47 protein-coding genes and 1 pseudogene (1 of these 48 running past the window's edge) are annotated in these 57,671 nt (G+C 53.7%); 22 read left to right on the top strand and 26 right to left on the bottom strand.

The window, feature by feature from the left end:
* The 3 genes from TU92_RS00240 to TU92_RS00230 all read left to right on the top strand — a co-directional run.
* Nucleotides 1–1,839: the 3' portion of a membrane-bound PQQ-dependent dehydrogenase, glucose/quinate/shikimate family gene (locus TU92_RS00240; RefSeq protein ID WP_112163971.1), read on the top strand. 642 nt of this gene lie to the left of the window's left edge; 1,839 of the gene's 2,481 nt are visible here — the last part of the coding sequence; its start codon lies beyond the left edge, outside the window; it ends in the stop codon at nucleotides 1,837–1,839.
* A gap of 188 nt (nucleotides 1,840–2,027) precedes the next feature.
* The gene (locus TU92_RS00235) at nucleotides 2,028–2,699 is read left to right on the top strand and encodes an HAD family hydrolase (RefSeq protein WP_112163970.1); all 672 of its coding nucleotides are present in this window, start codon (nucleotides 2,028–2,030) and stop codon (nucleotides 2,697–2,699) included.
* Between the two features lie 351 nt (nucleotides 2,700–3,050).
* Nucleotides 3,051–3,722, top strand: coding sequence for an oligogalacturonate-specific porin KdgM family protein (locus TU92_RS00230; RefSeq protein WP_112163969.1), 672 nt, complete (start codon nucleotides 3,051–3,053; stop codon nucleotides 3,720–3,722).
* A gap of 254 nt (nucleotides 3,723–3,976) precedes the next feature.
* Here TU92_RS00230 and TU92_RS00225 read toward each other — a convergent pair whose 3' ends face one another.
* The 7 genes from TU92_RS00225 to TU92_RS00195 form a co-directional block, all read right to left on the bottom strand.
* On the bottom strand, nucleotides 3,977–5,224 hold the full coding sequence (locus TU92_RS00225) for a VWA domain-containing protein (protein ID WP_112163968.1): 1,248 nt from the start codon (nucleotides 5,222–5,224) through the stop codon (nucleotides 3,977–3,979).
* 109 nt (nucleotides 5,225–5,333) lie between these two features.
* Nucleotides 5,334–5,909, bottom strand: a complete 576-nt coding sequence (locus tag TU92_RS00220; RefSeq protein WP_112163967.1) for a TerD family protein — start codon at nucleotides 5,907–5,909, stop codon at nucleotides 5,334–5,336.
* A 79-nt stretch (nucleotides 5,910–5,988) separates the two neighbouring features.
* The gene (locus tag TU92_RS00215; protein WP_112163966.1) at nucleotides 5,989–6,567 is read right to left on the bottom strand and encodes a TerD family protein; all 579 of its coding nucleotides are present in this window, start codon (nucleotides 6,565–6,567) and stop codon (nucleotides 5,989–5,991) included.
* 50 nt (nucleotides 6,568–6,617) lie between these two features.
* Nucleotides 6,618–7,661: a TerC/Alx family metal homeostasis membrane protein gene (locus TU92_RS00210; protein ID WP_112163965.1), complete on the bottom strand. Its 1,044-nt coding sequence runs from the start codon at nucleotides 7,659–7,661 to the stop codon at nucleotides 6,618–6,620.
* A 28-nt stretch (nucleotides 7,662–7,689) separates the two neighbouring features.
* Nucleotides 7,690–8,145 carry a tellurite resistance TerB family protein gene (locus TU92_RS00205; protein WP_056779881.1) on the bottom strand — a complete coding sequence of 152 codons (456 nt, stop codon included), beginning with the start codon at nucleotides 8,143–8,145 and terminating at the stop codon, nucleotides 7,690–7,692.
* Nucleotides 8,146–8,188: 43 nt separating this feature from the next.
* A complete protein-coding gene (locus TU92_RS00200; RefSeq protein WP_112163964.1) occupies nucleotides 8,189–9,355 on the bottom strand; it encodes a TerD family protein in 1,167 nt (388 codons plus the stop codon).
* Nucleotides 9,355–9,945: a TerD family protein gene (locus tag TU92_RS00195; protein WP_112163963.1), complete on the bottom strand. Its 591-nt coding sequence runs from the start codon at nucleotides 9,943–9,945 to the stop codon at nucleotides 9,355–9,357. Before TU92_RS00195 ends, TU92_RS00200 begins: the two co-directional genes overlap by 1 nt.
* A 322-nt stretch (nucleotides 9,946–10,267) precedes the next feature.
* On the opposite strand from TU92_RS00195, the gene TU92_RS00190 reads away from it, so the two are divergent.
* From TU92_RS00190 to TU92_RS00165, 6 genes are all read left to right on the top strand, one after another.
* Nucleotides 10,268–11,356, top strand: a complete 1,089-nt coding sequence (locus TU92_RS00190) for an ATP-grasp domain-containing protein (RefSeq protein WP_112163962.1) — start codon at nucleotides 10,268–10,270, stop codon at nucleotides 11,354–11,356.
* A complete protein-coding gene (locus TU92_RS00185) occupies nucleotides 11,353–12,498 on the top strand; it encodes a phosphoribosyltransferase domain-containing protein (RefSeq protein ID WP_112163961.1) in 1,146 nt (381 codons plus the stop codon). Before TU92_RS00190 ends, TU92_RS00185 begins: the two co-directional genes overlap by 4 nt.
* Nucleotides 12,498–13,292 carry an HAD family hydrolase gene (locus TU92_RS00180; RefSeq protein ID WP_112163960.1) on the top strand — a complete coding sequence of 265 codons (795 nt, stop codon included), beginning with the start codon at nucleotides 12,498–12,500 and terminating at the stop codon, nucleotides 13,290–13,292. Before TU92_RS00185 ends, TU92_RS00180 begins: the two co-directional genes overlap by 1 nt.
* A 1-nt stretch (nucleotide 13,293) precedes the next feature.
* On the top strand, nucleotides 13,294–14,373 hold the full coding sequence (locus tag TU92_RS00175) for a cysteine protease StiP family protein (RefSeq protein ID WP_112163959.1): 1,080 nt from the start codon (nucleotides 13,294–13,296) through the stop codon (nucleotides 14,371–14,373).
* Entirely contained in the window at nucleotides 14,373–15,329 is a 957-nt protein-coding gene (locus tag TU92_RS00170) for an HpcH/HpaI aldolase/citrate lyase family protein (RefSeq protein ID WP_112163958.1), read from the top strand. Before TU92_RS00175 ends, TU92_RS00170 begins: the two co-directional genes overlap by 1 nt.
* A gap of 162 nt (nucleotides 15,330–15,491) precedes the next feature.
* The gene (locus tag TU92_RS00165; protein ID WP_112163957.1) at nucleotides 15,492–15,971 is read left to right on the top strand and encodes an HTH domain-containing protein; all 480 of its coding nucleotides are present in this window, start codon (nucleotides 15,492–15,494) and stop codon (nucleotides 15,969–15,971) included.
* Between the two features lie 66 nt (nucleotides 15,972–16,037).
* Here the strand turns inward: TU92_RS00165 and TU92_RS00160 are convergent, their stop codons facing one another.
* The 6 genes from TU92_RS00160 to TU92_RS00135 are packed head-to-tail and all read right to left on the bottom strand — an operon-like array spanning nucleotide 16,038 to nucleotide 22,467.
* Nucleotides 16,038–16,808 carry an ABC transporter ATP-binding protein gene (locus TU92_RS00160; RefSeq protein ID WP_112164078.1) on the bottom strand — a complete coding sequence of 257 codons (771 nt, stop codon included), beginning with the start codon at nucleotides 16,806–16,808 and terminating at the stop codon, nucleotides 16,038–16,040.
* Nucleotides 16,809–16,833: 25 nt separating this feature from the next.
* On the bottom strand, nucleotides 16,834–17,700 hold the full coding sequence (locus TU92_RS00155; protein WP_112164077.1) for an ABC transporter ATP-binding protein: 867 nt from the start codon (nucleotides 17,698–17,700) through the stop codon (nucleotides 16,834–16,836).
* Complete coding sequence (locus tag TU92_RS00150; protein ID WP_112163956.1) at nucleotides 17,672–18,577, bottom strand: ABC transporter permease; 906 nt, start codon at nucleotides 18,575–18,577, stop codon at nucleotides 17,672–17,674. Before TU92_RS00150 ends, TU92_RS00155 begins: the two co-directional genes overlap by 29 nt.
* Nucleotides 18,574–19,617 (bottom strand): ABC transporter permease, encoded by a 1,044-nt coding sequence (locus TU92_RS00145; protein WP_112163955.1) that lies wholly within the window; start codon nucleotides 19,615–19,617, stop codon nucleotides 18,574–18,576. Before TU92_RS00145 ends, TU92_RS00150 begins: the two co-directional genes overlap by 4 nt.
* Entirely contained in the window at nucleotides 19,614–21,260 is a 1,647-nt protein-coding gene (locus TU92_RS00140) for an ABC transporter substrate-binding protein (RefSeq protein ID WP_112163954.1), read from the bottom strand. Before TU92_RS00140 ends, TU92_RS00145 begins: the two co-directional genes overlap by 4 nt.
* Before the next feature lie 52 nt (nucleotides 21,261–21,312).
* Nucleotides 21,313–22,467: a mandelate racemase family protein gene (locus TU92_RS00135; RefSeq protein WP_112164076.1), complete on the bottom strand. Its 1,155-nt coding sequence runs from the start codon at nucleotides 22,465–22,467 to the stop codon at nucleotides 21,313–21,315.
* Nucleotides 22,468–22,893: 426 nt separating this feature from the next.
* Between TU92_RS00135 and exoX the strand changes: the two genes are divergently transcribed.
* Nucleotides 22,894–23,553, top strand: coding sequence for an exodeoxyribonuclease X (gene exoX / locus TU92_RS00130; protein ID WP_112163953.1), 660 nt, complete (start codon nucleotides 22,894–22,896; stop codon nucleotides 23,551–23,553).
* 12 nt (nucleotides 23,554–23,565) lie between these two features.
* On the opposite strand, the gene TU92_RS00125 is transcribed toward exoX, so the two are convergent.
* The gene (locus tag TU92_RS00125; protein ID WP_112163952.1) at nucleotides 23,566–24,504 is read right to left on the bottom strand and encodes a LysR family transcriptional regulator; all 939 of its coding nucleotides are present in this window, start codon (nucleotides 24,502–24,504) and stop codon (nucleotides 23,566–23,568) included.
* A 135-nt stretch (nucleotides 24,505–24,639) separates the two neighbouring features.
* Here TU92_RS00125 and TU92_RS00120 point away from each other — a divergent pair, with 135 nt between their 5' ends.
* Entirely contained in the window at nucleotides 24,640–26,061 is a 1,422-nt protein-coding gene (locus tag TU92_RS00120; protein ID WP_112163951.1) for an MFS transporter, read from the top strand.
* A 70-nt stretch (nucleotides 26,062–26,131) separates the two neighbouring features.
* Here the strand turns inward: TU92_RS00120 and TU92_RS00115 are convergent, their stop codons facing one another.
* Both TU92_RS00115 and pqqU read right to left on the bottom strand, forming a co-directional pair.
* The gene (locus tag TU92_RS00115) at nucleotides 26,132–28,525 is read right to left on the bottom strand and encodes a glucose/quinate/shikimate family membrane-bound PQQ-dependent dehydrogenase (RefSeq protein ID WP_112163950.1); all 2,394 of its coding nucleotides are present in this window, start codon (nucleotides 28,523–28,525) and stop codon (nucleotides 26,132–26,134) included.
* Nucleotides 28,526–28,709: 184 nt separating this feature from the next.
* Complete coding sequence (gene pqqU / locus TU92_RS00110) at nucleotides 28,710–30,863, bottom strand: TonB-dependent receptor PqqU (RefSeq protein WP_112163949.1); 2,154 nt, start codon at nucleotides 30,861–30,863, stop codon at nucleotides 28,710–28,712.
* A gap of 723 nt (nucleotides 30,864–31,586) precedes the next feature.
* Here pqqU and TU92_RS00105 point away from each other — a divergent pair.
* From TU92_RS00105 to TU92_RS00090, 4 genes are all read left to right on the top strand, one after another.
* Nucleotides 31,587–32,072 carry a hypothetical protein gene (locus TU92_RS00105; RefSeq protein ID WP_112163948.1) on the top strand — a complete coding sequence of 162 codons (486 nt, stop codon included), beginning with the start codon at nucleotides 31,587–31,589 and terminating at the stop codon, nucleotides 32,070–32,072.
* A 49-nt stretch (nucleotides 32,073–32,121) separates the two neighbouring features.
* Entirely contained in the window at nucleotides 32,122–32,820 is a 699-nt protein-coding gene (locus TU92_RS00100) for a fimbrial biogenesis chaperone (protein ID WP_112163947.1), read from the top strand.
* Nucleotides 32,821–32,830: 10 nt separating this feature from the next.
* Nucleotides 32,831–35,320, top strand: coding sequence for a fimbria/pilus outer membrane usher protein (locus TU92_RS00095; RefSeq protein ID WP_136627570.1), 2,490 nt, complete (start codon nucleotides 32,831–32,833; stop codon nucleotides 35,318–35,320).
* Between the two features lie 159 nt (nucleotides 35,321–35,479).
* A complete protein-coding gene (locus TU92_RS00090; protein WP_112163945.1) occupies nucleotides 35,480–36,235 on the top strand; it encodes an alpha/beta hydrolase in 756 nt (251 codons plus the stop codon).
* Between the two features lie 20 nt (nucleotides 36,236–36,255).
* On the opposite strand, the gene TU92_RS00085 is transcribed toward TU92_RS00090, so the two are convergent.
* From TU92_RS00085 to rhaS (TU92_RS00070), 4 genes are all read right to left on the bottom strand, one after another.
* Nucleotides 36,256–37,332, bottom strand: coding sequence for a coiled-coil domain-containing protein (locus TU92_RS00085; RefSeq protein ID WP_112163944.1), 1,077 nt, complete (start codon nucleotides 37,330–37,332; stop codon nucleotides 36,256–36,258).
* A 145-nt stretch (nucleotides 37,333–37,477) separates the two neighbouring features.
* Nucleotides 37,478–38,059, bottom strand: a complete 582-nt coding sequence (locus TU92_RS00080; RefSeq protein ID WP_112163943.1) for an LUD domain-containing protein — start codon at nucleotides 38,057–38,059, stop codon at nucleotides 37,478–37,480.
* A gap of 74 nt (nucleotides 38,060–38,133) precedes the next feature.
* Complete coding sequence (gene aldA / locus TU92_RS00075; RefSeq protein WP_112163942.1) at nucleotides 38,134–39,573, bottom strand: aldehyde dehydrogenase; 1,440 nt, start codon at nucleotides 39,571–39,573, stop codon at nucleotides 38,134–38,136.
* Between the two features lie 207 nt (nucleotides 39,574–39,780).
* The gene (gene rhaS / locus TU92_RS00070) at nucleotides 39,781–40,599 is read right to left on the bottom strand and encodes an HTH-type transcriptional activator RhaS (RefSeq protein WP_112163941.1); all 819 of its coding nucleotides are present in this window, start codon (nucleotides 40,597–40,599) and stop codon (nucleotides 39,781–39,783) included.
* A gap of 411 nt (nucleotides 40,600–41,010) precedes the next feature.
* Between rhaS (TU92_RS00070) and rhaS (TU92_RS00065) the strand changes: the two genes are divergently transcribed.
* The 4 genes from rhaS (TU92_RS00065) to TU92_RS00050 all read left to right on the top strand — a co-directional run bounded on the left by rhaS (TU92_RS00065) (nucleotide 41,011) and on the right by TU92_RS00050 (nucleotide 45,594).
* Nucleotides 41,011–42,003, top strand: a complete 993-nt coding sequence (rhaS, locus tag TU92_RS00065; RefSeq protein WP_112163940.1) for a rhamnose ABC transporter substrate-binding protein — start codon at nucleotides 41,011–41,013, stop codon at nucleotides 42,001–42,003.
* A gap of 62 nt (nucleotides 42,004–42,065) precedes the next feature.
* Nucleotides 42,066–43,577 (top strand): sugar ABC transporter ATP-binding protein, encoded by a 1,512-nt coding sequence (locus tag TU92_RS00060; RefSeq protein ID WP_112163939.1) that lies wholly within the window; start codon nucleotides 42,066–42,068, stop codon nucleotides 43,575–43,577.
* Nucleotides 43,574–44,587 (top strand): ABC transporter permease, encoded by a 1,014-nt coding sequence (locus tag TU92_RS00055; protein ID WP_112163938.1) that lies wholly within the window; start codon nucleotides 43,574–43,576, stop codon nucleotides 44,585–44,587. The genes TU92_RS00060 and TU92_RS00055 overlap by 4 nt, the downstream gene beginning before the upstream one ends.
* A gap of 44 nt (nucleotides 44,588–44,631) precedes the next feature.
* Entirely contained in the window at nucleotides 44,632–45,594 is a 963-nt protein-coding gene (locus tag TU92_RS00050) for an ABC transporter permease (protein WP_425272542.1), read from the top strand.
* Between the two features lie 80 nt (nucleotides 45,595–45,674).
* On the opposite strand, the pseudogene TU92_RS00045 reads toward TU92_RS00050, so the two are convergent.
* Nucleotides 45,675–46,445: pseudogene (locus TU92_RS00045) on the bottom strand (Fic family protein); the annotation flags it as partial.
* Nucleotides 46,446–46,601: 156 nt separating this feature from the next.
* Here TU92_RS00045 and panE point away from each other — a divergent pair.
* Nucleotides 46,602–47,525 (top strand): 2-dehydropantoate 2-reductase, encoded by a 924-nt coding sequence (gene panE / locus TU92_RS00040; protein WP_112163935.1) that lies wholly within the window; start codon nucleotides 46,602–46,604, stop codon nucleotides 47,523–47,525.
* A gap of 383 nt (nucleotides 47,526–47,908) precedes the next feature.
* Here panE and TU92_RS00035 read toward each other — a convergent pair whose 3' ends face one another.
* Both TU92_RS00035 and ptrR read right to left on the bottom strand, forming a co-directional pair.
* The gene (locus tag TU92_RS00035; RefSeq protein ID WP_112163934.1) at nucleotides 47,909–48,322 is read right to left on the bottom strand and encodes an H-NS family histone-like protein; all 414 of its coding nucleotides are present in this window, start codon (nucleotides 48,320–48,322) and stop codon (nucleotides 47,909–47,911) included.
* A gap of 517 nt (nucleotides 48,323–48,839) precedes the next feature.
* The gene (gene ptrR, locus TU92_RS00030) at nucleotides 48,840–49,724 is read right to left on the bottom strand and encodes a putrescine utilization regulator PtrR (protein ID WP_112163933.1); all 885 of its coding nucleotides are present in this window, start codon (nucleotides 49,722–49,724) and stop codon (nucleotides 48,840–48,842) included.
* A 101-nt stretch (nucleotides 49,725–49,825) separates the two neighbouring features.
* Between ptrR and TU92_RS00025 the strand changes: the two genes are divergently transcribed.
* Nucleotides 49,826–51,199 carry an aldehyde dehydrogenase family protein gene (locus TU92_RS00025; protein ID WP_112163932.1) on the top strand — a complete coding sequence of 458 codons (1,374 nt, stop codon included), beginning with the start codon at nucleotides 49,826–49,828 and terminating at the stop codon, nucleotides 51,197–51,199.
* A 69-nt stretch (nucleotides 51,200–51,268) separates the two neighbouring features.
* Here the strand turns inward: TU92_RS00025 and TU92_RS00020 are convergent, their stop codons facing one another.
* Nucleotides 51,269–52,588: an ABC transporter substrate-binding protein gene (locus TU92_RS00020; RefSeq protein WP_112163931.1), complete on the bottom strand. Its 1,320-nt coding sequence runs from the start codon at nucleotides 52,586–52,588 to the stop codon at nucleotides 51,269–51,271.
* Between the two features lie 19 nt (nucleotides 52,589–52,607).
* A complete protein-coding gene (locus tag TU92_RS00015) occupies nucleotides 52,608–54,260 on the bottom strand; it encodes a methyl-accepting chemotaxis protein (protein WP_112163930.1) in 1,653 nt (550 codons plus the stop codon).
* A 490-nt stretch (nucleotides 54,261–54,750) separates the two neighbouring features.
* Here TU92_RS00015 and TU92_RS00010 point away from each other — a divergent pair, with 490 nt between their 5' ends.
* Nucleotides 54,751–56,010: a glycoside hydrolase family 10-like protein gene (locus tag TU92_RS00010; RefSeq protein WP_112163929.1), complete on the top strand. Its 1,260-nt coding sequence runs from the start codon at nucleotides 54,751–54,753 to the stop codon at nucleotides 56,008–56,010.
* 78 nt (nucleotides 56,011–56,088) lie between these two features.
* Here TU92_RS00010 and ulaA read toward each other — a convergent pair whose 3' ends face one another.
* A complete protein-coding gene (ulaA, locus tag TU92_RS00005) occupies nucleotides 56,089–57,366 on the bottom strand; it encodes a PTS ascorbate transporter subunit IIC (protein ID WP_112163928.1) in 1,278 nt (425 codons plus the stop codon).
* Between the last annotated feature and the right edge of the window lie 305 nt (nucleotides 57,367–57,671).

The raw sequence follows: 57,671 nt of genomic DNA, 5'->3' as shown, positions 1-57,671 counted from the left end.
GAAGACCAGAACACACCGCTCCAGGTAGGCGATAAACTGTTCGTTTGTACCGCGTACAGCAAAGTACTGGCGCTGTCGGTCGATGACGGTAAAAAACTGTGGTCCTATGATTCCAACTCCACCGCGCCGAACTGGCAGCGGTGCCGTGGTCTGGGCTATTACGAGAACACCTCCGCCTCTGCTGCGCCAGCCGCACAGCCTGTTGCGGATGCGGCTGCCACGCCTGACGCGTCCACCGCGGTGGCAGAAGCAACGTCCGCCACTCACCCTGGCGTACCACATTCACCGGCTGCAACCGGGGGTACAGTCAGCGCGACCTGTGAACGTCGTCTGTTCCTGCCAACCATCGATGCGCGCCTGATCGCCATCAACGCCGACACCGGCAAGCCTTGCGCTGATTTCGGTGATAACGGCGTGGTTGACCTGAAAGTCGGCATGGGCGAAGTCAAACCGGGCTACTACCAGCAGACGTCTACGCCGCTGGTTGCCGGTAACGTCGTCGTGGTCGGCGGTCGTGTGGCGGATAACTTCTCCACCGGCGAACCTCCGGGCGTGGTACGTGCATTCGACGTCCACACCGGCGCACTGGTCTGGGCATGGGATCCGGGTAATCCGAACATCACCAAACTGCCACCGGAAGGTCAGACTTACACCCGTGGTACACCGAACGTCTGGTCTGCCATGTCGTATGACCCAAAACTGGGTCTGATCTACATGCCTACCGGCAACGCAACGCCGGACTTCTTCGGTGGCACCCGCACCGAGCTGGACGATAAATACAGCTCTTCCATCGTCGCAGTGGACGTGGCAACGGGTAAAGTCCGCTGGACTTTCCAGACTACGCATCACGATCTGTGGGATTTCGACCTGCCGTCACAGCCACTGCTGTACGACCTGCCGAATGACAAAGGTGGCAGCACGCCGGTACTGGTGCAGACCTCCAAACAGGGCATGATCTTCATGCTGAACCGCGAAACCGGTGAGCCGGTCGCGAAAGTTGAAAACCGCGAAGTGCCGCATGGCAATGTTCCTGGTGAACGCTACTCCAAAACGCAGCCTTTCTCCGTCGGGATGCCGAACATCGGCAACCAGACCCTGAAAGAATCTGATATGTGGGGTGCCACACCGATGGACCAGCTGCTTTGCCGCATCGAGTTCAAAGGGATGCGCCATGAAGGTGTGTATACGCCTCCGGGCCTCGATCGTTCCCTGCAATTCCCAGGATCGCTCGGCGGTATGAACTGGGGCAGCGTGTCGGTTGATCCTAACAACGCCCTGATGTTCGTCAACGACATGCGTCTGGGTTTGGCGAACTACATGGTTCCGCGTGCCAAAGTGCCAACTGGCGCAAGCGGTATCGAAATGGGCATGGTGCCAATGGACGGTACGCCGTTCGGCGCAGTGCGTGAGCGTTTCCTGTCTCCGCTGGGCATTCCTTGCCAGAAACCTCCGTTCGGTACGATGTCTGCGGTTAACCTGAAAACCGGCAAAATTGTCTGGCAGGTGCCGGTCGGTACGGTGAAAGACACCGGCCCGCTGGGCATCAAAATGCGTATGCCAATGGAAGTAGGTATGCCAACGCTGGGCGCGAGCCTGTCAACGCAATCCGGCCTGTTGTTCTTCGCCGGTACGCAGGATTTCTATCTGCGCGCGTTCGATACCGCTAACGGTAAAGAGATCTGGAAATCTCGTCTGCCGGTCGGCAGTCAGTCTGGCCCGATGAGCTACGTTTCACCGAAAACCGGTAAACAGTACATTATCATCAGCGCCGGCGGCGCACGTCAGTCTCCTGAGCGTGGCGACTATGTGATCGCCTACGCCCTGCCTGACGAGAAGTAAGTATCTGCTTCAAATAAGTCGTAAAAAAACCGCCCGCTGATGCAAATCGGCGGGCTTTTTTTTGTTCCTCCTCCCACACAGCAGCACACAACAATGATCAACAGGCGCAAAGCGATTACACTACTGCTATAAACGAGTTACGTTGTCCCGCATTTTCCCCGGGAACAACCGAAGGAGCGTATTGAACGATGGTTAATGATGTAATAAACGTTGGCAATTCCCTGTCCGTTTTTGATTTCGACGGCACGCTGACAAAACACGACAGCTTCGTGCCCTTCCTGCGTTTTGCCTTTGGTAAACGCGTCTTCGCGCGTCGTATGGTGCGTTTAGCTTTGCCTACGCTGAAATGCGTTGGCCGTCGGCTGACCCGCGATGAGCTGAAGGAAGTGCTGATCCACACTTTTATGACCGGCGTTGATGCCAAATGGATTGAAGAGAAAGCTGCTGAGTTTTGCGAACGTTACTGGACGCGCCTGATGCGCCCTTCAGGCCTGATCGCCGTCGCCACACAGGTCAACTCAGGTGCAATCGTCACGATCTGCTCAGCCTCCCCGGCGATGGTGCTCAAACCTTTTGCTGAGCGTTTGGGTATCCGGCTTATCGGCACCAATCTGGAAGTAAAAGATGGCGTGTTGACTGGGCGCATCAGCGGCCACAACTGCCGCTGCGGTCAGAAGGTTGAGCGTCTGGAAGCCGAGTACGGCCCGCTTTCCTCCTACCACTTACGCGCATGGGGCGACACCCGTGGCGACTACGAAATGCTGGCTGCCGCACAGGAACCCTACTGGCGTCACTTCCACGGTTCGTGGGCAAAACGAAATCCACCGATCGCGCGGATTAAGCAATTGCAGAGTAAGTGACATGCATTGAATTGATGAGAAGGCGAAATTCATCGCCTTCTCATTGCGGTGCTTTCCCAAAGAGTCTCTCCTTACAGCCCTCAATTATTATTTAAATACCTTTATAATAGTGACAACTCTATTCATAAAGTGGCAGTCAAATGAAGACTGCCCTTTCTTATTTCACATTTTCATAATATTTATAAAACCCTAATATTATCACTCATATTTTTAAATTTCGTGCACTTGTGACGAACATTCAATTTTATATAAAAACAAAATTAAATTATTGAAACGCCTTTTCAATAAGGATACTTTCGTGCCCAGCCCATTTAATCAACCTTTGTTTATAATTATTAAAACGGGTTTATCATGAAAAAATATCTTCTGGTTTTATTATCTCTGGCAGGTTCAAATGCGCATGCCGTCTATATGGATGTGCGTCATGAATATCTTGATGACAGTAAAGCAAATTATGACCGTGTTTATATCTCCAATCGCTTTAGTAACGGCTTCGGGTTTGCTGTCGAAGCGATTTCTAAATCAGGCGGTGATGATACCAATAAAGCCTTTAATGACCTTGAGGTTCAGGGAAATGAATACACGGTCAATTACCAGTTTAACCGTGGCGCAGTGGCCTGGCAGCCAGGATTTGTACTGGAAACCGGGAGCGGTTATTCCACTTATAAACCTTATTTACGCACGACCTGGACGATTAATCAGGCATGGTGGCTGGGCGCCCGTTACCGGTTTGAGTACACCCGCCGCTCTTCGGACTCGCGCAATGATGATACGGTGAATCGTATGGATGTCTGGGCGGGCTATAAATGGAATAGTTTCGACTGGACACTGGAAGGGATCTATAAAAAAGCCGATAAGTATGATCTCTACAACAACAGCAAATATAATTATGAATACAACTTCAGAACCGCTTATCTTATTGGTGCGTGGTCGCCCTTTGTGGAAGTCGGCAATGTTTCAGTGCGAAGCACCACAGATGAGCGTCAGACGCGTTTTCGTGTAGGGTTAGGTTATACGTTTTAAATTTCTTGAAAAGAATTTGTTATGCCTGCTGATAACCGCAAAGGAAATGAGTGCAATCAATCATAAACACCACTCAGTCTTATTTAATTTTTTCCATCCAGAACAGTGGAATAATCGAGAAAAGTTAAAACAAAATAAACTGAAAACACAAAACCCGCAAAAGCGGGTTTGAATGGCTAAGCGGCAAGAATATGTTGGTTCCCCAGAAAAAATTTCCTTTAATGCAAAAGCCCCCTTTTGCGGACGCATAGCGTTTAGCGCAAAATACGTTCCTGCTTCGCCGCCTGAGTCCAGTCTTTGAACGCCTCCAACAGCAGATCATAAAGCCGTTCATCACTCAGGGTGGAGAAGTCATCGACAGCAAAGAAGTGGCTGTTATTGATACGACGATCAGTAAGGCTCTCTAACTCCGCGAGTATTCCATAATCTCGGCCGCCGAGACCGACAAACTTCCAGAAGATCGGATAATGAGACGAGCGAGATATCGCATCCTTGATCGCACGGGTTCTGCTGATATTGCCTTCTGTAATAAACACCACGTAGACAGGTAAATCACAGTGCTCAAAAGTCTTGATAATCTCTTCGAGTATAGGGGGTTCATTATTACTGTATCCCAGTCCAGGTAGGACTTCTGACTCATCAATTCTGTCAGAATTGCGGATGCCTGCCACATACCCTTCAAGATTATCCAATGTCACATTCGGATACTTACGATGCTTATTCGCAAATCCCCACATCTCCATATTATCCACACCCTCTAACTGCATCGCCAAGACAGCTGCGCGTTCAAGCATCGCCTGAACATTGCCGTTCGTGAATGCGTCCGCCAGGGAACCTGAGGCCCCCACTACAAAGACCACTTTCGCCCTGGCTGACTGAAGATTGTGTTTGGTCAAACAGACGGTGGCCGTTTTCGCCAGGCTGATGAGACGCGGCGCTTTTTCCTGAATACGTTTTTCAAGGCTGACCGTAGTGATGACTGGCGCAGGAACCGGCGAGGGAGACGAAACATCGACACCAAAGTTGACAGCCAGCGGCTCAAGACCGCCATTGAAACCTTGTCCTGTCGCTCTTAACTTCCAGCCGCTGTTATGGCGATACACTTCGCCGAGGATGAGCGCTTTTTCGCTGCGATCGGCGAGCGGGACATTGAAAACGGCAACGCCTTCGACATTTAACTGGATCTGCTGCAAACCGGAAATGGACTCCGGGCCATCGATGACCAGCGTAATCGCAATCTTTGTGATGTCGGCATCGATCTTACTCAGATCCAGAGAAAACAGGCTGCGCTCTCCGGATGTCGTCAGACTCAGGCTGCCATTTGGAGCGGCGGGCTGGTTGAAGAAGATGAAATCGTCATCTCCTCTGACTTTGTTATGTGCTGTGAGCATGAAGGCGGAAGCATCGACATCACTGCCGAAAGTTGCTGCCTTGGGATAAGAAACGGTGATGCGTAGTAGGTTCTGTGTCAGGGCAATGTTTTGTCCGGATTGCAATTCCATTTTGACCATCCTGTGTATTTGAGAATAACTGTGCCCGCAGGCTGCATTCCTCATAAATACAAAAAAGCCCCGCGGTATAACCAGCGGGGCTGTCAGACTTACGCGCGATTTAGATGTTCACGCCATGCTGAGATGCCAGTGCGGACAGGCCGCCAGCAAAGCCCTGACCGACGGCTTTGAATTTCCATTCTGAATTGTTGCGATACAACTCACCAAACACCATCGCCGTTTCGGTGGACGCATCTTCAGACAAGTCGAAACGGGCAATTTCGGTACCGTTATCGTTGTTGAATACACGCATGAAGCTGTTGCTGACCATACCGAAGTTTTGTTTACGTGCTTCTGCATCGTAAATCGTTACGGCGAAGACCAGTTTTTTTACTTCAGCTGGGATTTTGGACAGATCGATTTTGACCTGTTCATCATCGCCGTCACCTGCGCCGGTACGGTTGTCACCCATGTGAGTCACGGAACCGCAGGTGCTGGTTTTGTTGTTGAAGAAGATGAAGCTCGCATCAGAAATGACTTTACCGTCATCACCGACCATGAACACTGAGGCGTCGAGATCAAACTCTGCGCCGTCTGTTACGCGTGCATCCCAGCCGAGACCGACCATGGCCACATTCATGGTTGGGGCTTCTTTAGTTAAGGATACGTTGCCGCCTTTAATCAGAGAAACTGCCATTTAAAACTCCTGTAATACGTTATGTTCATTACAGCAGGTAGCACAATGCCACCTGCCGGGTTGCATAAAACTTGCTTAATTACGAAGCGTTGATGCCGTACTGTGCACACACAGAGCTCAAACCGCCCGCATAACCCTGACCCACCGCGCGGAATTTCCACTCGGTGTTATGACGATACAGCTCACCAAACAGCATCGCTGTTTCGGTTGAGGCATCTTCGGTCAGATCGTAACGCGCCACTTCCTGGTGGTTGTCGTCATTCACCAAACGGATGAATGCGCCAGAAACCTGGCCGAAACTTTGACGACGTACTGTCGCATCATGGATGGTCACCACGAAGACGATCTTATCGACTTCAGCAGGGATCTGATCCAGTTTGATTTTCAGTGCTTCATCATCGCCATCGCCTTCACCGGTACGGTTGTCGCCGGTGTGCAGGACGGAACCGTCGGTAGATTTCAGGTTGTTGTAGAAGATGAAGTCTGCGTCACCGCGCACTTTACCTGCGCTGGTCAGCAGGAAGGCAGAAGCATCCAGGTCGAAATCCTGGCCGTCAGTTGAGCGGGCATCCCACCCCAAACCGATCAGCACATTTTTCATTGTTGGTGCTTCTTTGCTTAAAGAAACATTACCGCCTTTAGAGAGTGAAACGCCCATAATAATAGCCTCTATAGTTAACGTTAATTTTCAAGCGGGAAGGCAAGGGCTTAGCCCTGCTTGCCTTCCTCTGCATCAGATTTTCCAGGGAACAATACGCTGACGATGATACCCACAGCCAGCACGCCCAGAACAACAAACAGACTTGCGTTAGCAGAAATATTGTAACCGTGATGCCACAGATGGTCAGTTGCGTTAAGACCCAGTTTCACACCGATGAAGAACAGCAGCACGATAACCGCTTTCTCAAGGTGCGCCAGGTACTGTTTCAGCGCTTCCAGTACGAAGTACATCGTACGCAGACCAAGGATGGCGAACATCATGGCGCTGTAAACGATCAGCGGTTCACGGCTTACGGCGATAACCGCAGGAACGGAGTCAAATGCGAACATGACGTCAGACAACTCCACCACGGCCAGACATAGCATCAGCGGTGTTGCGTACAGCGCAGCTTTCCCTACGCGACCGACTTTAATGTCTTTGTTCTCAGGTTTCGCGAGTTCCGCGTCAACTTCCTTCTGGCTTAACAGGAAGGCATGTCCTTTCAGTTTTGGCCAGATGGGGAAGAAGCGTTTCACCATACGATATGCGATGTGCTGAGAATAATCTTCGATCTCGTCATCATCCCCGCCGCTTTTGAGCATCATCACTGCCGTCCACAATACGACGACCGCAAAGACAATCTCGACCCACGGACCCAGTGTAAGCAGGCTCGCACCGATGGCCACAAAAATACCGCGGAAGACAATTGCCCCGATCACGCCCCAGTAAAGAACGCGGTGACGCAGGTTATCCGGTACGGCAAACCACGAGAAGATAGCCATCATGACAAACAGGTTATCAACCGACAGGACTTTCTCCAGCGCATAACCGGTGATAAACAGGCTGGCCACTTCAGAGCCGTGATGAATATAGAGGAAACCGGCAAATGCCATCGCCACGACGATCCAGAAGACCGTCCAGAGCGCAGCACTTTTCAGCGAAATCGGCTTGTCATGACGATGCATGAACAGGTCGATGAAGATCGCACCGAGTGCCAGAACAACAAATACCGTGACGGTTTCAGCCGGGAAACCGATATGCGTGGATACCATAAATAGCCCTTAAGCCAGAGTGTTAAAATTAAAGACCGAATTCGGCCGGGGTGAAACCTAATGCCAGAGCAATTTCGCGGACTGCAGTTTGTTCGTCCTGATCGAAGTCACCGTCGCTTTTCGCCACGGCGATACCGACGCGAACCGCCAGCTGTGCGGCTTCTGGCTGGCTTTTCAGCGCCAGAATATATTTCATGGTTTCGCCTTTACCGATTTCGTAATCGAAGCTGAAGCTGGTCACCAGTTCATTAAAGAACGCGATCACTTCTTTGGTTTCGAATACTTTCAGTTCAGGAGAGGCCTGAAGGAAGCCGATCATCTTTTGCTTTTCTTCAGAGCTCACGCCATTGCTGGAGACGGCGATGCGTGCGCACACGGCAACCGTACCCTGCATGAATTTTTTGTTTTTGAAACGGCCAACCTGTTTGGTCAGCTCGTCACGACCACTGTTGAATGCGCCTTTCACTTTGTCGAAGAAACTCATTTTTTCTGCCCTCGGATTATTAAAATTATGTTGAGTAACGCTACTATTTGGAGCCAGCTGACCAGCGAAAGCCCCAGCCAAGTGCGTTATCCATATCCTTATGGCCGCTGTAAAACTGGTTCAGACGCTCTACTTTGATCGTCCCGTTTTCGTTTACCAGACGGGCGATCGCACACATATTGTGGCGGTTCGATCCTTCGGTTAAGCGCGTTTCAATCGGCGGTTGTTCAGGAATGTGCATCGTGACCACACCGTCGGTTTTATCCCAGCTCGCCACGCCTTCGTAGATGAACGCGTAAATCAGGACTTCGCGAATTTTCTTCCACTCGCGACCATTGATGTGCAACCACTCGCCGTCGCGAACCTGACCGGTACGATCATCGCCCTGCAACTGAACGAAAGGCTCGGCGTTCAGGCGACCAAACGTGTTACCGAGCGCCTGGATGACGCCTTTGGTGCCGTCCTGCAATTCAACAAATGCCCCTAAATCGAGGTCAATGCCTTTGGATTTGTTGAACATACCGCCGAACATGCCCCCGCCGGAACCGGTGTTGCTTTCCTGATTCCAGTTGAGGTTAATTTTGATTTCGCCAAAGTTATCCCGCTTCGCCAGACTGATGGTCGGTTTTTCTTTGGTCAGTGACACTTTGCTCAGGCTAATTTTAGCAGGCGCAGGCGTCGGGGCTGGAGCGGGTGTGGGTGCCGGAGCGGGTGCATCTGAAATATCCACACCAAAATGCTCGGCCAGCGGTTTCAGGCCGCCGTTAAATCCCTGCGCAATGAAGCGGAATTTCCATTCTGCATTGCGGCGGTAGATTTCACCCAGAATCAGCGCAGCTTCCTGACGACCGTTAACATCGACATCGCCGGTCAGCAGCACGCTGCCGTTGTGCTCAACCTGAATCGTCAGACGTTTCAGGCCGGAAAGCGTCATGTTGCCGTCGCAGGTGGCCGTGAAAGCGAGCTTTTCGACGTCAGGACGCAGGCGATTAATGTCCACGGTAAACGCAGTATCGGTGCCTGCACCGGTAAGTTTTACGGACGCATCGTCATTGACGGGTTGGCCGTAAAACACCATGTCAGGATCGCCCTTCACTTTGCCTGTGGCATAAAGTCTGAAGGAAGATGCATCGACCGGGACGCCAGAAAGCACGCGCACCGTCAGAACCTGTGAAGGAATGGAGGCATTGCCTCCCGGCGTCATAGTCATTAGCGCACCACCGTAGCCACGATATCGGAATGCATGTCATCAATGGTGCGGCCGGTGGATGCTTTACCGTGCGCGGTGAAATCCCATTCGCCGTTGTTGCGCGAAAGCGACGCAATAATAATGCCGGTATGCGAGCCCTGCTCCGTCAGTTGATAACGGGCGAGTTCTTTACGGGATTGATCCACCACGCGGCAAAATGCGTTGTCGACTTCGTTGAAAGTCTGACCGCGGAAGCTGTTCACGGTGAACGCCAGATATTCCACCTGCGCAGGCAGGCGAGTCAGGTCAACGGTGATCACTTCATCATCGCCATCGCCTTCACCGGTCAGGTTGTCGCCCAAATGGACAACGGAGCCGCAGCTTGATTTCAGTTTGCGGAACCAGATGGTATCGATGGTCTGGCCTGCGCGGTCTAACAGCACGCATCCTGCGTCTAAATCAATTGAATCGTTACCGCCGCCACCTAAAAGACCACCCAGGAATCCTTTTTTCTTTTTTAAAGGATCCCAACCCAACCCGAACTGCAGTTGATTTAACGAAGACGTTTGTTTGCTGAGTGAAACAGTTTGGTTCTTGCTTAATGAAACCATTAGATATTCCTTCAGAGATAGGTTAAATCATTATTTTTTTTGAATCAGAATTCCATGTACTGAAAAATCATATCATGACGAAGTAGTTGCACAAGCCTCAATTTACTCCTAATTTGCCATTAAAATTCAACTCATTGATATAATTTATCTATTTTTGGATAATTTACGTTTTTTGACGTTAGCCGATAACAATATTCTGAGGAAAAACCACAAATTCTCAGCACAACCATATGAATCATGTTATGATTGACATGTTCAAAATCCCTACATAGACTCTCAGAGAATTCTTCTTCCCCACTTCATTTCTGGAATATATACACCGATGAGTCACGTAATTTGGTTAATGGAAGGTCTGTCGTCACAGCGCGACATTATTTTAGGCATCAAAGACTTTTTTAAATTCGAAAATAAAGATGTCACCGTCATTGCCTCTCATCGCCATCACAGAAATGAAATTCTTTCTCTGGCCGACATCGCACTTATCGAGCCGCCAGAGGACGAAGACCGTCTGGCATTTATTACCTCAACCGTCACTCAGTACGGCGTGAACGCCATTCATACTGGCCGCAACTGCCAGTGGTTTGAAACGCATCGCGCCGAAATTGTCGCCTCTGGCGTCACGCTCACCACCGGCGCGGTCAGCAACGCCATGTTTGAACTGGCCGACGATAAAGTGAATTTCGCCAGCGCCATGCAACAACACGGCCTGCCGGTTGTGCCCTCGATCCGCATCGAGTCAGCCGAGGAATTACGGGCGCATCTTGCCAACAACACCAGCGCTGAATCGCTTTCCGGCACCACCATGCTGTGCGTGAAACCCGTTGTCGGTATTTATGGCATGGGATTCTGGCGATTTGATGACAACGTCAGCCACATGGCGGCTTTTACACATCCGGACAGCCGCAAAGTGCGCCCGGATATGTATCTGCATGCAGTCGAACAGATGGAAACTTTTGAACCGCTGGTGTTAATGCCTTATTTGCCCGGTCCGGAATACTCTGTCGATATGCTGGTGGAGCGCGGAAAAGTCATCGCGGCCGTCGCCCGTCGTAAAGAAGGGGCGCTGCAATATCTCGAACAGTCTGGCCCGGCATATGAACTCGGCAAAATGTGCGCCGAAGTGATGCAGGCCGACGGGCTGGTGAATGTGCAAACCCGCAATAACGATCATGGGGAGCCGGTCTTGCTGGAAATTAATATGCGCCCCAGCGGCGGCATCGGTTATACCCGCCACAGCGGCGTCAATCTTCCCGGCCTTTTTGCCGCCCGTAAGCTCGGTCTGATGTCAGAAGCTCAGGCCATGAGCGCGGCAACCGGGAATTTCTCACAGGCCGTAGTACGGTCAATGACAGACGTGATCCCTTATAACACCACGCTCGACAACCTGTCTTCAGGACAAGGAAACGCATGATTATCCCCAACGCTGTTTATCGCCGTGAGCTTTCCGGTGGTACGCTGACCGTGACCCCGACCGGCGGACAGCATTCGCTGGAGGCTTTATTTGATATCGCCGAGCGCCGCAATCCTAAGCGCGCGTTTTTATTCGTCAGCAAAGTGCTCGGGCGGCATATTCCGATCGCCCCCTCCGTGATGCGCTCTGCCTATCGTCAGCTCGCCCTGCAAATTCCGTCGGATTTACCCGAGCCTGTGTTGTTTGTCGGCCTGGCGGAAACGGCGGTAGGATTGGGTGCTGGCGTCTATGATGAAGCCTTAAGCCGTTATAAAAATTCTGTGTATATGACGTCAACCCGCCATCCGGTGGCAGGCGATCTGCTGTGTGAATTTAAAGAAAATCACAGCCACGCGACAGATCATCTGCTCTATCACCCGGCGGATCCGGTCCTTCGCGCCCGCGTGCGGGATGCAAAAAGTCTGGTGCTGATCGATGACGAAGCCACCACCGGCAATACCTTTATCAATCTGCTGGAAGCTTTGCGTGCTGACGCCGGGCTTTCGCAGCTTGAGCGCGTGGTGACCGTCACGCTGACCGACTGGAGCGGCAACGCGATTGAGGCCAATTGCCCTCTGCCGGTGACGCCGGTTTCTCTGGTGCAAGGCGACTGGCACTGGGAAAGCAAACCGGATGCGCCGGTTCCGGTCATGCCCGCAGTGAACGTCACCGCAACCGGCAGCGTTGCCATCACGGGTAAACAGAGCTGGGGACGTCTCGGCATGCACGCTTCGGCGCGCGACCTGGGTAAAACCATCACCGCTGCCGCTGGCGAAAAAGTGCTTGTTTTAGGCTCGGGTGAATTTGTCTGGGAGCCACTGCTGCTGGCAGAACGCCTCGAAAAACTTGGCGCTGACGTGAAGTTCAGCTGCACCACACGTTCGCCGATTTCCACCGGCTATGCCATTCAATCCGCCATTGCCTTTACGGACAACTACGGGCTTGGCATTCCAAACTTTGTGTACAACGTTGCGCATCAGCGCTTCGACCGCATATTGCTGTGCGTGGAAACGCCCGCCGACAGCGTCGACACCTCCCTGCTTGATGCCCTGAAAAGCGTGGCGAATACCGTTGAGGTAGTGGTTTATGAAGGTGACTATTAATGAATAAGCCGGTCGTTTTTTCCGATCTGGACGATACGCTGTTTCAGACGCGCCGTAAGATGGTCGATGAACTGGCGCTGGAGCCGTTCCGTCCGGGCGCGCTGGATCGTTCAATGTCCGCGCGCAGTTTCATGACCGAAGAACAATCCATGCTGGTGGACTGGCTGCTCGAACATGCTGATTTTATTCCGGTTACCGCACGCGGCACAGAAGAAATCAGCCGCGTGACCATTCCGTTCAGCTCATGGGCGATTGCCACACACGGCGCGGTGATCCTCACCCCGCAGGGCGAGCCGGATGAAGAGTGGAAAGCACATATGCTGGAAAGTCTGGCGGCGTATCGTGAGCGCCTGCTCTCAATGCAGCAGGGCATCACCGAACTGATGGCTAAGCGCAATATCAGCGGCTGGGCGCGCATTAATTACGAATATGGCGACACGCCGGTGTATCTGGTGATGAAGCACACCGACAGCACCCGCCTCGAAGAGCTGTATACCATCGGAAAAGAGATCGAAGCCACATTCTCTACGGAAGGTTTTTACATTCACCGCAACAGCAACAACATTGCGTGGTTGCCAGCACCGGTCGAAAAAGGCCTGGCGACGCAGTTCCTGCTGAAAAAATTGCGGGCAGAACGCGGCGTGTTCCCGGTCATCGGGCTCGGCGACAGCCTGAGCGATCACCGCTTTATGAAACTGTGTAACTGGTTTGGCATGCCACAACAGAGTCAGTTCGCTGAGGAAATTAATCAGAAAATTTTCGCAGAAAGTCATCACTCCGCCGGGGAGAAATAATATGCAGCCATTTACGCCATTTTCCGGCTCGTACCTGCCAGAAGACGTACACTTTCTCTTAACGCCGGTAGAAATGGAAATGACACCGGTTGAGCAAAAAGAACAGCTGATTCAGTCCGGTGAAAAGCACTATTCCGAGATGCTGAGTCAGGAACCCGAGCCAACCGCGTGGCATCTGGACTTATTTTCCCGCGCGCTGGATCAGGGCGCGGTCCGCCTGGCGAAAGAAGTGGTGATGCTGGCGAAAGCGCTGGCCGCCCGCTTTGGCGATACGCCGGTGGTGCTGGTCAGTCTGGTACGCGCTGGTGTGCCGCTGGGCGTGATGTTGCAGCAAACACTGCGGGCGATGGGCAAACAGTCTCACCATTACGGCGTGAGCATAATCCGCGATCGTGGCATCGACGAAACAGCGATGGACTGGATTGAAACGCAACACGGTACCGAAGGCATCGTATTTGTCGATGGCTGGACCGGCAAAGGGGCGATCACCGGCGAACTGCGCCGCTCGCTCGCCTCGCGTAGCGGCTATCCGCAAGATCCGCGTCTGGTGGTGCTGGCCGACCCGTGCGGCGTGTCCTGGCTTTCCGCCAGTGACGACGACTGGCTTATCCCGTTTGGCATCATGGGCGCACCGGTTTCCGGGCTCATTTCCCGCTCGATTTGGTCATCCGTGGGGCTGCATGGCTGCGTGAAGTGCGATCACCTGAGTGAATTTGAGTGCAGCCGCCTGCTGGTCGATACCGTGGCCGACTGCCGTAACGCGTTGGATCTCGATGCCATTCCTGCCAGCCCATGGTTACCGGAAAATTACGTACATCTGAAAACGCAGAGCGAACGGGTGATTGCTTCGCTGGCGGCCGAATACGACATTTCGAGCATCAACCGGATTAAGCCGGGCATCGCTGAGGCCACGCGCGCCGTGCTTCGCCGGGTGCCGGAGCACGTTCTGGTGCGATCCGTCAACGATCCGGACGTCGCGCTGCTGGTCTATCTGGCACGTGAAAAAAACATCACCATCACTGAAGTCGGTGACCGCATCGGCCAGTACCGCGCCGTCACCATTATCAAAAAGGTTCACTGATGACAAAGAGACTATCTCCCTACCGGCTGGGCGCTACGCTTTACATGCCCGCCACCCGTAACGATATTGCGGGCAGCATTCTGAACAATCAAATCGACGGGCTGCGTTCCATCGTTATCTGTCTGGAAGATGCGGTCAGCGATGCCGACGTTCCTGCGGCGCTGCAAAATCTCCGACAAATTCTGGTCGCGCTGAAATCCGCGAAGGACGCCGGTCTGGGTGCAGACTGGCCGCTGGTATTTATCCGTCCGCGTGACCCCGAGATGGGTAAATTCCTCACCGAAACGGAAGATCTCACCCCTGCTGACGGGTTGGTATTACCGAAGTTCACGCTGGAATCGCTGCCGGTCTGGTGGGACATCATGAAAGACACGCACCTGTGCATGATGCCGACGCTGGAAACCGAAGATGTGTTTGACGTGATGCAAATGCGCAAGCTCGCGACGGCGCTGCTGGAGCATCCGTGCCATTCACGTATTATCGCGCTGCGTATTGGCGGTAACGATCTGATGAACGTGATTTCGCTGCGCCGCCCGCGCAATCTCACGCTTTATGACAGCCCGATGGGTTACGTGATTAAAATGCTGGTCGCGGTGTTTGGCTCGCGTGATTTCGCGCTGACCTCACCGGTGTGTGAGCACATTGACGATCACGACGTGATGGAAAAAGAGCTGGCGCTGGATATGGCGCACGGGCTGGTAGGCAAAACGGCTATCCATCCGAATCAGATCGCCAAAATCGAACGTGCGCTGATGGTCACGTCTGCCGATCACGCCGATGCGCTGCGCATTCTGAACTCCAGTCAGGCGGTCTTTAAATCTCAGGGCGCGATGTGCGAACCTGCGACCCATCGCCGCTGGGCAGCACGCGTGCTCGAACAGGCGCAAATTTACGGCATTGCGCAGGAAGAAACGCAGGATGGCGTCCGGTTTTTCACGGCCAACCACCTGAATTAAGCATTTTCTCACAGGTTGATTTACCTGATGTTGAGGAAACCCCTGCTAGGATTTTCGGCCCTGCAGGCGCCATGGAAAGGTAGTAAGAAGGGAAACACATGAAGATAACCCGAATTTTCCATGCACCATCGCCCATTAAACGACGACAGGCACTGACTAACCATGCAACTCAGCACAAAACAAGCACGTATTTTCCGACTGGCGCAATTACTCGGTAACACCCAACCGGTGTCGGCGACAAGAATCATCACCGAGCTTGGCTGTTCCGAACCCACGCTGACCAGGGCGTTAAAGGAAATACGCGAAACTTATTCTGCTGAAATTAAGTACAGTAAGGCCACGCATTCTTATCAACTGACCGGACAAGGCACGCTGGATAAAAAGGTCTTACGCCAGATGAGTCAGGCGCTACAGTCCAGCGATGATCACAAAAGCAGCGACACCGTCAGCCACGTCTCGCTGGATAAAGAAAAGAAGAAGCCGGTATCGCTTTCGTTGCGTATGTCCGTTTTGCGCAAAATCGACCGTCTGGCAATGCTGGTGGACACGTCGCGCAGCGATGCCGTTGAAATGCTGGTTGATCGCTGCATGTCTGACTTAATGACTGCGCTGCGTCAGCCGCAGACAACGCTGCAAAAATAACCCGAATGCTTTCTGCACCGTTCTAAAGCATTGACCGGAACGGTGCAAAGTCCTCATCGACAATATTTACAACATCACTTTCGCCGCCATTTCCCGACTGTAATCACGGCTGGCGTCTACCAGCACGCGAGTGTAATCCTGCGCAATATCGCCGCGAAGCAGCGCATCCGTCTCCAGCGTCTCGAGAATTTTTCCAAACTTCATCACCGCAACGCGCTGGCAGAGATGGGCAATAACGCCCAAATCGTGCGTCACCATCAGATACGTCAGCCCTTCCTCTTTTTGAAGATCGAACAACAAATTGAGGATTTCCGCCTGCACTGAAACATCCAGCGCAGAGGTCGGTTCATCGAGCAGCAAGACGCGCGGTTTTAGGATCAACGCGCGGGCGATAGCGACGCGCTGCCGCTGACCGCCGGAAAGCTGATGCGGATAACGGCTGCGAAAACCGCGGTTCAGGCCGACTTTCTCCAGAATAGAATTGATGCGCCGGTCGCGCTGGTCGATGCGGTGAATTTGCAGCGGCTCTTCCAGAATGTCGCCAATCGTGTGGCGCGGGTGCAGCGAACCGTAAGGATCCTGAAACACCATTCGCACCAGACGGCAGCGGTCCCGGCCAATTTTGTGCTCGAGTTGCTGCCCGTCGATTTCCAGCTCGCCCTTCCAGTGAGTGAACAACCCAGCCAGACATTTCAGTACCGTGGTTTTGCCCGAACCGGATTCACCGACCAGCCCGAAAATCTCCCCCTCGCGCACGGCAATGTTCACGTCCGTCAGCACCTGTGTGGTTTTCGCCCCCTCACCAAACGTGAGGTTCAGATTGCGAACGTCGATCATGGTTTTTACTGACATTTCAGTCTCCTTAATCGGTCAGCCAGCTGGCCTGACGTTGCATCACCGGCAGCGGATAACGGCGGTTATCCATGTCCGGCAGCGCATTCAGCAGTCCACGCGTATACGGGTGCTGCGCATTATCCAGTTCGGTCGCAGCGATGGACTCCACTACCCTGCCAGCGTACATCACCAGTACGCGGTCACAGAAACTGCGCACCAGATTGATGTCGTGACTGATAAAAATCAGCCCCAGACCGCGCGTTTTCACCAGATCGTCGAGCAGCGCCAGCACCTGCAAACGAACGGAGACGTCGAGCGCTGACGTCGGTTCGTCGGCAATGACCATTTCGGGGTCGGTAATAAGCATCATGGCGATCATGATGCGCTGCCCCTGCCCGCCCGAAATTTCGTGCGGATACAGGCCGTACACGCGTTCCGGTTCGCGAATACGGACCACATCGAGCATGTTTAACACTTTACGTTTGGCATCCTGATACGAGCAGGCGTGGTGTGAACGCCAGGCTTCGGCAATCTGGTCGCCGACGCACAGCACCGGATTCAGCGAGTATTTCGGATCCTGCATAATCATCGAGATGCGTTTTCCGCGCACCTGACGCATCTGCTTCGGCGTAGCATTCAGCAAATCCACATCGCCGAACTGCATTCTTTCGGCGGTAATTTTTGCTTTTGCCGGATGCAACTGAAGCAATGCGCGACCGACGGTAGATTTTCCCGAACCGGATTCACCGACAATCGCCAGTTTTTCCCGCCCGAGCTGAAAGGACACGCCGCGCACTGCCTGCGTGACCTGTCGGCCATTCACAAAGCTGACGTGCAGGTCGCGCACGTCGAGTAACGCCGGAGCGTCAGTCATTTCGGGGATCGAGGATGTCACGCAGGCCATCTCCTAAAAAGTTGAACGCAAGGCTGTTAATCAGGATCGCCAGACCGGGGATCGTTGCCACCCACCAGCACTCCATCATGTAGGTACGACCACTGGAAATCATCGCGCCCCATTCCGGATCCGGCGGCTGCGCACCGAGGCCAAGGAAGCCAAGACCGGCGGCAGTCAGAATAATGCCCGCCATATTCATGGTGATTCGGATGATGACCGACGGCAGGCACAGCGGCACAATGTGACGCCACAGCACACGCAGCGGAGAGGCGCCCTGCAAACGTACCGCCGAGATGAAATCGGCCTGACGCAGCGAGAGGGTTTCGGCTCGCGCCAGACGTGCAATCGGTGGCCACGCGGTGAGTGTAATGGCGATTACCACGTGCTCCAGCCCCGGACCGAGGGCGGCGACAAACGCCAGCGCCAGCACCAGACTCGGGAAAGAGATGAAAATATCCGTCACGCGCATCAGCACCATGTCGATTTTGCCGCCGAAATAACCGGCAGTGACGCCGAGCAGCAAACCAAGCGGACCCACGGTCACCGACACCAGCAGCACGATGTAAAGCGTGATCCGCGAGCCGTACACCAGACGGCTGAAAATGTCGCGACCAAACTCGTCGGTGCCGAACCAGTGCGCCGCCGACGGCGGGCTGAGCGCATTGTTTAAATCCTGCACCAGCGGATGGAACGGCGCGATCCATGGCGCAAACAGCGCCACAATCATCAGCACCAGCACAATCGCACCACCGATGGCAGTCAGCGGATTGCACGCCATCTGCCACAGAAAATGTGCGATACGGCCAAACGCCCGTTTCACGCGCTGACGTTTTTCATCGCCCGCGCTGAGCGTCACAGAATCGAGGGAAATCGTCATACTTTTGTCCTCGGGTCAAAGACCTGATACAGCAGATCAGAGAGCAAATTCAGCACCACGAAAATCATGCCGACCACCAGCACGCAGCCCATTACTGCATTCATGTCGCCCAGCATCAGGCTGCTGGTGAGATACGAACCGAAGCCCGGCCATGAGAAGACGGTTTCAATCAATACCGCACCTTCGAGCAGCGAACCGTAGGCCAGCGCGACCACGGTCAGCAACTGAACCAGGATGTTGCGAAACGCATGATTCCACAGCACATCCCATTCACTCAGCCCTTTGACGCGGGCGGTAATAATAAATTCCTGCGAGAGCTGAGCCAGCATAAAGCTGCGGGTCATGCGGCTGATGTAAGCCAGCGAATGAAAACCGAGCAAGGAGGCAGGCAAGATCAGGTGATTGAGTGCGTTGCGAAACACCTCCCAGTTACCGGCGATCAGCGAATCAATCAGCATAAAACCGCTGTGACGCGTCACCTGTCCGTCGAGGCTGAAATCCAGACGCCCCGCGCCACCCACCCATCCGAGCCAGGCGTAAAAGACCAAAAGTCCCATCATCCCGACCCAGAAAATCGGCGTGGAATAACCGGCCAGACTGATGATGCGCACCACATAATCCGCGACGCTGTTACGTTTCGCCGCAGCCAGTACGCCAAGCGGAATGCCGACGCCCGCGCCGAGAATGATCGCCAGCGTCGCCAGCTCCATTGTCGCCGGAAAGACGCGCAGAATGTCCTGCGTTACCGGTTTACCGGTTAACAGCGCATTGCCGAAATCACCGTGCGCCAGCCCGGACAGATAGATGCCAAACTGCGTCCACAGCGGTTTGTCGAAGCCCAGCTGGTGATAGACCTGCTGATAGGTGCTGTGGTCGGCATCCGGCCCGACAATCGCCAGTACCGGATCAACCGGCATGACGCGACCGATGAAAAACGTCAGCAGCAGCAGGCCGAACAACGTCACTGCCACCTGCACCAGCCGTTTGCCGATCCGACCTGCCGGAATACCCGACCGCCAGGTTTGCGTTTGCGTGGTCATAACCCTTTACCTCCGGCTGAAGGAGCTGTTGCCTGACTTTCATCTTTATAAACGTCACGCAGGAAAGTGGTAGCGGAAGGGTGCGGCAGATAATTTTTGACGTCCTTACGCACCACGATGGAATCGACCATCTGTGACAGTGGCACCAGCGCCGGGATCAGCGCGTCGTAGCGCTCCTGAATCGCGAAGTAATCTTGCTTTTGCTTTTCCGGATCGCGTTCGAGCAGCGCCTGATCAATATCCGTATTCAGCTGTTTATCGTAAAATCCGGTGCGCCAGCCCTGGAAATTGGTCAGGCGCGCGGCGTCATTGTTGTCAGGGTTATAGACCAGCGCCCGCAGGCTGGAGTGCGGATGGGGTTCCACACCACTGCCGCCACGCCCGACCAGCATGTCGAATTTTCGTTCGCGCATTGCGCCGTAAATCTGGTTCCCGGTGCCGGTAACGATTTTTGCGCGAATGCCCGCCTGCATCAGCGTGGACTGGACGGCAATGGCAATGTTGAGGAAGGGCTGATCGGCCAGTACCCGCAGCGTGGTATCAAAACCGTCCGGGTAACCGGCTTCTGCCAGCAAGGCTTTGGCGCGTGGGATATCCAGCCTGTAGCCCGGATCCGGCAACGTCGCGGGCATCCCGACCTGAATCGGACGCTGATGCACAATGCCGTAACCGGTCATCAGCGCTTTGCCGATACCCTGATAATCAATCAGATAGCGTACCGCCTCGCGCACTTTCGGGTTGGCAAAGTGCGGTTCCTTCATGCTCATCGCCACGTAATAAATGGTGCCTTTTTTCACCGTGTCGACGGTCATCGCCGGATCGTGGCTTAACGCGGTGACGTCGGAAACCGCCATGTTATTGGCAATGTCCAGATCACCCTTTTCGATCATCAGGCGCAGAGTTTGGGATTCCTGAAAATGGCGGAACACTACGCGGGTAAGACGCGGCTCACCGCGCCAGTACTGCGGATTGCGGCTCATGTTCAGCACGTCTTTTGCCTGCCAGCTGTCGAGGCGAAACGGCCCCGAACCGGCTTCGTTGGTCGTCAGCCAGCGGTTGCCCCAGTCGCCATTCACTTCATGCGCCTTGACGGTTTTACTGTCCAGCGCCACCACACTGCCCAGCGCGGCCAGCGAGTAAATCACCAGTTTCGGGTCATTGGGTTTGGGAAGCTGAATTTCGACAATACCCGGCGACGGCGTGCGCACCATCTCATCGACATTCTTTTTGGTGAAGCCGTAAGATTTCCATACCGATGCCTGCGCCAGATTCAGGTGAAGGATCCGGCGCATCGACCACACCAGATCTTCTGCCGTGACCGGATTTCCGGAGTGGAATTTCACGCCGTCGCGCAGATGAAATGTGATCAGATCCCGGGCATCGTTGACCTCCCAGGAGGTCGCCAGCGCCGGACGGACGTTGGTCAGCTCCTGAGGATCCAGTTCAATCAGCGGGTCATAGAGATTCACCACAATGCCGACGATGTCATTGCCGGTCATGGCGGCCGGATCGAGCGTCAGCAGGTTGTTCATGTTCATGCCGATAAGCAGCTGGTCGGGGGGCGTTTTCGCCTGTACCGCCCCGCCGCTCACCGTGAGCAGGAGCGCGAGGATCCACGCCCCGAGGGGTGTGCCTGTGTTCATGATTTACCTTCCGGGTAGAGTCAGAGGTTTATTATTTTTTTCTGCCCGCAGGTCAGTCTCGGCTGACGGTATGGGTTTCTATGTACTCAAAATTGATGTCCTCTCCGAGGCCGGGGCGATTCGAAAGATGTACAAAACCCTGCTCATCCATCGGGTCAACGATGCTGTTGAGATAAGCGGCAGGTTCGTCGTATTCAAGGAAGGGGTGCAGCAGGCCGCGTTCGTACCAGCGACAGTTGCGGATTGCGCCGACCACCGCAAGACTTGCCGCGCCGTTGCCGTGAACTTCGCAGTCCATGCCAAACGCTTCCGCCAGACTGGCGACTTTCATGCACGGCGAGATCCCGCCGACGCCATTTGCGCCAGCGCGTAAAATGTCGCAGGCTCCGGCTTTTACCCAGTCGGCACGGCTGTGATGTTTTCCGCCCAGGCTTTCCGGTCCGATAACGTCGATCGACAGGTTTTCCGCCAGCCACGCGTAGGACGCCATGCTCTCTTCTTCCATCGGCTCCTCGAACCACGCGAAGTTGAGTTTTTCCAGCGCCTTACCGATGGTCAGCGCCTGACTGCGGCTGTACCAGTGATAGCCGTCGAGCATCAGTTCGATATCCGGCCCGACCGCTTCACGCACGGCGGCGCAGGCTTTGATGTCCATTTTCGGGTCCGGCGCGAATGCCACCGGAGGCATCCAGGTGTGCAGCTTGATCGCCTGATAGCCGCGCGCTACCAGCTTTTCGGCAAACTGCCCAAACTCGTCTGGCGTCGACAGCCCGCCTTTCAGCTCATCGCCGCACATGGTGCTGCCATAGGCCGGCACTTTTTCGCGGAATCCGCCCAGCAGTTTATGCACCGGCATATTCAGTTTGCGGCCAATTAAATCCCATAGCGCCTGCTCGACGAACGACAGCGCGCGCTCGGTCAACTGGTGCGCACTGCCGCGCTGCCAGTGAACCAGATCCTGCCAAAGACGTTCGCGGTCGAACGGATTTTGACCAATCAGCACTTTTCTAAAGAAGGCATTGACCACGTGCGGACGCACGACTTCCGGCGGCGCAAACGAATAACCGCAATCGCCTTCATCGGTGGAAATGGTCAACATCGCCATTTTTGCCAGACTTTCTTCACCCGGATGTGAATGACCCGCGCTGTCTGAGACACGACGCGTCGGATAAGTAAAAACAGAAACTTCAACAGAACTTATTTTCACAGCGATACCTGCCATTACTGAGAGAGTGACTGCCCGTCAGGGCGCTCCGGGATTACGGGTTCCGTCAGCTTTGTGAGCGCACTCACACTTCGTTAAAACCGCAATCCAACATTAATAAAATAGCGTTTCATTATTGAAGTTAGCCACTTTATTTGCACATTTCCACGGCTAAAAGCCGAAAATTTCGTCGTATGTTTGGGCATCTGCACGGGGGAATGTGAGCATTTTCACGAAAGCAGGGCGAAGTGTGATCTGTACAGGAAATAGGCGGAGTGATTGTGTGGGGATATCCCCACGATATCGTTGACGGATAAAGGAAATGTTCCCCGCAATAGCGCCGGGATCCCCCGGATTGAACTCACCGGCAAGATAACTTAGGATCGGCCCAATGGTCTGGCATGCGCCCGGTGACTTCTGGAGTGGAAAATGTTGCGAGTAATTGATACGGAAACCTGTGGATTGCAGGGTGGCGTTGTTGAAGTGGCCTCGGTCGATGTCGTGGATGGACAAATCGTCAACCCGATGAGCAATTTGGTGCGCCCCGATCGCCCTATCAGCCATCAGGCGATGGCGATCCACAAAATCACTGAGGCGATGGTAGCCGACAAACCATGGATTGAAGAGGTGATCCCCCGTTATCACGGCAGCCCTTATTATGTTGCTCACAACGCCAGTTTTGACCAGCGGATGCTGCCGGAAATGCCGGGTGACTGGATTTGCACTGTCAAACTGGCACGCCGCCTGTGGCCGGGGATCAAATACAGCAACATGGCGTTATACAAATCCCTCAAACTCGATGTGAAAACCCCCGCGGAACTGCATCATCACCGCGCGCTGTTTGACTGTTACATCACCGCTGCGCTACTGATCCGCATCATGGAGGAATCAGACTGGACGCCGGAAGAAATGGTCGGCATTACCGGGCGTCCCGCACTGGTCACTACCATGATGTTTGGTAAATACCGGGGTAAGAAGATTGAGGAAATTGCACAAGACGATCCGATGTACTTACGCTGGATGCTCAATAACATCAAAGAGTTAACGCCAGATTTGCGGATGACGCTCAAGCATTACCTTGACGTCTGATAGCGTTGATTATTAACTCGCCTGATCCGCTACCTTCTGCCGGCATACTTTCAGCACCAGCTGCCGCAACCAGCGGTGCGCCGGATCCACTTCGGAGCGCGGGTGCCACATCTGCGAGATGGTGATTTCGCGGGTTTTAACCGGCAGATCAAAAATCCACAGCGTAGCCTGCGCGCCATTTCTTTCGATTACCGGCTGGCTGATGAGGAAAGAAGCCGGAACCAGCGCCACCAGATCCGACGCCTGGGCGATCGCCAGTGCGGCGGAGAATCCGGGCACGACGGTGGAGATTTTACGTTCTAAGCCGTATTCAGCCAGCGCATCATCCACCGGCCCGCGAATACCATCGCGACGCGACACCACCACATGACCGCACGCGGCATAGTCGGCAGGAGTAATCTCGCCCTTGAGTTCAAGCGGATGGCCTTTTCTGACCACCCCGACAAAGCGGTCACGGAACAGTGTCTGAATACGGATTTCCGGCCCCATATTACTCAGCACGCCTATCTCAAGATCAACCCGCCCTTCCCGCAGATGCGTGGAGCTTTTTTCCGGCTTCGGTGCAAAACGCAGACAGACCCGCGGCGCCACCGCCGCCACTTCGGCGATAAGCGTTGCGCCAAATGCCAGCACAAAACCGTCGTTAGAACGCAGGATAAAGGTGCGGTCAAGCATCGGTAAATTGAGTACCGATGCCGAAGGGCGAAGCAATGCGCGCGCTTCGTGCGCGGCGTTTTGTGTGCGCTCACGGATCTCTTCGGCGTAAGGCGTCAATACCATCTGACGCCCTGCCCGCACCAGAAGCGGATCACCGGTCGTCGTGCGCAAACGGCTCAATGTCCGGCTCATGGCAGAGGCGCTCAAGCCTAAACGACGGGCAGCGCCCGCCACACTTCCTTCAGCAAGAAGCACGTCCAGCGCGATGAGTAAGTTCAAATCGGGTTCAGTCATGCCTCATGATAACTCAGGCTGAATTTTGAGAGAAGGCGTCTGGTGCAGGTATTAAGTGCAAATGCTGCGCCTTCCGCCGCATCTCACACAGGGCTATAGTGCCCGCATTCCACATTTTTGAGAGAGCATAAAGACATGGCATTATTTACCGATCAGCCGGGCGATGAAGGGCTGCCGGGCCGCGAGCGCGGTTTAGCGATGGCCGCAGTGATGACGATGACCACCATGGCCGTGTTCGACGGATCGATGGTGAACATTGCGTTGCCACAGATTGCGCGGACGCTGGACGTTTCCGCCGGTGCGACGGTCTGGGTTTCGAACGGCTATCTGCTGTCCGCCGCCATGACGCTGGCAATATTTGCCGCGCTCGCCACCCGTATCGGATTTCGCTCGCTGTTCGCCCTCGGCCTGACGGTGTTTACCTTAACTTCGGTGGGCTGCGCGTTATCCACCTCGCTGGATATGCTGGTGACCATGCGCGTTCTTCAGGGCATCGGCGGCGCGGCGACGCTGAGTATCGGCCCCGCGATCCTCCGCTCGGTCTTTCCCAACCGTCTGCTCGGGCGAATACTCGGTATCAACGCACTGCTGATTGGCACCAGCACCGCAGTGGCACCGGTACTGGGTGGCACGATTTTGTCGGCGATGAGCTGGCAATGGTTATTCGCGATCAACATCCCGTTAGGAATTATTGCGGTGATCCTGACTCTGCGCGTCATTCCCAATAATCCGGCAAAAACGCGTGAACCTTTTGATTTCGCCGGTGCATTTTTGTCGGCGGTCACTCTGGGCGCGTTAATCATGGCGGCAGACGCCTTCTCGCATCCGGGCAATGACGACCTGATGACCGCCGTAATCTACGGGCTGACCGCCATCCTCGCCGGTCTGGCATTTATCTGGCGTCAGCGCCGCGCGCCGAAGCCGCTCCTGCCACTGGGCATGTTTGCATCGTCACGCTTTTCGCTGGCGGCGCTCACTTCACTGGCTTCATTTGTCAGTCAGGGCATCACCTTTGTGGCATTGCCTTTCCTCTTTCAGAGCGTGTACGGCTATAGCGCCTTTGTTTCGGCACTGCTTTTCACGCCCTGGCCTATCGGGATTATCCTCGCTGCACCTCACGCCGGACGCCTCGCCGATCGCTATCCGGCAGCGATCATCTCAACTGTGGGTTTAAGCGTTTTTGCCATCGGACTGGTGTTACTGGCGCAGCTTCCTGAAAATCCACAAGCGTGGGATATCGGCGTGCGAAGCCTGATTTGCGGCATCGGTTTCGGCTGTTTTCAGAGCCCGAACAACCGTGAGATGTTATCCAACGCCTCCCGTGAAAACAGCGGCTACGCATCCGGCGTATTGGCGATTATGCGCACCTTCGGCCAGTGTCTGGGCGCGGCGGTAGTAGGGGTGATGCTCTCGATTATGGCAAGCCGCGGTGCAATGCAGGAAGGTCACGCCGTTCAGTTGAGTCTGTGGATTGCGGTGACAGCGACGGTGCTGGCGATTGCGATCAGCGTGAGCCGCTTAGGCAGCCTGCGCACTCACGTTCAGGAACAGAAATAACGCAACAGGATCAGCACCCATAAAAAAAGGCCGCTTTCGCGGCCTTTCTCATTCCTGCACTTCAGCGCAATTACTTAGCGTCTGGCAACGCGTAAGCGATGATGTAATCGCCCAGTTTGGTGCCGAACGAACCGTGACCGCCTGCTGCAATGACAACATACTGTTTGCCATTTACAGAATACGTCATTGGGGTGGCCTGGCCGCCTGCTGGCAGACGTGCTTCCCACAATTTGTCACCGTTGCTCATGTTGAACGCGCGCAGGTAGTTATCTGCGGTTGCTGCGATGAAGAACACGTTACCGGCAGTGGAAATCGGTGCGCCAAGCATTGGCATACCCATTTTGAACGGTAACGGAAGCGGTGAGCTGTCACGCACGGTGCCGATACGTTTTTTCCACACGATGTCGTTAGTTTTCAGATCAACGCCGGAAATGTAACCCCATGAAGGCTGTTTACAAGGGAAGCCCAGCGGAGACAGGAACGGATTCAGCGTCACGGCAAATGGCACGCCGTACTGGTGCTGGATACCTGACTCAGAACCGGAACCACCTTTATCGTTAGCGTCTGGCTCGATTGGGTTGCCAGGGCCACGTGGGATCAGTTTAGACACAAACGGCAGTGCGATCGGGTTAGCGATAGCCACCTGACGATCGGTATCCACAGAGATACCACCCCACTCGAACATCCCGAGGTTACCTGGGAATACCAGAGTGCCCTGCTCGGATGGCGGTGTGAAAGTGCCTTCATAACGCAGTTTATGGAAGATCACACGACACATCAGCTGGTCGTAGATCGTTGCGCCCCACATGTCTTTGCCGGTCAGTTTGGCTTCCGGACGGAACGTCAGTTTGGAGAATGGCTGAGTCGGAGAAACATGGTCGCCTTTCGCCGCGCCTTGTGGAACAGGCTTCTCTGGTGCATCAACGATAAGCTTACCGTCACGGCGGTCCAGCACGAAGATGTTACCGGTTTTGGTCGGTACATAAATCGCAGGGACTTTGTTACCGGATTTATCGGTGATATCCGCAAGCGTTGGCTGCGCCGGAACGTCCATATCCCATAGATCGTGGTGAACAGTCTGGTAGAACCAGGCCAGTTTACCGGTAGAGGCATTCAGCGCCAGCAGGCCGCTCGCAAAACGTTCCATTTCTGGTGTACGGTTGCCGCCCCAGATGTCCGGAGTCGCGACGCCGATTGGCAGATACACCAGATCCAGTTTGTCATCATAAGACGCTGGCGCCCATGAGTTCGGGGAGTTTGGTGTGAAGTGCTCACCGTCAGCTGGCAGTTTATTTGGCTCAGCCGCACCCGGATCGAAGGCCCACAGCAGTTTACCGCTCTCAACGTCGAAGCCACGGATCACACCAGAAGGCTCGCGGGTAGAGAAGTTATCGGTTACCGCACCGGCCACAATGATCACAGACTTAGTGATGATTGGCGGTGACGTTGGCTCGTAGTGGCCCGGCACTGCATTCGGCATATTGCTTTGCAGGTTCAGTTCACCGTTGTTACCAAATGCCGGGCAACGTGCACCGGTTTCAGCGTCCAGCGCAAACAGACGGCCATCGTTGACCGGCAGAATGATGCGGCGTGCGCACACAGCAGGTGCTGCGCCGTTCGCTGCGGTGCCTTCTGCGGCAGGCGTGGTCTCATGATAAGACACACCACGACAGGTCACGTGCTGGAAAGTCGGGTTCGGCTTGAGCTGCGGATCGAATTTCCACTTCTCTTTACCGGTCGCGGCATCCAGAGCAAACAGCTTCTGGTGCGGCGTACACAGGTAAAGCATGTCGCCGATTTTAATTGGCGTCACTTCGTCAGTGATTTCGCCCGGATCGTTGGCCGTTTTCAGGTCGCCGGTACGGAAAGTCCATGCAACATCCAGCTTGCTGACGTTTTGGTCGTTGATCTGGCTCAGAGGCGAGTAACGGGTACCGCCCTGAGTACGGCCATAGGCAGGCCAGTCACCGTCAGGAATGCCGGAATCAGATTTTGCCGGAGCAGAGTCTGCGGCTTTAATCGTGCCGTTGATCACCTGCGGGTCATTGAAGATGGAGTAACCGAGCACAGCCACGGTGAAAACCAGTGACAGCGCCAGTGCACCGCGTGCGAAGGCATTTTTAGCCGCCATCTGACGGTAAACGAACGGCAACAGGATCCACAGACCGAGGAAGAAGGTCACGTCCAGACGCGGCGTCAGCGCCCAGAAATCTGTACCTACTTCCCAGACAGCCCAGACCGTGGTGCCGAACAGGAATACGGCATACAGCAGTAATGCAGAAGCGCGACGGCGGAACAGCAGCCACGCAGTAACCAGCGATACCACACCGGCAATAATGTAATAAAGAGAACCACCTAATTTTGCCAGCCAGATACCGCCGACAAGAAGATAAATCCCGCTTAACGCGGCGAACAAAGCGGTAATTATTACGACGATGCGTGATAACGAGGCTTTCGTTTCCATAGTTGATGACCTTACTGATTTTTATAATCGTCGATTTAGGATGAGCTAAATCTTCAAGAACATCCGGTTCTCACCGGGTGTCATTCCGTGCGCACGCTGCCGACTGACACAGGTAATCTGTCGGCAACGTCGCGAGGTGCTTTACTTTTACTGACTGAAAATTCGGTATTTCATGAACACGAACTTACTGGAAGCTGTAAGAGAGCGTCGCGCCACCACCGTAGTTTCTGCCCGGCGCCGGTTCGAAGTAGCGGCCATTCCCTTCATTGACGATGACCGATCCGACATAATTTCTGTCAAACAGGTTGTCAACGCGGGTGAACAGGTCGAGCGTCACTTTGTCCCAGTTGAAGCGATAACCGGCATTCACGCTGGCCACGGTATACGCGGGAGCCTGTTCGCTGTTTTCGTCATTCACTTGAATATCGCTCATGTAGCGGACATCTGCCCCGGCGTGCCAGCCATCGACCGGTGCCCACTCTAATGAAGCGTAGCCCATGTTACGGGCGATACCCGGAAGGCGGTTGCCCGCAGGCGTGCAGTCGCCGGATCCACAGGTCTCATTGCGGAAGGTTGCATCGAGCAGGGTCCAGGCCATTTTCACGCGCCAGTTCTCTTCAATTTGTTGATCTAATGACAGTTCCAGCCCGCGACGACGGGTTTTTCCGGCGTTGGTATAGCTCGAACGTCCACCGACGCTTTGCGCAACGATCAGCTCATCGTCGGTATCTGTCTGGAAGACGGCGGCGGTCACCAGACCGTTGCCAACACGCCATTTACTGCCGAGTTCAACCGTATTGCTGGTCGACGGTTGCAGACCGAGATTCAGACCCGAGTTGCCGTCGGTACGGTAAGAAAGTTCGTTAATTGTCGGCGTTTCGAAACCTTTACCGGCGGAAATATAAGTATTCAGCGCCGGTGTCACCGCGTAGTTCAATGACGCCATTGGCAGCAGCTTGTGATAACGGCGTGAACCGCTGTCATCAGGATTGGTGCCGGTGATGTAGTAATCCGTAGAATCAAAGTTAACGGTGCTGTAGCGCGCGCCGACGTCCAGCGTCCAGCGCGGCGTCAGGTTCCACGTGGTCTGCAAATACGGGTCGAGATTCCACATCACGTTCTTTTCATTGCGGCGCTCATTGCCCTTCACGCCCAAATCGCCCTGGTCGTTGAAGTTCTCATAACCGAAACGACGCTCGGTCATGGTTTCATAATCCACACCGCCGGTAACCGAGAACGGCACGGAGCCGATCTGATCGTCATGTTTCCAGCGGGTATCCACACCGGAGTATTTACGTTCAAGCACGATCACGCCGCCCGCGTTCAGCGGATTTTTCTGCGCCGTGGCCGGAATGGTCTGGTATTGCGTGGTATGACGTTCGCCGTGATAGGTCATCAGGCTGAACTCGTCGTTCTCGGTCATCTGGCGCTGATAGCGCAGACCGACCTGCGTCTGATCGAGGCTTTTACGGGCGTTGTACTGATCGGCGCGTGTCGCCTGTTTAGGATTATCGTGCCATTCAGATTCTGTCAGGCCACCCGGATCGTTGGCATCGACGGAAACACTGTTGAACATCAGCGTCAGGGTACTGGCGTCATCAATACGTACGCCCAGTTTGCCGTTCCCCAGATTTTTCTGCGTACCGCTATGATCGCGGTAACCATCGGTGGTGAAGCGTGAACCGGAGATCAGGTAATTCACATCGCCCGCGTGGGTACCGTCGCCGGTTGCGCCGCTGGCTTTAACGCTGTTACGAAATGATCCGTAGCTGCCGAAATAAGTGCCTGCTTCAAGGGTGGCAGGTTGGGTACCGGTTTGGGTGTCGACGTTGACCACGCCCCCGGAGGCGTTACCGTAAAGTGCCGAGAACGGCCCGCGCAGGACTTCAACGCGCTCTACCGAGTTCAAATCAATATTCGAGGTTTGCCCCTGCCCGTCCGGCATGGTGGCCGGAATACCATCAACGTATATCCGTACACCGCGCACGCCGTACATCGAACGGCTGCCGAAACCGCGAACGGAAAGTTGTAAATCCTGCGCATAGTTCTGACGGTTCTGAACCTGCAGGCCTGGCACGCTGCCGAGGCTTTCGGAAAGATTGACCTGCGCTTTGCTGTTACGGAAATCCTCACCGTCGATAACGCTCACCGCCGCCGGAGTGTCCAGTTCGGACAGGCCGGTTGCACCTTGTTTTTTGATGATCATCAGTGAAGACGAGTCGGAGGTGTCATCGGTGTCGCTTTTTGGCGTATCGGTGGCTGACAGCGCGTAACTGACTGAAACAGGGCTACAAAATGACAAAAAGGTGATGATAAAAGCAGAGGTTTTGGCGTTCACTTTAGGCGTTCTTTCTTGTTAGCTAAAAGTGCGAGCTGACGGGTCGCGCTAAAATACGACGCACATCTCACTTTTAGACTTTAGGAGTAGACAAAAAACCATCAATCTGATGGAGAATCAGGAAGGCGCTAACTATAGTTATTTTCTTCCTGTTAGTACATACGTAACTTTACGAATGTAATTATTTAACAAAATTCCGCACGCAAGGTGCATTCACACGGTTTTTCAATCTTCCGATGTCCCTTAACGGGGTAAGTCTTCCTGACCGCTGCAAACACTGCACACTTATTGAGCATCGTATATGTTAAGGATTTTCGCCACTCTATAAGGAAATTGCGAATACCTCCCAGAGATATAAACAAAATTAATTAAGTCTCATAACAACAAAATTAATTGCAAAACAACGTTTGAGAGATTGTCTAAAGTTAAGTAATGAAAGGTAAACAAAAAAGAAGATAATCCATTTGTGGTGCGCCGCAAGGGTAATATTGTTACTCTTCCCCCGAAGTCTGAGCAGGGTAATAATTATCCTTGTTCTTGCAGAAAATAAGAACAGCATTCATTTAAAATGTAGTTCACGCTATTTTTCTGCATTCACCCTCAACACCAGAGGAAATAAAAATAACGTACGAATATATTTAATGCGACCACACCAGGTCTGAAGTTTTATACCTGCCATTTTAAACACGTAGTTTTATATACCTTAGTAAAGGGAAGTATTTTATGAAGAAAATCGCTGCCATGTTAACACCGTTACTGGCGACCACCGCGCTGATGTCAGCCCCTGTTTTCGCAGACGATACGCTGAATATAACGCAGGAAATAACGGCCAGCATGTGCTCAGTCGCAACCGACAGCCTGACTCATCAGCGTGAGGCAATGAGTTATAACGATTTCGTCAGCGCGGCTTCGGTCAGCGATTCGTTGGAACTGACGCTTGAGAACTGTGCTGCAGGTGAAACACCTTTGGTTACCGTCTCAACACTGGCTACCAGCTCTTCGGCACTCAGCATGGCGGTAGGATCCGCAGAGGGAACGTACGCGGACCCGTCAAGTGAACCCGTTGCGCTTATTGGCAGTACGGCTGATGCAGGCGGCAGCTCCACCGCCACTCTGTACTATCAAATCACACCTCAGGCTGGCATCACCCATGCCAACGCGGTAGAAGATCATACCTTCACACTGACCTTAGCCCACTCCTACAACTGATGAGGGATAACCGGGGAAATATTCATTTATTTCTCCGGTTGATGACATAATGAAAAAACGTAATGTATTTCTTACCGCGCTATTATTATGCTCATCTCTGAGCGTCAGTGCCGCCGTACAATTATCTTCCAGCAGAATTATATTTAAGCAAGAGCAAAAAGAAGCCACCCTTAGCCTAAAAAACACTTCATCCAATAAATCATTCCTTATTCAGGCATGGATGTCAGACCAGGAAAACAACAAACTTACATCGTCACCTTTTTTGCTCACACCTCCACTCTTCAAGATGGCTCAGAATAGCTCGGCAAATTTACGGATAATTAACTCAGGGAGACAGAACTTTTCGCAAGATAAAGAGACACTTTTCCGTTTGAATCTCCTGAGCATCCCCTCTCAGACTGATGCGGAAGGTGCCAAACTCGTTGTGAATAATCAGAGCATCATTAAATTTATCTATCGTCCTGCATCACTTAGCGATCACGATGCTGCTCTGGCGTATCAGAAATTACAGATCAAAAGCGACGGGAAGTATCTTACATTGACGAATCCGACCCCCTATTACGTCAACATCGGCCAGATCTCACTCAACGGTGCAAATCTCGGTGCAAATGGCCTGTCTGTTCTGGGGACGGTCCCCCCCTTAGGCGCAGTCACGCTGCCTTACAATGCGGCATTACGCAATGTCACGCTGACGGCCATCGGTGACCGTGGTGCTCTGCTTACGCCACGTTCCGTCCAGCTTCGCTGAGAGTTGAACCGTGAAGATAAGAACAGGACTATGGATGGCCTGTGCGCTCACTACGCCCCTGGCGTGGGCGGAGGATTCTTTCTTCGATCTCAACAGCCTCGAGATCAGCGAAGAAGAAAAGCGTAATCTCGCCAGTGACTTGCGTATGAGCGCGGGAAAGCAAATCCCCGGTAGTTATCCGGTGAACATTTATGTGAACCGGAAGTTTGTCACACACCAGAACGTAGTATTTATCCAGCAAGATGAACAATTTATACCGCAGCTAACGAAGCCGCTATTGCAGGACATGAGGCTGAGAACGCATACCTTGCCGGGCCTTAAACACCTGGCAGATGACCAGCCTGTCAGCGACATCACCAAAGTGCTGCCGGGTACCCGTGTTGAAGCCGATGTGCTTTCCGGACGCCTGAACATCACCGTACCCGCCGATTATTTGCTCCCAAAAGGCGAAACGTTGCCGCAGGAATGGGATCACGGCCTGCCAATGGTATTCACTAACATCAATGCCAGTGGTTATCAGACCCAACGCCAGAACGGACGTGACAGTGAAAACCAGTACGTGAATCTCACTAACGGCGTAAATCTGGGCGCATGGCGGATACGTAACAAAAGTTACTATCAGAAGACCGCTTACTCGGCGGCTTTTACTTCAGATAAAACCTGGATCAGCCGCGACATTCACAGCCTGCTCTCACGATTCAGTGCAGGTGAAACGGAAACCACAGGGCTGGTTATCGAGAGTATTCGTTTTATCGGTGCCAGCCTGGAATCCGTCTCAGCCATGCAATCTTCTCGTGATAATGGCTTTGGGCCACAGATTCAGGGTACTGCCTTAAGCAATGCCACCGTACAGGTGAGCCAGAATAACCGCATGATTTACCAGACATTCGTGCCACCGGGAGATTTTGTTCTTCGCGATGTGAGCGTGTCTAATGCCGGAGAGCTGGACGTGAGTGTGACGGAAGAAGATGGCACGGTGCGAACCTTCACCGTACCTGTTTCCACATCGGCAACCTTGCTGCGCCCCGGAAATATGAAATACAGCCTGAGTATCGGGCAGCATGATAACGATACGGATACCTGGTCAGACGGCAGTTCCCGCAACGTGACACACCGTGATGCCCGTAAACGTTTCGTGCAGGGTGAACTGATCTATGGCGCGAATAACACCGCGACTGTCCTGAGCGGCGCATTGATGAGTGAGGATTATCAACACGCAGCGCTTGGCATGGGTCTTAACTTAGGGAATCTGGGATCGCTGACGCCGATTGCCGGTGGCGCAAAATCTGTGCTGGCCGATGGCAGCGACAAACAAGGTTATTTTACGCAGTTGACGTACCAGAAGTATTTAACGCCAACGCAAACTTATCTGAGCCTGAGCCGGGCAAACTACACCAGAGATTTTTACACCTTTGACGACATCAACCAGTATTCCACGACCTCTAAAAAGAATTCGGTAAAAAGTACAACCTCCCTCTCCGCTTCGCAAAATCTGGCCGACTGGGGGACGTTGCGCATCAGTGCTTATGACAAGAAATATTACAACATGCAGAGCGACCGGCTGAGTTACTCTGCAAGCTGGAACACGCAAGTCCTGGGGTCCTCGCTGACGCTGAGCGTTAACCGCAGTGAGAACAAATATACCCAGGTGACAGAAAATATTATGGGTGCCACCGTCAGCATTCCGTTCAGCATTTTCTCCAGAAATGCCCCCTCAGCCAGACTTTATAACAGTTACACACAGTCCAGCCGGGGTAATAATTCACTGACCAGCCGGGTAACCGGTTCTGCCAAAGACTTACCGCTGGATTACAGCGTTTCGCAGAGTTTTGATCGCACCACCGACGGGCGCCACTCCCGGAGTCAGGCCATCAGCGCGACCTATTCTTCCCCTGTCGGGCAAGGCATGTTGGGTTACAGCAACATGAACAGTGAAAGTCAGAGCTATCAATGGCGCTGGAAAAGCGCCGTGGTGGCTCATCCCTATGGCATCACCCTCGCGCCTAACATACTTTCTGAATCAACTTCCGCCGTGCTGGTTAAAACAGAAGGCAGTGCAGGGGTCAAAGTCAAAAACCGGCGAGATGTGGTCACCAACCGGAAGGGCCACGCGATCGTTCCCACCGCGCAGGCATACCGCCAAAGCAATATCAATCTGGATGCCAGCTCTTTTGGTGATTACACCGAAATATTGGATACACAAAAAACGGTGATCCCAACGCACGGCGCGCTGGCTTTAGCCGAGTTCCAAACCAGCGTCGGTTATCGGGTACTTTTCGCCATTACACGCAACGGAAAACCTTTACCCTTTGGCTCAACGCTGGCAAACGACGCGAACAGCATTGCTAACAGTGATGGCGAAATATATGTCAGTGGCGTTAAAGACAGGCAAATACTGACGGTTAACATCGGCGAAAAGAGTGAATGCATTGTGACGTTCGACAAAACGCAGGCAACCGAACATAGCGGACTGTATGTCCTCAACGCGCAATGCTTGTAGGTATTCACCAAAATACGCCACACAGACCGGAATGAAGCCATCGAAACAACTGGCAATCAATGTCGTTTATGTCATCAGTGCGTCACGCCGCTGTCAGAGCCAGACGCGCATTGTGGCTGCACACACTGATGTTATTTCCGACTCCACGAGGTAATTGCCATGCGTTTTCGTTTAGCTTCAACATTCATAGTAGCCGCTGCTGCGGCTTTCGCTTCTCAGGCGGCAACGGCTGCGCCGGTGAAAAATATTGTGCTGGTTCACGGTGCGTTTGTAGGCGGATCGGGCTGGCGTCCGGTCTACGATATTCTTACCCACGACGGCTATAACGTGACGCTGGTACAGGAGCCGCTGACGTCCTTCGCGGAAGATGTGGCAGCTACCCAACGTATTCTGGCGATGCAAAACGGCCCGACGATTCTGGTCGGCCACAGCTATGGCGGCGCGATCATCACCGAAGCGGGTAACGATCCCCACGTCGCCGGGCTGGTTTACATCGCCGCACATGCGCTGGATAACGGTGAAACAGAAGCGATCAACGGCAAAAAATTTCCTAACGCGGCGCATCCATTTGCAAAAACGCCGGACGGTTTCCTCTACATCAACCCGGTTAATTTCCCTTCTGACTTCGCCGCAGATTTACCTTTGAAGCAGGCTGAGTTCGAGGCAAAAGCGCAAATGCTGACCTCCGCCAGCGTCTTCACCGCCAACATTCCCGATCCGGCGTGGAAAGTGAAACCCAGTTGGTACATGGTCGCAAAGGCCGACAAAATCATTAACCCGGATTTAGAACGTATGTACGCCAAACGCGCGCACAGCCACACCGTAGAAATCGCTGGCGCCAGTCATTCGGTGTATGAATCGCACCCCAAAGAAGTCGCGGCGCTGATTGAACAGGCGGCATTGGGCGCGAAGTAAAAGGGTAAAACCTGTCCCCGCTAGGCTCTGCGCGTTAACGCAATCATCAGGGAAAGGGCGTAAACGACACTGCCCAGAAAAGCCGCGGGGACGAGACTGTCATACAGGTGCCCTGGCTGGGCATCTGAGTACAAGACCAGCGCCACCACGGAGATGCCCATCATCGCGCCGGGCATGTGGATCCAGCGGGTTAAGCGCTCTTTTTTCGCTTTGTAGGCGGCAAACTCCTGGTTTGTCCGATCCAGCGTGTTACTCAGGCGCTCGCCGTTTTCTTCGTTGTTTCGAAACTGCTCAACCAGGCGGCTATTTTCATCTTCCAGCTCAGCGATTTGCTTGCTCAGTTTCGCCTTTTCATTCTTCGCATTCTGCACTTCATACTCTTCGAGCTTGAGGCTGGCACGCAGTTGGCTGATTTTGAGGTTGGCCTGGGCAGTCAGTTCCTTTTGCTGCCCCAGCAGGGCGTAATTCCCGTCAGCACGACGATTGGCGGCGTGACGTTTATCCTCTTCCTCCCGCAAACGGCGCGACGAATCGACTTCCAGAACGGTTAAACGCTGTTGCAACCTGTCACGCGCCGCTGCCATGGCGGCCATCTGACTGCCGGTATAGGCAATCAGGCGGTTGGCGGCCTCGATTTCTAGGGAGCTGGAGCTCCCGGCTGCACGCTGACGTGAACGCAGCAGCGCCAGTTCGTCGGCGTGTTGCTTTTTTTGTAGGTCAGACTGGCGCAGCAGCTCGCTTACCCGCGTGTTCAGACGGTACAACTCCGCTTCCATTCGTAGAACATCTTCCTTGTTGCTGCTGCCGGTCTGGTGGCGTGCAACGGCGAGTTCGTGAGTCAGGCTGCGCAGCTGTTTTTCCAGAGAGGCGAGTCTTTCGAGCGTGACGGCAGTGTCTTTATAAACGGTTTTTACTTCTGCCTTACCCGGCTCGGCGCGGTTGAATCTGACGCCTCTGAGCGCGTTTTCCACTTCGCGGGCGATGGTCGTTTTATCCATAGCCTTCATCCGGTTGCACGCGCTGGCCAGGAAAGTGGCTGCTTCGTGGCTGTTACCGGTTCCAAATGCTTGTTTGATAAGGCTCTGTATCACGCTCATGTTTGTCGCGCTCATTTGCAGTAAACGTCAGGGCAGGCGCGTTTTGCACCGGTTTACTTATTGTATCAGATAGGATTTATTTTATTTATCGGAGATATTCTGGCCAGGGGAAAGGGGCAGTAGTGATTAACTAAACGCACTCACTTCACATCCCCACCACCCGTAAACTCTCCACCCCTTTCGCACCTGATATCAACGCATTCTCGCTGTCGGCGAGCGCTGTCGGACCGGCGATCAAAAGCGTGTAGCGGGCATTGAAGTATCTGTTTTGTTTATGCGCCTGATGGAGATGGTCGAGGATATTTCGCGTATCCAGCAGAACCACTAAATGGCGGGCGTGAGTGCTGAGCTCGTTAACGCATAAGTGATCCTCGCTCAGAAATACCGCGCCCGTCTCCGACACGCCAAAACGCGCCCTTACCACGCCGACGTCCACCTCTTTCAGAGATGATGCCAGTGTTTCGGCATGCAAAATGCGGTCACCGTTAACCTGTGGTGTCGCAGAGCAGAAGACAGAACCGGCGGGGTATTTGGCGCGGAGATAAGCACTCAGCGTGGCGGAACCGGTGGCCGGTGAATGCAGAAAGGTGTCATCCCATATTCCGCCGGTCAGGGTTAGCGCGCGGGCAAAGGCGTCGACCGGATCGTTCAGGGCGTCGTCATGCGGGAACAACGCGTGGATGAATTTATGCTGACGGAGGGCAGTCAGGAAATCGCTGCGGCTCATGCGCTATCCTTATCTGACGGAGGAAAACAAAGCCGGAGTCAGGTTTCCCCGCTCCGGCTCTCTGAGTGAAAATCTTAGTGGAATTGCAAATAAGCCACATGCGTTTGCAGATATTCCTGCAAACCGTGCTTACCGTCCGCACCACCCACGCCGGATTTACGCCAGCCGGCGTGGAAACCCTGCATCGCTTCAAAGTTCTCGCGGTTGATGTAGGTTTCACCGAACTTCAGTTGTTTCAGTGCTTTCATCGCGGTGTTGATGTTGCTGGTGTAGATAGAGGATGTCAGCCCGTATTCGCTGTCATTGGCCATTGAGATGGCTTCCTCGAGCGTTTTAAACGTCGCCACCGGCAATACCGGGCCGAAGACTTCCTCATGCATGATCGGCATTTCCTGTTTAACATCCACCAGCAACGTCGGAGGATAGAAGAAGCCGGTGCCGCTTTCACGCTTACCGCCCAACAGTACTTTCGCGCCCTGAGAAACCGCTTTCGCGACTTTGTCTTCCACGCGTTGTAACGCAGCAGCACTGATCAACGGGCCCATATCCAGCTCTTTTTTCTCCGCCGTATTGCCGAACGTAACAGCTTTCATCGCTGCACTGATGCGTGAGATGAATTCGTCGTAAACACCTTCCTGCACGTAAACACGCTCCGCGCAGTTACACACCTGCCCGGTATTGATGACACGAGAACTGACGATGGCTTTGACCGCCAAATCTAAATCTGCGTCGTTCATGACGATAGCCGGCGCTTTACCGCCGAGTTCCAGGGAGACCTTGGTGACGTTCTGCGCCGCTGCGGTCATGGTGGCGATCCCGGCGGCGACGCTGCCGGTCAGGCTGACCATCCCGACTTTCGGATTGGCCGCCAGCTCCTGACCCACAGTCGGGCCATACCCGGTGACGATGTTCAGCACGCCTTTTGGAAGGCCAATTTTATGGATGATTTCTGCGAAGATAACCGCATTGTTAGGCGTAATTTCACTCGGTTTGATCACAATGGTGTTACCGGTGATCAGCGCCGGAGCCGCTTTACGGGCGATCAGGAAGAACGGGAAATTCCACGGCAGAATGCCGGTGGTCACGCCGATGGCTTTGCGGAAGACAAAAATGTTCTCGTTAGGCCGGTCGCTCTGAATGATCTCACCTTCGTAACGGCGCGCCCATTCGGCCATGTAATCAAGGTAATCGGCGGTGAATAACACTTCGGTTTGCGCCAGACCGTAGGTTTTGCCGCCTTCGGCAATAATCGTCTCGGTCAGTTCAGGCTCGCGCTCGCGGATCCCGGCAGCGATTTTATGCAGCCACACGCCGCGTTCTACCGCAGGCAACGCTTCCCAGCCCGGCTGCGCCGCTTCGGCAGCATCGATAGCGCGCCTGGCATCTTCCGCAGAACCTTCAGGGATCTGTGATATCACCTGTTCCGTCGCCGGATTCACAACATCAATCCACTTTCCGCCGGTGTTTTCAACGAATTCGCCGTTGATGTACATACGTTTCTGAACTGTGCCCATATAAGGTGTCTCCAAAGTACGGATAGAGTGATGAACGAGTTGTTAAAAAATAAGTTCTTTTTTGTGAAGTTTTAACAGCCTGTTCCATCCGCAGGGGTTTTACCTTTCCGTGGCTGCCAGCCGGGCGTGGGAAATGGCAAAAATGTCATGGTCGGGCTGCCCGACGTAACATTTTTGCAAATTATCGATGAAAGACGAGATCAGGAGTCAGAGGCGGGCATTACGCGGCGCGTAGCCAAATTCACGTTTAAAGAGGGTCGAAAAGTAGTTGCTGTCGCAGAAGCCGCACTGATGAGCAATATCGGTAATTGAGCTGTCGCTGAACCTCAGCAGGTTGCGGGCATTGATCAGCCGCAGGCGATTGAGGTAGTTCAGCGGTGTGCAGCCGGTCTGCTGTTTCATCTGGCGGTGCAGCGTGCGCAACGACATCGAGAACCGTTCGGCAAGTACCGGCCAGTCGATTTCTTCGTCGTAATGTTCGTTCATCCAGTCGAGCAAATTATTGAGATCGCCGCCCTGCCCGCCATAACCAACGTCACGACTCCCTTTTCGCAGCAGTAATAACAGCTGCATAAAATAAAGTTCCTGTTGCGCCTGCGACTCCGGCGACTGGCTGACAGTTTTTTGCGCCAACAGGTCGATCAGCGTTTTGGCCTGCGCGACCTGTCCTGGATTGATGCGCCAGTGCGCCGGATAAATCCCGTCAACTTCCTGCGGCAGCAGGTCGCCGACGCCGCTGAGAAAGCGAAACGCATCCGGGCTGCGGTACAGCACATTGGTCAGGTGCAGATTGTCGGTATCTTCATATAAATGATGGTCGCGGTGACGCACAAAACAGACGCTGCCCGCGCTGAGGATCAGCGGTTGATCGTTAAAGACATGGGTGCCGGTGCCCTGTTCGACCAGCACAATTTCGTTAAAATCCTGATGATGATGTTCAGGAAAGGTCTCCTGCGGATAACGGGGTTCAATGGCGACCGGGAAATCTCCTGAGGGGAAATACTCACTACTGCGTAACACCGTCATTTCCGACTCCTTATTAACATTATCGTAATATCTTAGTCGGCGATGACGTGGTCATCGGGCTGAAACTGTGACCGGACAGTCGCTTTTGAATAAAACCCGTCTTTCTCTGCTAAATCTTGCGAAAAACCCCGTATGACGCAGGTTTACGCCTCATTTTAGTGCGCCTTTTTACCGACAAATCGCCGTGTTTTTCTGACCGTTTCGCCAGCGCATAACAAGATTGTTATCAATTTGTGAGGTTGTTCTCCCGAACCTTTGCACCTTTGCCATAGTTGGCTAACAACTGGCACTCGCGGAAAGGTCAGTTTGTCATCAACCTCCTAGAGTCGTGATCATGCGCCTGGCGCGTCGGCAACTTTTCGTCGTTACCCTTTTTGCAGATTTTGCGAATTAGCATGCGGAGTACAAAAAATGAAATTAAAACACGTACTGAGCCTTACCCTGATCGCGAGCAGCATCCTGATGGCCGGCGCGGCATCGGCAGAAGTGAAAATTGCGCTGGTGGCGAAATCACTGGGCAACGGATTTTTTGAAGCGGCCAACGTCGGCGCACAACAGGCCGCGAAAGAGCTGGGCGATGTAAAAGTGATTTACACCGGCCCGACCACCACCACCGCCGAAGCGCAGATCGAAGTGCTGAATGGCCTGATCGCTCAGGGCGTGGACGCGATCGCCGTCTCTGCCAATGACCCGGACGCGCTGGTGCCAGTGCTGAAAAAGGCCATGCAGCGTGGCATCAAAGTGGTGTCATGGGATTCCGGTGTAGCGAAAGAAGGTCGTCAGATCCATCTCAATCCGTCGAATAATGCGCTGATTGGCGAAACCAACGTCAAACTGGCCGCCAATGCGCTGAAAGCGCTGAACGTGGAGAAAGGCGACGTTGCTATTCTCAGCGCCACACCGACCTCGACCAATCAGAATTTGTGGATTGCTGAGATGAAAAAGGTGCTACCGAAGTATCCTTCCGTGAACCTGGTGACCACAGCCTATGGCGATGATTTATCAGATAAAAGCTATCGCGAAACCATTGGCCTGCTGAAGTCGTATCCCGACCTGAAAGTCATCATCTCGCCATCCTCTGTTGGGATCGTGGCGGCGGCGCAGGCGGTGAAAGATCAGGGCAAAATCGGCAAAGTGTACGTCACCGGTCTTGGGTTACCCTCTGAAATGGCAGGGGCGATAAAATCCGGCGCGACCAAAAGCTTCGCCATCTGGAATCCGATTGATTTGGGTTACGCCGCCACCTATCTGGCCGATGATCTGGTTAAAGGCACGGCCACGAAAACTGAAGCCAGCATGGGGCGTTTAGGTAAAGTGAAACTGGACGCCGACGGCAGCGGCGCCATGGCTGAGCCCTTCATTTATGACGCCAGCAACATCGACAAATTCTCCAAAATATTCTGATCCTGAATGCGGCTGACCGGTTTCCGGTTGGCCGTTTTGTTGTGCTTCGTCAGGGGAAATCTATGACCGATATCACACCGTTGCTGTCCTTAAAGGGGATCAGCAAAGTCTTTCCGGGCGTCAGGGCACTGAATAATGTGCATGTGGATTTGTATCCGGGAAAAGTCACCGCCCTGATTGGCGAAAACGGCGCAGGAAAATCGACGCTGGTCAAAGTCATGACCGGCATTTATCAGCCGGAAGAAGGCGAGCTGCGCTATAAAGCCATTCCGATCAAATTGCCCAATCCCGAATCTGCGCACAAAGTCGGGATCACCGCGATTCATCAGGAAACCGTGCTGTTTGACGAGCTTTCTGTTACCGAAAATATCTTCGTCGGCCACTATCTGTATTCCGGGATATTTAAACGCCTGAACTGGCCGGCGATGCATCAGCAGGCGCGCGACATCCTGACGCGGCTGGAAGTGAATATCGATCCGCACGCCACCCTGAAAGACCTGAGCATCGCACAGCGTCACATGGTGGCGATTGCCCGTGCGCTGTCATTCGATGCGCAGGTGGTCATTCTGGACGAACCGACCGCCGCACTGTCGCAGCATGAAATCACCGAGTTTTATCAGATAGTCGAACGCCTGAAGCACGAGGGCAAAGCCATCCTGTTTATCTCGCACAAATTCGACGAAATCTTCGCGATTTCTGATTATTACACCGTGCTGCGTGACGGCAGCTACGTCGGTTCCGGCAAAATCAGCGACATCACCGAGCAAACCATGGTGACGATGATGGTCGGGCGCGAAGTGAGTCAGGCCTATCCGAAAGTGAACTGCGAACCAGGCGAGACGGTGCTGGAAGTTCAAAACCTCAGCCATCCGACCGAATTCGCCGGGATCAATTTCTCACTGCGCAAAGGCGAAATTCTCGGGTTCTACGGGCTGGTCGGCGCAGGCCGGACCGAACTGATGCAGGCGCTGTTTGGCGTCACGCAGCCGGGTGGCGGCCATATTCTTATCCACAGCAAAGAACATCATTTCACGCGCCCTTCACAGGCGATCCGCGCGGGCATTGTTTATGTCCCGGAAGAGCGGCAAAAACAGGGCGCGATCATTGATTTGCCAATAAGCCAGAACATCAGCCTGCCGCAGCTCAGCCAGCTGAATCCGCGCGGTGTGCTCAACGATAAAAAAGAGTGGGCGCTGGCCGATGACTACGCCAAACGGTTGCAGGTAAAAGCTTCGAGCTGGAAACAGGCCGTGGGCACGCTCTCCGGCGGTAACCAGCAAAAAGTGGTGATAGCAAAATGGCTGGCGACCAAACCGGACATCATCATTCTGGATGAGCCCACCAAGGGCATTGATATCGGTTCGAAAGCCGCGGTGCATCAGTTTATGTCCGAGCTGGTCGGGCGAGGGCTGGCGGTGATTATGGTGTCTTCAGAACTGCCGGAAGTGATGGGCATGGCAGACCGGATCATCGTGATGCACGAAGGGCTGATGGTGGCAGAATTCAAAGCCGGCGAAGCCAGCGCCGAAATGATTGTCAGCGCCGCCAGCGGCGCGGGCGAGGAGGCAGCATGATCAAAAAACTGCTGAAGTACCGCGAGCTGTTGCTGGCGGTGGTGATTGTGCTGATGGTATTTGGCGTCGGCGCACGTTCACCGGAGTTTATCGGCGTCGGCAATTTGCTGGAAATGTTCAATGACACCTCGATTCTGATCATTCTGGCGCTCGGTCAGATGATGGTGCTGCTGACCAAAGGTATCGATCTGTCGATGGCGGCGAATCTGGCGCTGACCGGTATGATCGTCGCGCTGATTAATTTCCATCATCCGGATGTACCTGTGTGGGCACTGGTGGTACTGGCGACGCTGCTCGGGCTGGTGATGGGGGCGATAAACGGGCTGCTGGTGTGGAAAATCGGCATCCCGCCAATCGTAGTTACGCTCGGCACCATGAGTATTTATCGCGGCATCATTTTCCTGCTCTCCAACGGCGGCTGGATCAATGCCCATCAGATGAGCCCGGACTTTCTCAGTCTGCCGCGTGCGACCTTTATCGGCCTGCCACTGTTAGGCTGGTGCGCGATTGCTGCGCTGGTCCTGGTGGCGTATTTCCTGCGTTACAGCCGCACCGGACGTGCGCTATACACGGCAGGTGGCAACGCGACAGCCGCGTATTACACCGGCATCAACGCCGGAAAAATGCAGTTCGTCAGCTTCTGCCTCTCCGGCGCGTTGGCCGGTTTCTGCGGATATCTGTGGATTTCGCGCTTTGCAGTCGCCTACGTGGACGTCGCCAACGGTTTTGAATTGCAGATTGTCGCGGCGTGCGTGATTGGCGGGATCAGTACCATGGGCGGCATCGGTTCGGTAGTGGGTTGTCTGCTCGGGGCGCTGTTCCTCGGCGTGATCAACAATGCGTTACCGGTGATCGAAGTCTCGCCTTTCTGGCAGATGGCGATTTCCGGCGGCGTGATTGTCATTGCAGTGATCCTCAACGAACGCGCCAATAAACGTAAAGGGCGGCTTATTTTACGCCATGCGGCCCCTGTTCATTCTGCCCATACTGAAAGCGGAGCAAGATCATGACTAAAATCTTAACGTCGCGCCCCGCCACACGAGAAAGTTCGTCGATGGCCGTCACGCCGTTTTTTCGCCGGCTGATGTGTTGGGAAGGTTTTTTGCTGGTGGTGACGCTGCTGGTGTTCGTGGTGAACGCCCTCGCCTCACCCTATTTTCTCAATATATGGAATCTCTCGGACGCGACATTTAACTTCACCGAGAAAGCCATTATCGTGCTGCCGATGGCGATGCTGATTATCGCGCGTGAAATCGATCTGTCGGTGGCGTCTACCATGGCGTTGAGTTCAACTATCATGGGCTTTTGCGCACAGGCCGGTTTACCGACGCCTGCGTTAGTGGGCGTTGGGCTGAGCGTCGGATTACTCTGCGGGCTGGTCAACGGGCTGCTGGTGACGCGCCTGAATCTGTCGTCTATCGTCATCACCATCGGTACCATGAGCCTGTTTCGCGGGCTGACCTATGTGCTGCTTGGCGATCAGTCGCTGAACCATTATCCGGCCAGTTTCGCCTGGTTCGGACAGGGTTACGTTTGGGGTCCGTTGTCGTTTGAATTCGCGCTGTTCCTGGTGCTCGGTGCAGTATTTTATTTCCTGCTGCACAAAACTAATTTTGGCCGCCGGACTTACGCCATCGGCAATAATCCGGTCGCGGCCTGGTATTCGGGGATTAACGTTAAACGTCACAATCTGACGCTGTTCGTGCTGGTTGGCCTGATGTCCGGGCTGGCGGCAGTGCTGCTAACCTCACGTCTGGGCAGCACGCGTCCAACGCTGGCGCTCGGCTGGGAGCTGAGCGTTATCACCATGGCGGTGCTCGGCGGGGTCAGCGTGCTCGGCGGCTCCGGCAGCATGACCGGCGTGATTATCGCCGCGTTCCTGATGGGCCTGCTGACCTTCGGCCTCAGCCTGCTCAACGTGCCGGGCATTGTGATGTCGGTGATTGTCGGTGTAATGCTGATCGTGGTGATCTCACTGCCGGTGCTGTACCGGCGGGTGCTGGCGCGGGGGAATTGATCGTGATGAGGATCCCCGCTTTCGGGCGGGGAGCAATTACACAACAGCTATTGGCATTTGAATGGTTATGTTTTTGTAATGTGTGAAGATTGTGTTTCGATACCTTCACGTAAGGCTTGCGCCAATTTATCCAGCATAAAACTGATAAACCCCGTGCAGTTACTGGCGCGATCGCATTCGCCAAGAACACGGTAGTAATCCTGCTGTTCATTATGAATTAGCGTTTCTACCGGAAGCCATGCCAGCTCTGAACGCCACTGGCTGAGGATCAGTGTCTGCCACAAACGTCCCATTCTGCCGTTGCCGTCAGCGAACGGGTGAATAAATTCAAATTCATAATGGAAAATCGAACTGGCGATAAGCGGGTGAATATCCGTTTCTTTCAGCCAGTTCAGCAGATCAGACATCAGACGGGCAAGCTGCCCGGCGGGCGGCGCCATAGGAATAAGCTGGTTGTCGCGATACACACCTACGTTACCACTGCGCAGATGGCCTGGCGCATCCACCAGTCCGGTCATCAGTATTTGGTGGGCTTTCAGAACATCCTCAAGACGATGGCTTTTCCATGCGGGTAACTGCTCGTAGGTCAGGATAGCGTTACGCACCTCCTGAATATCCTTTTGCGGCGCGAGTACGCGCTTGCCTTCCATAATAGCCGTCACCTGCTGCATGGACAGGCTGTTGTGCTCGATAGCGAGCGACGCCTGAATAGTGCGAATGCGGTTTTCTTTTCGCAACAGCACGGATGACTGTTCAGCATGTGCAGCCCAACGCCCCAGCAATTCCCCAACGTCCACGACCAGGTTGAGGATCTGTGGCGTGATACTGTACGGTGGCTGATAACCTGCCATTCAGTGCTCCTTGTTCAAAAGTGATGCGCCATAGTATCACGCGGAAAAATCTTCAAAAAACCTTCTTTCATCACAGTCACTTGATCCCGCCCGCCCTCCTCCCGTAGTTTAATCAGACACGGGGTTTCTGAATGTCTTGATACAAAAGGATAACGCATGCGGATATTAGTGGTAGGGGCCGGGGCAACTGGCGGGTATTTTGGCGCGCGGCTGGCGCAGGCTGGCCAGGACGTAACGTTTTTGCTGCGTGAAAAACGCGCCCTGGCGGTGCAGGAACACGGGCTGACGGTGCATAGCCCGCATGGGGATTTCCATTTTCAACCGACCGTACTGCAGGCTTCGCAACTCACCGGCCCTTATGACCTGATCCTGCTGACGGTGAAAAGCTTCGGGCTGGAAGCGGCAATGAAAGACATTGCGCCGGTAGTCGGTGAACAAACGATGATCCTGCCCGTTCTTAACGGCATGAAGCATATGGAGACGCTGAGCCTGCGTTTTGGCGAACATGCGCTGATCGGCGGCTTATGCAAGATTAACGCAACGCTCGACGCAGAAGGCCATATCCATCAGATGACCCCCATGCACCAGATTTTCTACGGTGAACTCTCAGGCGACAAGAGCGAGCGTATTCTGCGCGTCGATCAGGCATTTCAAAATGCCGGTTTTGAGGCATTCCTGTCCGAAACCATCATCAGCGATTTGTGGGAAAAATGGCTGCTGCTTTCCAGCTTTGGGGCGATCACCTGCACCATGCGCGGCAATATCGGTCAGGTCGCGTCAGCGCCCGGCGGTAAAGAGTTTGCTCTGGGCATTGTGAATGAAGCGCTCACCACCATGAAAGCCTTTGGCTACGCAGAGCGCGCGGCTGCGGTAGCGAAAACGAAGGAAGCGGTAACCGATAAAAATTCGCAGCAAACATCATCGATGTATCGTGATATGACGCAGGGTAATACGGTGGAAGCCGATCAGATCGTCGGCGATCTGGTAGAGCGCGCCATTCGGGTAGGAATACAAGTTCCCCTGTTGCAAGCCGCCTATACACATCTTTGTGTGTATCAGCTGACACGCAAATCCGCTTAATTCTTTTCTGACGCCCGTTATCGACGCGGGCTATTTACCCGGATGGATTTCTAAATAACTTAATACGTAAATGAATTTAGGGTGAATAAACAATGTCAGGTCGGGTATGCAAAAGATCAGCCAGTTCAGCATAATTCGCTTATAAGAATATCTTTCAGGGCTAAGTGCAGACGAAAAACCTTAAGTGATTTTACTTACAAAAAGGGGATGGATGCCAAAAAGGGATCTTTCAGGATCGCGGAGCGTATGGAAAAGTTATTATTGGGTTACTAAATAGGCGAAAAAAAAGGGTGGACTGCGACAATATTATTCTCTCCAGCGATTCCCTGTTTTGTGTTAAGAAAACAGGAAATCTCAGGAACATCAGTAATACGGGCGTATTATTAACGTGCGATCAGGAAACTTTCCAGAGTGGCACCCGCATCCATCGCTGCTTTGATGGCTGATGGGGTACGGCCCTGACCGGTCCAGGTTTTGTGTTCGCCGTTGGTGTCTTTGTATTCATAGATAGCAGGACGTGGCTGGCGTTTAGACTTGGTTTTGGTGGTTTCTTTCGCGCCCTGATGAGTCACCAGATCGTCGATATCGATGCCGTCTTCTTCCAGCATTTTGCGATATTTAGAAAGTTTCTCGTTACGCTCTTGCTGTTGTGCGCTAACTGCTTTCACATTTTCGCGAGATTCTTCAACAATCGCCGTTAACTTCTCAAGGATTTCTTCAAGAGTTTCCAGTGGCATTTCGCGAGCCTGCGCGCGAAGTGTACGGATATTATTCAAAACGTTTAATGCGTTGTCCATGATGTTCCTGCCAGTATGAGAGTTTAATTTTTTTGAAAGTGGATATGATTCTACACAAACAAATAAGTATATCAATTGGGCCAGCGTAATATTACTGATTATTATCCAATAATCTGTCTATTTGTTTCATGGTATTAACCGATAATACATATTTACGTATGGAAGATCTTATCTTCACTAAAGAAAATCGGGTCAAGGACTGACGTCTCGCCGCCTTAGCAATTACCTAAGCCAAATTTTACTCGTACTTTTAATACTATCACCCAGTGAAATGATAACCCCGATATAATTCAGGTCATTGAGATAAGGAGATTTCTCTGGCCCGCTTACGCTCTTCATAATGTCTTCCGTTCGTCCTCACAGGGCCTTAATACGAAAAATTTACTAGAAAATTTAACAATTTCCGCTTTAGAATGTGATTCACATCACGGCAGGATTTTTTTCTCATCTATGTACAAAACTATTTTTTTCGTTTTCACCGCCTGTCTTTTTTTAAAGCTGGCGCTCGACTGGCAAATCATTTTGCAGGTGGCGGAGAGCTGATTTTCGCCTCTGACGCCATCGCGATAAATTCAGACAGATTTCTCGATAATGTTCCCCGCCGCCATATCAGCCAGGTCGTCAGATACCGGTAATGATCCGCCAGCGGCCAGATGCTGACCGTACTGCTGCCGGGCATACTTTCCAGCATACTGCGCGGCATCAGCGCCAGCCCGCCACCGGCGATCACGCACGCCAGCATGCCGTGATAGGACTCCATCTCATAGATTTTTCCGGGGGATGCGTCATCTTCCCTGAACCAGCTTTCGAAATGTCGGCGATAGGAACAGTTGGAACGAAACGCGTAGACGATTTCCCCGTTCACCTCCTGCCCCCGCGTAACCGGTGCGTGATGTCCCGGCGCGACAATCACCATTTCCTCCTGAAACACCGGCACACCGTCGAGCACCGGATGCACCAGCGGGCCATCGACGAAGGTGGCCTCCAGTGCGCCCTCCAGCACTTTCTCCAGCAATTCCCAGGAAGGACCGGTGCTCAGCGCCAGTTCCACTTTACCGAACTTTTGATGATATCGCGTCAGCAGCGGCGGAATACGTACCGCAGCCGTGCTTTCCAGCGCACCGAGCGCAAAAACACCCTGCGGCTCATCGCCGGAAACCGATGCCCGCGCTTCTTCCACCAGATCGAGAATGCGGTTGTTGTAACTGAGGAAGTTGCGCCCGGCCGGTGACAAACGCAGGCGCTGATTCTCGCGAATAAACAAATCTACGCCCAGTTCGGCTTCCAGCTGTTTGATGCGCGTAGTGAGATTCGACGGCACGCGGTGAACCAGCTGCGCGGCGGCGCTGATACTGCCGGTCTGCGCGACGGCACGGAACATCTCCAGTTGTGACAAATTCATAACCATTCTCAAAATGTGAAAGGAAAGCTTATTTTTATTCATTTTTATTGAGCCATGCAAGTAGCTATTCTGTTTCCAACGTTCTCAAAGAGGAAAACAAAATGACTCAGGCCATTTCACTGAACCCGTTTAACGGCGAACGCATCGCCGAATACCCTTACGATTCCGCACTGGCGCTCGAAGCCGCCGTGGCACAGGGCAGCACCGCATTTAAACATTGGCGCAAGGTAGATATTAACCAACGTGCAAGCCGACTGATTCAGCTGGCCGCAGAACTGCGTGATGCCGGTGAGGAAATCGCCCGCACGATTGCTCTGGAAATGGGTAAACCGGTCAGACAGGCGCGGGCCGAAGTCGAGAAATCCGCAAGTCTTTGTGAGTGGTATGCCAAAAACGGCCCGGCAATGCTGGCACCGGAGTCGACCCTGGTCGATAACGGCGTAGCACATATTCACTATCGTCCATCCGGCATGATTCTGGCCGTTATGCCGTGGAATTTCCCGGTCTGGCAGATCCTGCGCGGCGCGGTTCCTGCCATGCTGGCGGGGAATACTTTCCTGCTTAAACCTGCACCAAACGTGATGGGCACCACGTATCTGGTCAAACAGGCTGCGCTGAGAGCGGGATTCCCGGCCGGAGTGTTTGGCGTGATTAATGTTGATACACCCGCTGTGGCAGAACTTATCGCCGACAGCCGCGTCACTGCCGTGACCGTGACCGGCAGCGTGCGGGCAGGCGCCGCGATCGCCGAACTGGCCGGGAAATCGGTGAAAAAATGCGTACTGGAACTCGGCGGTTCAGATCCGTTTATCGTGCTCAATGATGCCAGTCTGGATGACGCGGTGGCCGCCGCCGTTGCAGGCCGTTATCAGAATACCGGGCAGGTATGTGCCGCCGCTAAACGCATGATCGTTGAAGAAGGCGTACTGGAAGACTTCACGGCGAAATTTGTTGCCGCCACGCAGGCGCTGGTGATGGGTAATCCGCTGGATGACGCCACCTACATTGGCCCGATGGCGCGTTTCGATCTGCGTGATGAACTTCATCAACAGGTTCAGGACAGTCTGGCGCAGGGCGCAACGCTTTTACTTGGCGGTGAGAAAATCGCGGGGAAAGGCAATTTCTACGCCCCCACCGTGCTCGGAAACGTGACCCCGGCAATGACTGCATTTCGTCAGGAGCTGTTTGGTCCGGTTGCGGCGATTACCGTGGCGCGTGATGCATCACATGCGGTTGAACTGGCAAATGACAGCGATTTCGGGCTGAGCGCAACAATTTATACGGCCAATTTGGAACTGGCGAAAGAGATGACGGAGGAACTGGAAACAGGCGGCGTCTTTATCAATGGTTACAGCGCATCGGATCCGCGCGTGGCGTTTGGTGGCGTGAAAAAAAGCGGGTATGGCCGCGAGCTGTCTCACTTCGGTTTACGCGAGTTTTGCAATGTGCAGACCGTGTGGACTGACCGTAAGTAGTCGCCAATGGCTTAGCCTGTACGGCAAAATCACAGGATTATTACATCCTGTGATTTTGTAATCCTTAGGCTAATTCGCCTGCACCGTGGCGGCGTAAATCGTCGTAACTATCTGCTGATTGGCGTTCAGCGTTTCATCAATGGTTTTTTTGCCTTCCAGCAAATCCGAAATATTTTTCCCCACCGCGTCACCCATCTGATCAAAGCCAGGAATACTCACGTACTGCACACCCTGATACGGCACCGGGTAAAGCGTCGGCGTTTCCGGCGTCGCGGTTTCAACCGCCTGTTTCACTCCCTCGGCGTAAGGCGCCAGTTTCTGGTATTTCACCTGCGCATAGGACGAATAACGACTGCCCGGCGGGATCGCGCCCCAGCCGACCGTTTTCGCCACGTCCTGAATGTACGCCTGCGACGTCGCCCAGGTGATAAATTGTTGCGCCTGATCTTTATGGCTGGCGTGCTGTGGAACGGCCAGCGCCCATGCCCACAGCCAGTGCGATCCGTTGGTCGAAATCGCCGTGGGGGCAGGTGCGAAACCGACTTTATCGGCCACGCGGGAAATCTGCGGATTGATAACCATACCGGCGGCGACGGTACTGTCGATCCACATCGCGCATTTGCCCTGCGAGAACAGCTTGAGATTTTGTCCAAAGCTGTTGGATTTGGCATCCGGCGGACCGTAGTCATGCATCATCTGCACGTAATCGGTCAGCACCGCGCGCCACTCGTCGCTGTCCAGACGCGGATGCCAGTCCTGATCGAACCATTCCGCACCGTAGGCATTTGCCATCGTGGTGATAAAGGCGACGTTATCCCCCCACCCGGCCAGCCCGCGCAGGCATAAACCGTAGACGCCCTGCGATTTGTCCGTAAGCGTCGCGGCGTAAGATTTCACGTCATCCCAGGTCGGATTGACGGGCATTGTGAGATGCTTCGCCGCAAACAGGTCTTTGCGGTAATAAGTCATGCTGCTTTCACCGTAAAACGGCAAAGCGTACAGCGTGCCGTTCCATGACAGCGCGCTGCGGATTGGCTTGAGCAGGTCATCCACGTTGTAATCGGCAGGCAGATTGTTGAGCGGTTGCAGCCAGCCTTTTTTGCCCCACAGCGGCGCTTCATAAGTGCCGACGGTGATCACATCAAAGTTCGCCTGACCGCTGTTCATGTCGCTCAGCACCTGCTTGCGCAGTTCACCGTCATCCATGACATGCCATTCGAGTTTGATGTCCGGGTGCGCTTTTTCAAACTCGCCGGACATCTGCTGCATGATGGTCATATCGCCGTTGGCGATGGTGGCGATTTTTACCACGGTCTGCGCCTGCGCGCTGGCGCAGAACGCCAGCGGCAGCAGCACACTGAGGATGCGTCTGTGAAAAAGACCTGACATGGTGGTGCTCCTTCTCAGGTCAGGCATTAGCCAGACGCGGTTGACGTGCAGGGGCGTTCAGCGCAGGCAGCGGTTCAAGAACGCCCTGCCCGTGATTGACTTCAGCAGGAAAACCCGGCTGAGACGGCGGGTTTGGTCGCAAATGGAAGAACGACATTTTCTCGACCAGTCGTGCTGCGTGCTCATTCACCGTGTGGCTGGCTGCGCTGGCTTCTTCAACCAGCGCGGCATTTTGCGAAGTCGCGCTGTCCATCTGGACTATCGCGACGTTGACCTGATCGATCCCGCTTGATTGCTGACGGCTGGCGACGGCAATATCCGCGACGTATTCGACCATCTTCGTCATGCCGCCGTTGATTTCCTGCAAGTTTTGGCCAGACAGCATCACCAGTTTACTTCCCGCATCCACTTTACTGACGCTGGTTTGGATCAGGGATTTGATTTCCTGCGCTGCCTTGGCGGAACGCTGCGCCAGCTGACGGACTTCGGAGGCCACCACCGCAAAGCCGCGCCCCTGCTCACCGGCACGGGCGGCTTCTACTGCGGCGTTCAGCGCCAGCAAGTTGGTCTGGAACGCTATCTCATCGATGACACGGTTGATGTCCGCGATTTTATTGCTGGATTCTTCGATATCACGCATCGCGGTGACGGCGTCAGTCAGAATGCTGCTGCTTTGCTGCGCCTGTTCGCGGACGGTTTGCGCAAGCTGGCTGGCCTGAGCGGCGTTATCGGCATTGAATTTCACCGTCGCAGTCATCTGCTCCATGCTCGCGGCGGTTTGTTCCAGCGCGCTGGCCTGCGCATGAGTGCGCGAAGACAAATCGTTGTTACCGTCGGCCATTTGCCCTGCCGCGCTGCTCAGCGCCAGCGCACTTTCTCCGACTTCACGGACAATCCCGCTCAGACGCGCATCCATATTTGCCAGCGCCTGCATTAGTTCGCCCATTTCATCTTTCGGGATCGCACCCAGCCGGTGATTCAGTCCACCCGCTGAAATTGATTCCGCCAGACGCCGCGCACGACGCACCGCGCCGGTAATCGAACGTACCAGCAGCCAGCCTGCAATACCGGCGACCAGTAAACCGCCCGCCAGGATAGCGGCCATGCTGTTACGCATAGTGAGGTAAGCCTGCGAGCTTTCTGCATAGTTGCGTTCAGCGTGCTGGCGCATCAGGTTGTCCAGGCCGTCGATGTCCTGCTGCAACGCCTTACTGCCATTTTTCAGCCGGGTTTCGATCATGACCAGCGCACCGGACGGGTTACCGCTCGCCACCAGTTTGCCTGCATCGACAATCGCGGCCTGATAATCATTGAGATCGTTAAGGAATGTCGCGCGCAACGTTTCGCTGCCCGGAACGGCAAACGTCGCCTGATAGGCTTGGCGTTCGGCAACAATCTGCTGGCCGTAAGCATTGATTTGCGCCACGCGTTGATCAACTTCCGCCGGATCGGTCCAGTAGCGCAGCGATTCAAACAGCGTCGCCGACTGCATTTGCGCCAGACGGTATAATTTCGCGGAGTGCTGTAATGGCAGTAATTCGGTGCGATAGGCCGATATCGCGCGCTGATCGGCAGCGCGAAGACCTAAAATCGCCCACAGCGCGGCGACGGTCAGCAAAATGCACAATAATCCAACGATGCCAATCAACCGGCTCTTAATGGTAAATCCCATATCGATTCCTCAGACAACAGCAATGATCTTACAGGAAGGCGTCAGCGTCGGATGGCAAAGTGGTGATCGCCCTTTGAACGGTTTATCGGCAAAGGGCGGAGAAAGTTTAGGCGTGTTTTCAATCATATAGGACGCGCGCGTTATCGCGCCGTTGGCGACGTCAGGCGTTGGTAATTTGTCTTATCGCGGGAGGTTGTACTGCTGCTTTCAGGTAAACGTCATCGCCCAGATGATGACCCCGCCGACGCAGTGATGATATGCACGCAGATGTCTTCGTCGAGCCTGGCGTTTCCTTTCTTTCTGAGCATTTTGATCCCCGTGAAGTATGAGCGGCTAGCCCTCTAACAAATTGACTTTGTGCTGAATACTACGAGAATGGCTCTTTTCGAGCGACACACTTACAGAATCGGAGTCTACCATCGTCTGCTCTCTCAAATTTCCTCATCTAAGAATCGTAAAGACCGGTGTCGCACTGCTGGCCGCCGCGCTGATGCTGGCCAGTTGCTCGTCCAAACCACCGAAATCGCTGGTGACCCCACGTCCTCCAGTCAGCATAGAACCCCTTCCCGGAAAATCTGCTCTGAGCAAGGAACCGGTGCGCGGTGTCTGGCTGACGACCGTTTCACGCCTCGACTGGCCACCGGTTTCGTCGGTAAATGTCAGCAGCCCTGCCTTGCGCATCAGTCTGCAGAAGAAAGCGCTGACGGATAAGCTTGATAAGCTGAAAACCCTCGGCATCAACACCGTATTCTTTCAGGTGAAGCCTGACGGTACCGCGCTCTGGGCATCAAAAATTCTTCCGTGGTCAGATATGATGACCGGCAAAATCGGTGAGGATCCGGGTTACGATCCGTTGCAATTTATGCTCGATGAAGCGCATAAACGCGGTATGAAAGTCCACGCATGGTTTAACCCGTATCGCGTTTCCGTCAATACCAAACCTTCCACCGTTGCCGAACTAAATAAAACGCTAACGCTTAATCCGGCCAGCGTATTTGTGCTGCATCGCGACTGGATCCGCACCGCCAGCGATCGCTTTGTGCTTGACCCCGGAATACCCGAAGCACGGGACTGGATCACCAGTATCGTCGCCGAAGTCGTCGCGCATTATCCCGTCGACGGCGTACAGTTCGATGATTACTTTTATGCCGAATCTCCCGGCTCCAGCCTCAATGACAACCTGACGTTTCAGAGATATGGGAAGGGATTTGCGTCCAAAGCCGACTGGCGACGCAACAACACTCAGCAGCTGATCGAACAGGTTTCACGCACCATTAAGCAGATGAAACCGGACGTCGAATTTGGCGTCAGTCCGGCGGGCGTGTGGCGAAATGCTTCGCACGATCCGGCGGGGTCGGATACGCGCGGCGCGGCGGCTTACGATGAATCCTATGCTGATACCCGCCGCTGGGTGCAGCAAGGCCTGCTCGATTACATCGCCCCGCAGCTTTACTGGCCCTTCTCGCGTCAGGCTGCCCGTTATGACGTATTAGCCCATTGGTGGGCGGACGTGGTGAAACCCACTCACACCCGTCTGTATATCGGGATCGCATTGTATAAAGTTGGCGAGCCGTCAAAAAATGAACCGGACTGGATGATTAACGGCGGCGTGCCGGAGCTGAAAAAGCAGCTCGATATGAATGAATCCGTCCCGCAAATTAACGGCACCATTCTCTTTCGTGAAAACTATCTGAATCAGCCGCAGACTCAGCAGGCGGTGAATTATTTGAGAAGCCGCTGGGGAAGTTAAGCCACGTTCTGCTCTGTCGATGAAAACAGAAAGCCGCCTTCATTCCCTGAGGCGGCTTTTTTATTCACGATGTTTTCGTTATTTAAAGAAACGCAGCAGATGGTCCAGCACCAGTGACGACAGTGTGAAATCGGGATCCGCGAAGGTGACGCCCTGAGCGCCGAGGTGGGAAAACAATGGCAGCGTCAGCGCAGGCAATACACATAACAGCAGGCCGTTGATGCCGCTGGCAATGATCGCGCCACGGAATCCGCCGGTGGCGTTGCCGAAAATCGCCGCCGCACCGCCAGTAATAAAGCTCGCCATGATACCCGGAACGATAATTGGCAATCCGACAAACGGGAAGATAAGGATACAGACCAGTTCTACGCAGAAACTCACCAGAAAACCGATCAGCGTCGCATTCGGCGCCTTGGTGAAAAGTACCATCACATCCACCGCAGGCACGGCGCCCGGCGCGAATACCCGCGAAAATCCTTTAAATGCGGGCACGATTTCCGCCGTAAATAAGTTGACCCCGGCTTTAGCCAAATAGAGTCCGCAGGCAAACACGGCGGACTGCTCAAGAATAAAAATCACCATATTCTTGTCTGCCGCACCCGCGCCGTACACCAGCGTCATTGCGGTTTTAATCTGCGGCTGCGTGGCGAAAACACACGAAATCAGCAACAAAACCAGCATCGTCAGCAGCGTCGCAATATTAGGTTCACGCAGAAAATCGAATTTATTACTGATTTTAAGGTGTTCTGTATCGGTTTTTTTATTGCCGAACCATTTCCCCATATAGGAACCAATAATATAAGAGGAGATGGCCGCATGAGAGATCGCATATTCATCCGACCCAATGATTTCACGGCTAAATTTGTTGAGGAAAAACGGCGCGGCGGCCATATAACAACCGATAAATATCGAAGAAATAATGACGATTGGATAATAGCTGTAGCCCAACTGCATCAGCACGGCGGTCAATGCAAAAGACATAAACAGAACCAGATGCAGTGAAAGATAAATAAATTTAAGGCGCGTAAACCGGGCCAAAACAATATTGATTACCATGGAGAACAGCAAAATTATCGCTGCCGTTGAACCAATCTGATCGATAGTCGCCGCCATGATGGCTTCATTGCTCGGCACCACGCCAACGATGTTAAAAGCACTGGAAAACAACGTACTAAACGCGGTCAGCACCTTCATGAGAATGGAACCGCCAACCTTTATCATGGTGAATCCGATAAAGGAAAGGGCCGTTCCCGCGATAATTCTTGAGACTGACGCTCTTTGAAAAAGTAGCCCCAGAAAAGCGATAATCGCAATTATTACCGCCGGTGTTTTCACTAAACTCAGAAATATTTCCATCTTCCCCTCTTGTATTGAATTGTCATGTATAAATGTTGCGGATTTGTTTTTTTAATTACTTTAAATTCACAGTCAAACAACATGCATCAAACAACAGGGGCACGTTGAATATTGATTTAAAATAATGAACCGCTGTTTCTTTTTATATGGCACGACGTTTTATATAGATCATTACAAAGGGATGATGTGAAGCAGGTCGCAATTAGCGCGCCGCAGTCTATTTTTAGATGCTTTTTGGAATGGACATAACAACGCTGCACCACAAAAAAGCAGGGACGACGGCAATATGGCGACGTTTCAGAGGT

This window comes from Rahnella inusitata (assembly GCF_003263515.1).
GTDB lineage: Bacteria > Pseudomonadota > Gammaproteobacteria > Enterobacterales > Enterobacteriaceae > Rahnella > Rahnella inusitata.
Note: the sequence above shows the minus strand (reverse complement) of the source record. Positions and strands in the feature narration are given on the sequence as shown.

Coding starts and splice junctions, on each gene's coding strand:
- TU92_RS00055 (WP_112163938.1), top strand. CDS start 43,574: ATGATCAAAAAACTGCTGAAGTACCGCGAGCTGTTGCTGGCGGTGGTG.
- aldA (WP_112163942.1), bottom strand. CDS start 39,573: ATGGGCACAGTTCAGAAACGTATGTACATCAACGGCGAATTCGTTGAA.
- panE (WP_112163935.1), top strand. CDS start 46,602: ATGCGGATATTAGTGGTAGGGGCCGGGGCAACTGGCGGGTATTTTGGC.
- TU92_RS00020 (WP_112163931.1), bottom strand. CDS start 52,588: ATGTCAGGTCTTTTTCACAGACGCATCCTCAGTGTGCTGCTGCCGCTG.
- TU92_RS00150 (WP_112163956.1), bottom strand. CDS start 18,577: ATGACGATTTCCCTCGATTCTGTGACGCTCAGCGCGGGCGATGAAAAA.
- TU92_RS00180 (WP_112163960.1), top strand. CDS start 12,498: ATGAATAAGCCGGTCGTTTTTTCCGATCTGGACGATACGCTGTTTCAG.
- TU92_RS00215 (WP_112163966.1), bottom strand. CDS start 6,567: ATGGGCGTTTCACTCTCTAAAGGCGGTAATGTTTCTTTAAGCAAAGAA.
- TU92_RS00200 (WP_112163964.1), bottom strand. CDS start 9,355: ATGACTATGACGCCGGGAGGCAATGCCTCCATTCCTTCACAGGTTCTG.
- rhaS (WP_112163940.1), top strand. CDS start 41,011: ATGAAATTAAAACACGTACTGAGCCTTACCCTGATCGCGAGCAGCATC.
- TU92_RS00060 (WP_112163939.1), top strand. CDS start 42,066: ATGACCGATATCACACCGTTGCTGTCCTTAAAGGGGATCAGCAAAGTC.
- TU92_RS00170 (WP_112163958.1), top strand. CDS start 14,373: ATGACAAAGAGACTATCTCCCTACCGGCTGGGCGCTACGCTTTACATG.
- TU92_RS00085 (WP_112163944.1), bottom strand. CDS start 37,332: ATGAGCGTGATACAGAGCCTTATCAAACAAGCATTTGGAACCGGTAAC.
- TU92_RS00025 (WP_112163932.1), top strand. CDS start 49,826: ATGACTCAGGCCATTTCACTGAACCCGTTTAACGGCGAACGCATCGCC.
- ptrR (WP_112163933.1), bottom strand. CDS start 49,724: ATGAATTTGTCACAACTGGAGATGTTCCGTGCCGTCGCGCAGACCGGC.
- TU92_RS00125 (WP_112163952.1), bottom strand. CDS start 24,504: ATGACTGAACCCGATTTGAACTTACTCATCGCGCTGGACGTGCTTCTT.
- TU92_RS00115 (WP_112163950.1), bottom strand. CDS start 28,525: ATGGAAACGAAAGCCTCGTTATCACGCATCGTCGTAATAATTACCGCT.
- TU92_RS00225 (WP_112163968.1), bottom strand. CDS start 5,224: ATGGAATTGCAATCCGGACAAAACATTGCCCTGACACAGAACCTACTA.
- TU92_RS00015 (WP_112163930.1), bottom strand. CDS start 54,260: ATGGGATTTACCATTAAGAGCCGGTTGATTGGCATCGTTGGATTATTG.
- rhaS (WP_112163941.1), bottom strand. CDS start 40,599: ATGACGGTGTTACGCAGTAGTGAGTATTTCCCCTCAGGAGATTTCCCG.
- TU92_RS00195 (WP_112163963.1), bottom strand. CDS start 9,945: ATGGTTTCATTAAGCAAGAACCAAACTGTTTCACTCAGCAAACAAACG.
- ulaA (WP_112163928.1), bottom strand. CDS start 57,366: ATGGAAATATTTCTGAGTTTAGTGAAAACACCGGCGGTAATAATTGCG.
- TU92_RS00230 (WP_112163969.1), top strand. CDS start 3,051: ATGAAAAAATATCTTCTGGTTTTATTATCTCTGGCAGGTTCAAATGCG.
- TU92_RS00050 (WP_425272542.1), top strand. CDS start 44,632: ATGGCCGTCACGCCGTTTTTTCGCCGGCTGATGTGTTGGGAAGGTTTT.
- TU92_RS00140 (WP_112163954.1), bottom strand. CDS start 21,260: ATGAACACAGGCACACCCCTCGGGGCGTGGATCCTCGCGCTCCTGCTC.
- TU92_RS00205 (WP_056779881.1), bottom strand. CDS start 8,145: ATGAGTTTCTTCGACAAAGTGAAAGGCGCATTCAACAGTGGTCGTGAC.
- TU92_RS00035 (WP_112163934.1), bottom strand. CDS start 48,322: ATGGACAACGCATTAAACGTTTTGAATAATATCCGTACACTTCGCGCG.
- TU92_RS00220 (WP_112163967.1), bottom strand. CDS start 5,909: ATGGCAGTTTCTCTGATTAAAGGCGGCAACGTATCCTTAACTAAAGAA.
- TU92_RS00190 (WP_112163962.1), top strand. CDS start 10,268: ATGAGTCACGTAATTTGGTTAATGGAAGGTCTGTCGTCACAGCGCGAC.
- TU92_RS00100 (WP_112163947.1), top strand. CDS start 32,122: ATGAAAAAACGTAATGTATTTCTTACCGCGCTATTATTATGCTCATCT.
- TU92_RS00160 (WP_112164078.1), bottom strand. CDS start 16,808: ATGATCGACGTTCGCAATCTGAACCTCACGTTTGGTGAGGGGGCGAAA.
- TU92_RS00145 (WP_112163955.1), bottom strand. CDS start 19,617: ATGACCACGCAAACGCAAACCTGGCGGTCGGGTATTCCGGCAGGTCGG.
- TU92_RS00165 (WP_112163957.1), top strand. CDS start 15,492: ATGCAACTCAGCACAAAACAAGCACGTATTTTCCGACTGGCGCAATTA.
- TU92_RS00185 (WP_112163961.1), top strand. CDS start 11,353: ATGATTATCCCCAACGCTGTTTATCGCCGTGAGCTTTCCGGTGGTACG.
- TU92_RS00175 (WP_112163959.1), top strand. CDS start 13,294: ATGCAGCCATTTACGCCATTTTCCGGCTCGTACCTGCCAGAAGACGTA.
- TU92_RS00090 (WP_112163945.1), top strand. CDS start 35,480: ATGCGTTTTCGTTTAGCTTCAACATTCATAGTAGCCGCTGCTGCGGCT.
- exoX (WP_112163953.1), top strand. CDS start 22,894: ATGTTGCGAGTAATTGATACGGAAACCTGTGGATTGCAGGGTGGCGTT.
- TU92_RS00210 (WP_112163965.1), bottom strand. CDS start 7,661: ATGGTATCCACGCATATCGGTTTCCCGGCTGAAACCGTCACGGTATTT.
- TU92_RS00235 (WP_112163970.1), top strand. CDS start 2,028: ATGGTTAATGATGTAATAAACGTTGGCAATTCCCTGTCCGTTTTTGAT.
- TU92_RS00105 (WP_112163948.1), top strand. CDS start 31,587: ATGAAGAAAATCGCTGCCATGTTAACACCGTTACTGGCGACCACCGCG.
- TU92_RS00010 (WP_112163929.1), top strand. CDS start 54,751: ATGCTGGCCAGTTGCTCGTCCAAACCACCGAAATCGCTGGTGACCCCA.
- TU92_RS00080 (WP_112163943.1), bottom strand. CDS start 38,059: ATGAGCCGCAGCGATTTCCTGACTGCCCTCCGTCAGCATAAATTCATC.
- TU92_RS00120 (WP_112163951.1), top strand. CDS start 24,640: ATGGCATTATTTACCGATCAGCCGGGCGATGAAGGGCTGCCGGGCCGC.